The sequence below is a fragment of the Bacillus sp. 123MFChir2 genome (genome assembly GCF_000383235.1).
Taxonomy (GTDB): Bacteria; Bacillota; Bacilli; order Bacillales; family Bacillaceae_G; genus Bacillus_A.
On record NZ_KB910952.1, the window covers coordinates 1 to 53,724 of the forward strand.

The 53,724-nt window shown below is 35.7% G+C and carries 49 protein-coding genes and 3 pseudogenes; 10 read left to right on the forward strand and 42 right to left on the reverse strand.

The window, feature by feature from the left end:
- Positions 1-105 precede the first annotated feature (105 nt).
- On the forward strand, positions 106-525 hold the full coding sequence (locus H280_RS0114810) for a transposase family protein (RefSeq protein WP_231401778.1): 420 nt from the start codon (positions 106-108) through the stop codon (positions 523-525).
- Positions 521-1,852 (forward strand): ISL3 family transposase, encoded by a 1,332-nt coding sequence (locus tag H280_RS0114815; RefSeq protein WP_269208750.1) that lies wholly within the window; start codon positions 521-523, stop codon positions 1,850-1,852. Before H280_RS0114810 ends, H280_RS0114815 begins: the two co-directional genes overlap by 5 nt.
- A gap of 96 nt (positions 1,853-1,948) precedes the next feature.
- Here H280_RS0114815 and H280_RS25800 read toward each other — a convergent pair.
- A pseudogene (locus H280_RS25800) lies at positions 1,949-2,023 on the reverse strand (IS21-like element ISCbo2 family helper ATPase IstB); the annotation flags it as partial.
- A 173-nt stretch (positions 2,024-2,196) separates the two neighbouring features.
- Between H280_RS25800 and H280_RS0114820 the strand changes: the two are divergent.
- The gene (locus H280_RS0114820) at positions 2,197-2,688 is read left to right on the forward strand and encodes a CarD family transcriptional regulator (protein WP_020061919.1); all 492 of its coding nucleotides are present in this window, start codon (positions 2,197-2,199) and stop codon (positions 2,686-2,688) included.
- 476 nt (positions 2,689-3,164) lie between these two features.
- Positions 3,165-3,308, forward strand: a complete 144-nt coding sequence (locus H280_RS25805) for a hypothetical protein (RefSeq protein ID WP_020061920.1) — start codon at positions 3,165-3,167, stop codon at positions 3,306-3,308.
- 41 nt (positions 3,309-3,349) lie between these two features.
- Here H280_RS25805 and H280_RS0114830 read toward each other — a convergent pair whose 3' ends face one another.
- The 4 genes from H280_RS0114830 to H280_RS0114845 form a co-directional block, all read right to left on the reverse strand.
- Positions 3,350-3,487, reverse strand: coding sequence for a hypothetical protein (locus H280_RS0114830; RefSeq protein WP_020061921.1), 138 nt, complete (start codon positions 3,485-3,487; stop codon positions 3,350-3,352).
- Between the two features lie 56 nt (positions 3,488-3,543).
- Entirely contained in the window at positions 3,544-6,906 is a 3,363-nt protein-coding gene (locus H280_RS0114835; RefSeq protein WP_020061922.1) for a tubulin-like doman-containing protein, read from the reverse strand.
- Between the two features lie 17 nt (positions 6,907-6,923).
- A complete protein-coding gene (locus H280_RS0114840) occupies positions 6,924-9,020 on the reverse strand; it encodes a vWA domain-containing protein (RefSeq protein ID WP_020061923.1) in 2,097 nt (698 codons plus the stop codon).
- 486 nt (positions 9,021-9,506) lie between these two features.
- Positions 9,507-9,842, reverse strand: a complete 336-nt coding sequence (locus H280_RS0114845) for a hypothetical protein (protein WP_020061924.1) — start codon at positions 9,840-9,842, stop codon at positions 9,507-9,509.
- A 165-nt stretch (positions 9,843-10,007) separates the two neighbouring features.
- On the opposite strand from H280_RS0114845, the gene H280_RS0114850 reads away from it, so the two are divergent.
- Positions 10,008-10,316: a hypothetical protein gene (locus tag H280_RS0114850; RefSeq protein ID WP_020061925.1), complete on the forward strand. Its 309-nt coding sequence runs from the start codon at positions 10,008-10,010 to the stop codon at positions 10,314-10,316.
- 27 nt (positions 10,317-10,343) lie between these two features.
- Here the strand turns inward: H280_RS0114850 and H280_RS0114855 are convergent, their stop codons facing one another.
- The 6 genes and pseudogenes from H280_RS0114855 to H280_RS0114885 all read right to left on the reverse strand — a co-directional run bounded on the left by H280_RS0114855 (position 10,344) and on the right by H280_RS0114885 (position 19,342).
- A complete protein-coding gene (locus tag H280_RS0114855; protein ID WP_020061926.1) occupies positions 10,344-11,063 on the reverse strand; it encodes a class I SAM-dependent methyltransferase in 720 nt (239 codons plus the stop codon).
- Positions 11,064-11,359: 296 nt separating this feature from the next.
- On the reverse strand, positions 11,360-13,069 hold the full coding sequence (locus tag H280_RS0114860; RefSeq protein ID WP_020061927.1) for a peptide ABC transporter substrate-binding protein: 1,710 nt from the start codon (positions 13,067-13,069) through the stop codon (positions 11,360-11,362).
- 296 nt (positions 13,070-13,365) lie between these two features.
- Positions 13,366-15,072, reverse strand: a complete 1,707-nt coding sequence (locus H280_RS0114865) for a peptide ABC transporter substrate-binding protein (RefSeq protein WP_020061928.1) — start codon at positions 15,070-15,072, stop codon at positions 13,366-13,368.
- A 306-nt stretch (positions 15,073-15,378) separates the two neighbouring features.
- Positions 15,379-17,091, reverse strand: coding sequence for a peptide ABC transporter substrate-binding protein (locus H280_RS0114870; RefSeq protein WP_028411248.1), 1,713 nt, complete (start codon positions 17,089-17,091; stop codon positions 15,379-15,381).
- A gap of 557 nt (positions 17,092-17,648) precedes the next feature.
- Positions 17,649-18,455 carry an ABC transporter permease subunit gene (locus H280_RS0114880; RefSeq protein WP_020061931.1) on the reverse strand — a complete coding sequence of 269 codons (807 nt, stop codon included), beginning with the start codon at positions 18,453-18,455 and terminating at the stop codon, positions 17,649-17,651.
- A pseudogene (locus H280_RS0114885) lies at positions 18,448-19,342 on the reverse strand (ABC transporter ATP-binding protein). Before H280_RS0114885 ends, H280_RS0114880 begins: the two are co-directional and overlap by 8 nt.
- Positions 19,343-19,505: 163 nt before the next feature.
- Here H280_RS0114885 and H280_RS0114890 point away from each other — a divergent pair.
- Positions 19,506-20,096, forward strand: a complete 591-nt coding sequence (locus H280_RS0114890) for a TetR/AcrR family transcriptional regulator (RefSeq protein ID WP_020061933.1) — start codon at positions 19,506-19,508, stop codon at positions 20,094-20,096.
- 27 nt (positions 20,097-20,123) lie between these two features.
- Here H280_RS0114890 and H280_RS0114895 read toward each other — a convergent pair whose 3' ends face one another.
- From H280_RS0114895 to H280_RS0114960, 14 genes are all read right to left on the reverse strand, one after another.
- Complete coding sequence (locus H280_RS0114895; protein WP_051094778.1) at positions 20,124-21,275, reverse strand: branched-chain amino acid ABC transporter substrate-binding protein; 1,152 nt, start codon at positions 21,273-21,275, stop codon at positions 20,124-20,126.
- A 194-nt stretch (positions 21,276-21,469) separates the two neighbouring features.
- Positions 21,470-22,498: an oxidoreductase gene (locus H280_RS0114900; RefSeq protein ID WP_020061935.1), complete on the reverse strand. Its 1,029-nt coding sequence runs from the start codon at positions 22,496-22,498 to the stop codon at positions 21,470-21,472.
- A gap of 141 nt (positions 22,499-22,639) precedes the next feature.
- Positions 22,640-23,341, reverse strand: a complete 702-nt coding sequence (locus tag H280_RS0114905; protein ID WP_020061936.1) for an ABC transporter ATP-binding protein — start codon at positions 23,339-23,341, stop codon at positions 22,640-22,642.
- Positions 23,342-23,383: 42 nt separating this feature from the next.
- Positions 23,384-24,160 carry an ABC transporter ATP-binding protein gene (locus tag H280_RS0114910; protein ID WP_020061937.1) on the reverse strand — a complete coding sequence of 259 codons (777 nt, stop codon included), beginning with the start codon at positions 24,158-24,160 and terminating at the stop codon, positions 23,384-23,386.
- Positions 24,161-24,170: 10 nt separating this feature from the next.
- Positions 24,171-25,454 (reverse strand): branched-chain amino acid ABC transporter permease, encoded by a 1,284-nt coding sequence (locus tag H280_RS0114915; protein WP_020061938.1) that lies wholly within the window; start codon positions 25,452-25,454, stop codon positions 24,171-24,173.
- 9 nt (positions 25,455-25,463) lie between these two features.
- Positions 25,464-26,450: a branched-chain amino acid ABC transporter permease gene (locus H280_RS0114920; RefSeq protein ID WP_020061939.1), complete on the reverse strand. Its 987-nt coding sequence runs from the start codon at positions 26,448-26,450 to the stop codon at positions 25,464-25,466.
- A gap of 66 nt (positions 26,451-26,516) precedes the next feature.
- Positions 26,517-27,725 (reverse strand): branched-chain amino acid ABC transporter substrate-binding protein, encoded by a 1,209-nt coding sequence (locus tag H280_RS0114925; protein ID WP_020061940.1) that lies wholly within the window; start codon positions 27,723-27,725, stop codon positions 26,517-26,519.
- 141 nt (positions 27,726-27,866) lie between these two features.
- Complete coding sequence (parC, locus tag H280_RS0114930; protein WP_020061941.1) at positions 27,867-30,290, reverse strand: DNA topoisomerase IV subunit A; 2,424 nt, start codon at positions 30,288-30,290, stop codon at positions 27,867-27,869.
- A gap of 1 nt (position 30,291) precedes the next feature.
- Positions 30,292-32,256, reverse strand: a complete 1,965-nt coding sequence (parE, locus tag H280_RS0114935) for a DNA topoisomerase IV subunit B (protein ID WP_020061942.1) — start codon at positions 32,254-32,256, stop codon at positions 30,292-30,294.
- Between the two features lie 373 nt (positions 32,257-32,629).
- On the reverse strand, positions 32,630-33,043 hold the full coding sequence (locus H280_RS0114940; protein ID WP_020061943.1) for a CoA-binding protein: 414 nt from the start codon (positions 33,041-33,043) through the stop codon (positions 32,630-32,632).
- 72 nt (positions 33,044-33,115) lie between these two features.
- A complete protein-coding gene (locus tag H280_RS0114945; protein ID WP_020061944.1) occupies positions 33,116-34,324 on the reverse strand; it encodes a S1C family serine protease in 1,209 nt (402 codons plus the stop codon).
- Between the two features lie 177 nt (positions 34,325-34,501).
- The gene (locus H280_RS0114950) at positions 34,502-35,179 is read right to left on the reverse strand and encodes a response regulator transcription factor (protein ID WP_020061945.1); all 678 of its coding nucleotides are present in this window, start codon (positions 35,177-35,179) and stop codon (positions 34,502-34,504) included.
- Positions 35,180-35,194: 15 nt separating this feature from the next.
- Positions 35,195-35,647, reverse strand: a complete 453-nt coding sequence (gene nrdG / locus H280_RS0114955; protein ID WP_020061946.1) for an anaerobic ribonucleoside-triphosphate reductase activating protein — start codon at positions 35,645-35,647, stop codon at positions 35,195-35,197.
- Positions 35,644-37,500, reverse strand: a complete 1,857-nt coding sequence (locus H280_RS0114960) for an anaerobic ribonucleoside triphosphate reductase (protein ID WP_028411249.1) — start codon at positions 37,498-37,500, stop codon at positions 35,644-35,646. Before H280_RS0114960 ends, nrdG begins: the two co-directional genes overlap by 4 nt.
- Positions 37,501-37,764: 264 nt before the next feature.
- Between H280_RS0114960 and plsY the strand changes: the two genes are divergently transcribed.
- Together plsY and H280_RS0114970 are read left to right on the forward strand one after the other, a co-directional pair.
- Entirely contained in the window at positions 37,765-38,358 is a 594-nt protein-coding gene (gene plsY, locus H280_RS0114965) for a glycerol-3-phosphate 1-O-acyltransferase PlsY (protein WP_020061948.1), read from the forward strand.
- Between the two features lie 108 nt (positions 38,359-38,466).
- Entirely contained in the window at positions 38,467-38,757 is a 291-nt protein-coding gene (locus H280_RS0114970) for a HesB/YadR/YfhF family protein (RefSeq protein WP_020061949.1), read from the forward strand.
- 27 nt (positions 38,758-38,784) lie between these two features.
- On the opposite strand, the gene H280_RS0114975 is transcribed toward H280_RS0114970, so the two are convergent.
- Complete coding sequence (locus H280_RS0114975) at positions 38,785-39,204, reverse strand: acyl-CoA thioesterase (protein WP_020061950.1); 420 nt, start codon at positions 39,202-39,204, stop codon at positions 38,785-38,787.
- Between the two features lie 110 nt (positions 39,205-39,314).
- Between H280_RS0114975 and H280_RS0114980 the strand changes: the two genes are divergently transcribed.
- Positions 39,315-40,604 carry a glycosyl hydrolase family 18 protein gene (locus H280_RS0114980; RefSeq protein WP_020061951.1) on the forward strand — a complete coding sequence of 430 codons (1,290 nt, stop codon included), beginning with the start codon at positions 39,315-39,317 and terminating at the stop codon, positions 40,602-40,604.
- A 17-nt stretch (positions 40,605-40,621) separates the two neighbouring features.
- Here the strand turns inward: H280_RS0114980 and tlp are convergent, their stop codons facing one another.
- The 5 genes from tlp to H280_RS0115005 all read right to left on the reverse strand — a co-directional run bounded on the left by tlp (position 40,622) and on the right by H280_RS0115005 (position 43,326).
- Positions 40,622-40,855 (reverse strand): small acid-soluble spore protein Tlp, encoded by a 234-nt coding sequence (gene tlp, locus H280_RS0114985; RefSeq protein ID WP_020061952.1) that lies wholly within the window; start codon positions 40,853-40,855, stop codon positions 40,622-40,624.
- A gap of 102 nt (positions 40,856-40,957) precedes the next feature.
- Positions 40,958-41,092, reverse strand: coding sequence for an acid-soluble spore protein N (locus H280_RS0114990; RefSeq protein ID WP_020061953.1), 135 nt, complete (start codon positions 41,090-41,092; stop codon positions 40,958-40,960).
- Between the two features lie 42 nt (positions 41,093-41,134).
- The gene (locus H280_RS25165) at positions 41,135-41,278 is read right to left on the reverse strand and encodes an FbpB family small basic protein (protein ID WP_020061954.1); all 144 of its coding nucleotides are present in this window, start codon (positions 41,276-41,278) and stop codon (positions 41,135-41,137) included.
- A 108-nt stretch (positions 41,279-41,386) separates the two neighbouring features.
- On the reverse strand, positions 41,387-42,277 hold the full coding sequence (locus H280_RS23680; RefSeq protein ID WP_020061955.1) for a 3'-5' exonuclease: 891 nt from the start codon (positions 42,275-42,277) through the stop codon (positions 41,387-41,389).
- A 473-nt stretch (positions 42,278-42,750) separates the two neighbouring features.
- Positions 42,751-43,326, reverse strand: a complete 576-nt coding sequence (locus H280_RS0115005; protein WP_020061956.1) for a redoxin domain-containing protein — start codon at positions 43,324-43,326, stop codon at positions 42,751-42,753.
- Positions 43,327-43,805: 479 nt separating this feature from the next.
- Between H280_RS0115005 and H280_RS23685 the strand changes: the two genes are divergently transcribed.
- A complete protein-coding gene (locus H280_RS23685; protein ID WP_020061958.1) occupies positions 43,806-44,270 on the forward strand; it encodes a hypothetical protein in 465 nt (154 codons plus the stop codon).
- Between the two features lie 59 nt (positions 44,271-44,329).
- Here the strand turns inward: H280_RS23685 and H280_RS0115015 are convergent, their stop codons facing one another.
- From H280_RS0115015 to H280_RS0115060, 11 genes and pseudogenes are all read right to left on the reverse strand, one after another.
- Positions 44,330-44,875, reverse strand: a complete 546-nt coding sequence (locus H280_RS0115015) for a GNAT family N-acetyltransferase (RefSeq protein WP_028411250.1) — start codon at positions 44,873-44,875, stop codon at positions 44,330-44,332.
- A 41-nt stretch (positions 44,876-44,916) separates the two neighbouring features.
- Positions 44,917-45,138, reverse strand: a pseudogene (locus tag H280_RS0115020) (Mur ligase family protein); the annotation flags it as partial.
- A 230-nt stretch (positions 45,139-45,368) separates the two neighbouring features.
- Complete coding sequence (locus tag H280_RS0115025) at positions 45,369-45,875, reverse strand: GNAT family N-acetyltransferase (protein ID WP_020061961.1); 507 nt, start codon at positions 45,873-45,875, stop codon at positions 45,369-45,371.
- 62 nt (positions 45,876-45,937) lie between these two features.
- Positions 45,938-46,609, reverse strand: a complete 672-nt coding sequence (locus tag H280_RS0115030; RefSeq protein WP_020061962.1) for an HAD family hydrolase — start codon at positions 46,607-46,609, stop codon at positions 45,938-45,940.
- A gap of 83 nt (positions 46,610-46,692) precedes the next feature.
- Positions 46,693-47,706, reverse strand: a complete 1,014-nt coding sequence (locus tag H280_RS0115035; protein ID WP_020061963.1) for an aminoglycoside phosphotransferase family protein — start codon at positions 47,704-47,706, stop codon at positions 46,693-46,695.
- A 145-nt stretch (positions 47,707-47,851) separates the two neighbouring features.
- Entirely contained in the window at positions 47,852-48,412 is a 561-nt protein-coding gene (locus tag H280_RS0115040) for a hypothetical protein (protein WP_020061964.1), read from the reverse strand.
- 330 nt (positions 48,413-48,742) lie between these two features.
- Positions 48,743-49,375 (reverse strand): sterol desaturase family protein, encoded by a 633-nt coding sequence (locus tag H280_RS0115045; RefSeq protein WP_020061965.1) that lies wholly within the window; start codon positions 49,373-49,375, stop codon positions 48,743-48,745.
- Positions 49,356-50,084 (reverse strand): GntR family transcriptional regulator, encoded by a 729-nt coding sequence (locus tag H280_RS0115050; protein ID WP_020061966.1) that lies wholly within the window; start codon positions 50,082-50,084, stop codon positions 49,356-49,358. Before H280_RS0115050 ends, H280_RS0115045 begins: the two co-directional genes overlap by 20 nt.
- 257 nt (positions 50,085-50,341) lie before the next feature.
- Positions 50,342-51,361: a zinc-binding alcohol dehydrogenase family protein gene (locus H280_RS0115055; RefSeq protein WP_020061967.1), complete on the reverse strand. Its 1,020-nt coding sequence runs from the start codon at positions 51,359-51,361 to the stop codon at positions 50,342-50,344.
- A 182-nt stretch (positions 51,362-51,543) separates the two neighbouring features.
- Positions 51,544-51,708 (reverse strand): DUF5680 domain-containing protein, encoded by a 165-nt coding sequence (locus H280_RS26520; protein WP_331271152.1) that lies wholly within the window; start codon positions 51,706-51,708, stop codon positions 51,544-51,546.
- Between the two features lie 271 nt (positions 51,709-51,979).
- Positions 51,980-53,260: an L-cysteine desulfidase family protein gene (locus H280_RS0115060; RefSeq protein WP_020061968.1), complete on the reverse strand. Its 1,281-nt coding sequence runs from the start codon at positions 53,258-53,260 to the stop codon at positions 51,980-51,982.
- Positions 53,261-53,724: the final 464 nt, after the last annotated feature.

Consider the following 53,724-nt stretch of genomic DNA (forward strand, 5'->3'; position numbering starts at 1 on the left):
TAAATATGGTTCTTTCCAAAGTTGGTTGAAATTCTAACAATTTGTCCATACTGTTCCTATTATTTAAGTGAGGGATGGTGCTGTAAAGTGGATAATGTGGTGAAAATGTTAGATGAAAAACTTAGATATCTTTCACATGAAATTGTAGAGGATACACTATTTATTCAGATTACCTCGGAGAGGTTATCAGTAATATGCCCTTCCTGCAATACGGCTTCGATCAAAGTTCATTCTCGCTATGAAAGGACGTTTCATGACTTGCCCATTCAAGGGAAGAAGGTTGTATACGTGATCAATAACCGCAAAATGTTCTGTCATAATGCGCAATGCCATCGCAAAACATTTGCTGAACAATTCTTATTTTTACCCTATAAAGCGAAAAAATCCACTCGCTTGGAACAAGAAATCATGAAAATCGCCCAAAATGTCAGTTCGCTTGTAGCTGAAAAAATATTGAACCGTGGCATTGCGAAGGTTGGAAAAAGTACCATTTGCAATCTACTAAAAAAAAACAATCGAAATTGATAAAACCCATGTAAAAAGAGTCTGTATCGATGATTTTGCTTTAAAAAAGAGACATACATATGGCACGATTATGATAAATTTAGATACACATCGAGTGGTTGACTTAATTCATTCTAGAAACGGTGAAGAAGTGACAAGTTGGCTGAAAACTTTTCCAAATCTGGAGATTGTCTCTAGAGATGGTTCTATTACGTATGCTCATTCCATTGCGGAGGCCCATCCGAAGGCTATTCAAATAAGCGATCGCTTTCACTTGCTTCAAAATCTGACAAAGTATTGTACAGAATTTTTCAAGTCCATCATAAAAACGAATGTCAAAATCCCAGTGACAACCTCAAAGAAAGCATCCCTTATGAACGCGAATAATCTAAACATACCATTCACAAAAAAAGTCAAAATAGCGAATGGCTTAATGGATACCGGCTATACATTTCACCAAATAGCGAAAGCTTTACAGATGGATATCAGAACAGTGAAAAAGATTTTATCCATAGGATTAAGCGAACAAGTAGAGTATCTGATGAGCACAATGAAAATATCTCATGAACACAAAAAGTTGCAGAAAGAAAAACAGATATGTGAAGCACGAGAGCTGTATAAACAAGGAAACTCCAAGCGAAGTATCGCACGTCAACTCGGGTTAGATCGCAGAACTATCTCCAAATATTTGAATCCAGAAACAACAGGAGTACATGCAAGCTTAGGGCAAACGAGAACGAGCATGCTAGATCCCTATGCAGAAGAAATAAAACAGTACGTAACCAATCGGTATACATCTGTTCAGATTGGTGCCATACTTCGAAAAAAAGGATACAAAGGTTCTGCCTCTACTGTACGCCATTATGTTTCCAAACTGAAAAAATCTTTATTTGAAGACCCTCGACTGTTACATGATACGGAGTTTGAATTCGTGAAACGAAAAGAGGTTATCGCTCTTTTGTTCTATTCAGAGAAAACAAAAATCAAATTATCTGAAGAACAAATAAAAGAAATTTACAAGTTGCATCCGAAAATCGAATCCGTCATAAACTTGGTGAATGACTTTAGGGAAATCCTGAAACAAAAAAAGAACGATGCACTGCAAAGCTGGATTGAACGAGCGACTGCGCTAGATATTCAACCGCTCAATAGCTTTATCAATGGAATAGAAAGAGATTTGACAGCTGTGAAAAATGCCATCGATTATGAATACAATAATGGTCTAGCCGAAGGGAAAATCAATAAATTAAAGTTGGTGAAGCGCACCATGTATGGTCGTTGCTTGTTCGATTTATTGAGAAAAAAAATCTTACTACTAGAATATGAGAAAACGGTTCTTTTCAACTAACTTTGGAAAGAACCCTAAATATGTACACTTTCGCTTGTTTAAGATTGTGCAAAATTATTCTTTCTCTTCGCTAAAGTTAGTTAATTTTGTATCCTAGAAAACTTCATCCCAGGCTTTAAAGTTAATGTTGGTCATTAAGATTGTACTACGTTTTTCATAACGTATATCAATTTCATAATTCATTAAGTTTACCATCGCTTCTATGAATGTATGGAGCAGTAATATTCTTTCATAAAAAACAAAAAAACCAAACCAAATATATTGACTCTAATAATTATTTTGTGATATTATAATAAATTTTACTTATCATCTTATATGTGGTAGAATTGAGAAGGTTACCATATATGGAGGTGGATTATTTGTTTCAAATTGGCGATAAAATTGTTTATCCAATGCATGGAGCAGGTGTCATTGAAGGCATAGAAGAAAAAGAAATTCTAGGAGAAAAACAAAAATATTTTGTAATAAGAATACCCATTAGTAATATGGAAGTAATGATTCCCATGAAAAAAATGATCCAATCACGCATACGACTAATTGCTGATATGCTCACATTAGAAAATGTACTACTGATTTTTCAATACGGTGAATCAGATAACTCACTCTCATGGAAGCAAAGGTATACTCAAAACATGGAAAAAATGAAGACGGGTGAAATCCAAGAAGGCGCTGAAGTAGTACGTGACTTAATACGCAGGAATAAAGTAAGGGCACTTAATACAAGTGAAAAGCAAATGTTAGACAACGCACAAAAAATTTTAATTAGTGAATTGAGTTTAATTAAAGGAATTACTGAAAATCAGGCAATTGAGTTATTAAATACAAAAGTCGGCTAGGTAAAGAACTTCTGTTAAAACCATTTTGAACTGGATTTATAATTATATAAGATACCTAAAACGACAAAATAGCCTAACATCTATTTTGTTTTTTTTTGCTTTATGAATCTAAATATGCTATGATTAAAATTACGATTTGATTATAGGAACATTACCTTCTAAAAAATTCTTTTTCCTCTAAATGGATTATTCTCACCACTTTTTATTCCCATACTTCTAAGTATACGATGAGGTTCATTTATCCAATCATTGTTTTTGGATATCCCGATTCATACTGGCGCGGTCATCGGAGCCGTAAGGACGAAAGAGAGGTAGGGCTTTCGTTGTTTTGAGGTTTCAAAAACGATAATGAACATTTACTGTTCTTATCTTCCGTTTTAACGTAAAAACGATAACAATTTTAAATATATGCTTATATTTACTTGGTTTATATAAATAAGAGACACACCTTTAGTAATATTTTAAAGGTTGTTTATATGAAAACAACCAGGACAGTACAATGGTTTAAAAGTGAAAAAGGATTTGAATGCATGAAAGCATCAATCGGTAGTAATGTTAACAACAAATTGCATGCAAACAAGTTAACAGCGATCCAATCTAAAAATGTTGTAAAACTATAAGAAAACGCAAAGAACATGCAGATAAACCTGCATGTTCTTTATTATTCATCTACAGTCTCAGTTTCATCTTTACTAATGTCATCAATAGATTGAGTATCTTTATTCTCCATACAAACCATTGCATGATAAATTTCTGCATACAATCCAAACACTTGGTACACACTCCCAAGAAACGGCATGAGAATCCCTCTTTTCAAAATAATACATTCCAAAGTTAAGGATTCCCTATCTTTCCTTAAACATTCGTTTTTGTATCTTCCTCTTCTATTTGAATATTAAGAAGATGTAACCATTTCTTATATGGTGCACTGTTTGGATCTACAAATTCTTTTGCGTATGAGCGATTCCACAGTTGCTTTACAAATAAAGCTGCCTCTTTTTTAGCTGCTAATTCTGCACCAGTCCCGTAATAAGCTTTAAAATACTGTTCTATTTCATCCACAAGTAATCGCAATAACTCATCAGAAGTTTCTTCTAACGTTGGGTCATATTTCGCTTCCTTATCATACATCAGGATTATGTCTAAAATATTATGAACATGTTCTTTTCGAAGCCACCTTATATCTTGCGCACCTAGTACAAATGAATGTGTATACAAATGCCCTCCATACTGCAGTGCTTTTTCCTGTTCTTCCTCAAAACGAGAAATGATATTTTCATATATAAATGGATTATGAAGCAGGGCACGGTGTAATTTATACCCTTCATTCGTTACATTTTTCCCCATCGATTGAATAAGAGAACTCCGGCCCACTCCGTTATATTGGTAAACGAACTGACCATCTACCGCAGCAAGGCTAAACCAACGATATATATATGCATATAATAAAGCGCGATTACACTTCTCATAATCTAACTTCGTTTGCGTTGCATTTAAATCTGGCATAAACGCTGGCAAATGCCAATATTTATCGAGATGAGGCGTTAAATTTGATTTACGAATGTTTAATTTATTTACGCGGCGATAATACGCTTGAAAGTAGTCTCCCTTCTCGTTTACATATCCATTTACAATATGCCCGAACGACAATTTCGGAAAATCTTGTAGGGATAAGCCGTAATGGGCACGGTAACATACAATTTCATACGGCGAAAAAGCTTTATCAACGGTTTCTTTTTCTTGAAACATTTCTTGGAGCGCTTCTTCATTTAATTCTTGCTGAACAAATGGATGAATACCCCAATATTGCAATTCACGATGATGTGCAACTTTCGGTATAAATGGACTTGCAAGATGCAATAAATCTTCTATTTTTTCACTGACATACTCTGTCATATCTCGTCTTTGAATAGTAGCTTCTTTTCGAAGCGCTTCAATAATATTTAATTCTAGCTTATCTCTGTACCGTTCTTGCAGCTCCTTTTCACAATACGTTAAAATGTGTTTTCGATAAAAATCCTCTACTTTTCGAGATTGCCCTTCCTCCGCCCCTGCTTCTCGGCAATACTCTCGATATAAACTCATATAAATTTCAGCAGATATCTCTTTTGGCAACACACCATTGTTTACATGGTGATGAATGTCGTTCCATATTTCTTCTTGCATTCGTTCATCTGCTAATACGTATACATTTGTGGGGTTTGTTTTCCCCTCAAATTCTTTACTCCGTTTTTGAATGTCTAATAATAAGTTTTCACGGGTTTCTTGTAAATTATCAAAGAAACGCTCCCAGTATTGAATCATTTTATCTACAGCTTGATATAAAGATTGATACACAAGTTCTAATAGCATTTCTTTTCGATACTCATTTAACTTGTGTACATATTGGGTGGCGATATCTTGAAATTCTTTTCGAAACATACGCTGTTCATTATGAAATACTTTTCCTATCCACCCTTGCTGCTGCGCGAGTTCAACACGGCGAACAGCTGTTACCGTTCCTTCAATATTACTCACATTAAACTTTTTATCATAATTTTGAATAAGATTCCGCTTTTGCTCATTATTTTCGTGCAAACGGTTCATTTTCTCAGTTAACAATTTACGAATTTCATATAACATATACCTTGCAGCAACAGGGTGTACAGGATCAGTTTTCTTCAAAAACCATGTATTTAACTGATAGGACTGTCCTTCGGAACCACTTGGCGTAAAACGATCTGCTTCAATTATGTCATAAACTAATGTTGTGACATGCTCATGTACACGGCTTGGGATTGCATACGCATATAACCGTACCGCATGATCAACTCGTGCTACTTCTCCTTTCATTTGCTCCGCAATTTTCAACTTTGCAGCCGAAATTTTACACTCACGCTGCAAACGATTTAACTCTTCATCTTTTTGTACTGTACGCTGCACATAACTTTCTACCGACTCGAGAAACAATTTTGCCTTTGATATACCGATTTTTCCACCTTCTGCCCCTTCACGCGCTTCATAGTACATCTGTTTATAAAACACATGCGCTTGTTCTGGACGAGTCGCTAAATGTTCTAAATCCTCTAAGAAGCTCTTCCCTCGCTCTGGTTTTTCACGTTGCATACCGCGGTGAACGTCTTGCTCATATCGACTTTTCTTTTCTAAAAAGAGTCGATCTAAATGAAGCCATGATTCATCTAGCCCTTGCACCGCCCATTTCAAAGCACAATAACGAAGCACGTTTTCATACGGATAAATAAGTTTCGCGACTCCCGCTCCGCAATATCGCGCTTTACCATTTGAATCAGCAAGTTGCTGAATTTGATTATCTTCCTGCGCGAAATGACTCGTTGACATTGGACTAAATAGTTGCAAATAAATCGTATTTGTCATTTGTTCCATATAGTCAGACAAGCTATTTAAATGGTGGCCATGTAAATTTTCATAATCATATAAAAAGCAATAATTATATGGTAAGTGGTGTTGCATTATTGTATGATTTGTACGACCATCTTCATCTACTTGATCAGGCCTGTATTCTAACTCAATTGTAACGCCCCCGCGGCGTGATAATTCTCCTGTTGATCCTAATGTAATGGCGTGTAATTCTTTTAATGATGCGTAGCCGTTTGCTTGCACTGCTTCAAACTCTTTCCCGCTTATTGTGCGCGTCTTTACGAGAGCGTCAGGAAGCAAGAAAGCCCCGCGAATTAAAATGTTGTGATGTTGTAACTTTTTTCGAAGCATTTCTCGTAAATAAAGAGCAATTTGCAAAAACATCCCCGAACCTGTACCACCAGCTAATGATGTAATAATAATAACCCGTACACCGTACTCTGTTTTATCACTAGTGACCGGAAAAATTTTCTCAATTTCCTGCCAAAACGATGTTAATTTATCTTCTTTCATTGCTGCGCGAAGTGCTAAGCGAGAAATAACTCGAAGCTGACCTGCACCTTCTGTTAACGGTTTATCTAGTATCGTTGGATCAATCGGAAACCAGTCTGGGATTGTTGGGTCTTCTGCTATATATTCGCGCGGTGTTTTACTAGAACTCGTTTGCGTCACAAATTTACGTATATGCTGAAAATGGCTTAACGTATTAATATCTGTATCAAAGACGTGCATCGCTACTTTTTTGCGCCGCTCTAGCGGAAGCTTTCGGTAAATATCATGCGTAATTGTGCTCCCAATTCCTCCTAGTCCAATTAAAATTGTTGGCACTTGAAAATCCATGTGAATCACCTTCCTATTTATTCACATTCGTACTTATATATTTCTTTTCCATAACCGCGATCAATAACAAGCATTTCGTTCGGATATAACGTTTTATGTTCATGTCCTGCTTCTTCATCTGTTAAAAACATACCATCAATCACCATACCTGATACTTGCGAATCTTTCGTCACAAATATAGATTTTGAAGCTTTTTTTGCAACAAATGTAACGGACTGTACCGTTTTCCGTTCTGCTCGAAATGGAATACCAAAATAATGATTCCACCATTTTGTCCGCAGTGGTTCTGGTTCAGATTTGTATAACCAATCTTCCGCAATCGATTGGTCCCATTCATAATATATAAGCGCCTTCCTATGAAAACGCGGACGAACCATCCATCCAATAATAAGAATTGCAACTATGAGTAAGATGATACTAAACGGTAGAACAAACTGAAAAATGATCGCATAACGCTCGAAAAAAGGGACATCGCTAATAGAAAGTGAAAATTGTTTACTCACTTTTTGTAATTGTGAATCTCGTAATGTGATGGTAGCTTCTACGGTGCCGGTATCTGTAAAATTAAATGTGTTGGAGTAATAAGGACGAGGATAGACGTACAGTTGGTTTCTATGTTGCTTTATCTCATAGTTGATAGATTTATGAAATGAAACAGTAGCTGTTTTCAATAATTCCTTTACTTCTGCTTCTGACATTGCTTTATCATTCAATAGCGGTTGTATGATAAATGGTGCGCTTTCCTTTAAATTTGTTACCTTTTCTGTATAATTCGTTGTCACAACTTGTAATGATAGTTTTGGTTTAGGTACAGATTGAATATAAAATTCTTTTGTTTGGCGATAAAACCCTTTAATATTCATGTGTACATTTCCACGTATCGATTCCTTTTCTATCTTTGTTTCATAGTAGAAGACTTTTCGCTCTCCATTCCATTTCATCGTATACATTTGACCGTTTATTTCTATTTGAGCGGTAAAATACGAAGCATCTACTGGTACATTTGTTGGTTTTGCTTCAATAATTACTGTTTGACCTTCATAGAATTGTTCTGTTTTCTTTTTTTTCTCTTTTTCATAAGTAGAAATCGTATAATCTAATGCGGGTTCGACAAGAACTTTCATATTTTCCTTTGCAACTACTTGATCAATATCTACTATATAGGCACCAGGTTCGATTACAGCATTATTTTTAGACATTATTTGTGTAATACCGCCATATAGTCCCATTCCGGCCGGCGCTTGAATTGAAAATTTTGATTGTAACTGGAGTGACCCTTTTATATTTTGAATACGATACGGCACTTTCTGAGAAGATTGATCAACAAGCGTAATCCGTTTTAATGGAAATGGTGTTGTAATTTCAATTTTGTTTTCTACAATATTTGTTTTTACCGCTTCTTCTACTGATGAAAATGGATCACGATTCGCAATGAATGCAGCCGCTTGGTTCACACTATGAATAACACCATCTTCTCCGCTTGTAGGTAACACGATTCCCTTCGTTTGTTGTTTCCAAATCTCTTTAAAGATGTTCATTTGCGTTTGCTCTTGCGTTCCTAAATTTTCTTCCATCGTAATTAATACCGCATGTAAAGAAACTTTTTTTGCTTCCATTTCTTTTTTAAACTTACTTAACGTTTCGGAAATTCGCTTTTTCTCACTTTCATCTTGCTTTTCTAGCTCATTAAAAGCCCCGTCTGTTAAAACAATAAGCCAAAATTCTCGATTGGCATTTACCTGAACCTCCCTCTTCATCGATTGAATTGCCGTTTCCACCGATTGAAAAGGAGTATTCGCTTGCTCATTCCAAGTTTGAATCTTGTTAATCTCTCCTTGTCGCTTACTATTCCCTAAAGAAACTGATATCTCCTCTGCTGGATGACTCATTGGCACATAAGAAAACGTATCCTTTTCATCTAACAATGCAATCAAGCTTTGCAGTGCATAATTGGTATATTTCCATCGATCGTTATTACGCATACTTCCAGAATCATCATACACAAGTGAAACAACGCGCTGCCTTTCTTCTTCTCCTTTCGCCAAACTAGAAAAAGGGGTCATACATACGAGTAGCAAGAACAAAATGGATGTGGCTATGATTCGAGTATACATGTTGAAGCTTCGCCACCTTTGTAGACAAATTCCTATGTTTAAACTTATGAGAAGAAATACAAGATATGACTTGTATTTTGAAAAACAAATAAGATTATAATATTATTATGTAAACTGATTATTGAGAAGACATCGCGAACAAATGAGAAATTTCCGTCCCGTCTTCACGTAAAAAATGATAGTGCACTGTTTCCGTGGCCGGCAGATGAAAAGTGCGATGTGCTGTTGAAAAAGAAATGACGATATCCCCGCTACCATGTGCTCCGTAAGAACCTGTGCCTTTGCCAGTCCAAAAGTCGCTCGCTTCGCTATGCGATGTGGTTGTCTATCACTTAGCGCTGCATCCGTGATTGCATTCCATTTTCCAACATTATATCTTCCAATTTTTATTCCGAGCTTACGCAATCGTACTCGTTTCATCCGCTCAACTATTTCGTAATTTTCTATTTCTTATAACAACAATAAGAGTGCCATCTATAAGCACTCTTATTGTTTCACATATACTTCTACAACTGGATTTTCTTTTCGATCAGCATGAAGGCGAATATTGCTTTCTTTCGTATTATAAATAGTCGATAACAATAAGATGGTTAATAGGTTAGGAATTTTGCTATCCGTTCCATACTTTCGTTCGAGTGCTTCTTTATACTCAAATGCAAGATCTCCCTGTATATATGTATACACTTCAAATCCATCCTTTAAATCACAAACAATACTATCAATAATATCCGCTCCAACTTGACGCTCCATCTCTTTTCGCAGTGCATCTATTAATTCATCCCATGACATTTCATACGTTTGAAACGTATCTGAACGATCCATTTTTTTCTCTCCTTTTTATTCCACCTAACAGGAAATCGGATTTTTCTTTACTAGAAACTATCCTTCCCGTTTTTCATCGTAATTATGAAGGAGTAGACAAACGTACAAGCCGCTCTTGTCCCTTTCTCATATCGTAATATTGGAAAGAGAAAGGGGAGAAATTTTATGAGTTCTCATCAACATTATTACACATGTCGACGATATCACGGACGAGTTGTACGTATTGAAGACTATAACGGCAATACTCATATTGGAAGAATTATCGATGTATCGGATAAATCAGTATGGATTGAACCAGTTCATCAAAAACGATTTGACTATGGCTTTGGCTATCATGGTGGCGGTGGGTGTGATGTTTGCGGTGGTTTAGGAGAATGCGATAATTGTGGGTTTGGATTTGGCGGATTTGGCGCTGTTGAACTCGCTTTTGGATTTATTTTCGGTATTGCGTTAGCTGCTTTATTTTTCATATAAAGAAAAGCCAACATATCGTTGGCTTCTTCATTTTTGACAAATAAAAATTCGATGTCCTAATCTATGCTTATATTGCTGTGATATTTGTTCATGCGAGGTCCACGCCTCATACAAATCTTGTGGGATAACATCCGATATATCCCACTCTGGTTGTTCTACGTGTGAAGAGATTGTTTCAGCAATCGTTCCGCCTCCAAGCACACGTACTGATGTAAATTGCGCCTCTTGAAAGAGTGAGATCCATTCCTGCTCTGTTAATAATCGTTCCATTCCATATAAGGCTATAATCTGAGCTTCCTCATATACTGATAGAGGTTGCTCAATTACCAATTCAATAACAAGCAGCACCCCGCCGCGTTGTAAGACACGATAACATTCATTTATCGCCTTCTTCTTATTTGTAAAAGCGAGCACAGACTCTCCTAATACAATATGAAACACTTCATCGTGAAACGGTAGTGCTTCTACACTTCCTTTTATGAGTTCAATATTTACTCCATCTTGATTCCATCTCTTTCTTGCTTTTTGAACCATCGTTTCATTCATTTCAACTGCACTTACCACTGCCCCATATTGTTTCACAATATAAGAGGCTGTCCTGCCCGTTCCACACCCAATTTCCAATAACTTTGTATATGGTCCTAATGAAAGCTGTGCTAATAACTGCTTTGTTAATGTAAAACCTCCTGGATGTGCACTTCCAATACCAAATGCTGCAAGGAAATCTAAATAAGTATATTGTTTCATAAGTATCTCCTTCTATCTTATACTTAGCAATGGAATGAAACAGATAACATATTGATAAAAGTTTCACTTTGTTGTAGTACTGCATATGTATTCATCACATGTCAAAATGTGCACAAAGAAATATGGTTAAGAAATTGTTGTTTCAAAAATTATTCATGCTACCATCTTGAAGGAGTACAACCATTTATACATAAAAAAGTGGTAGCTTCCTCATATAGATCGAGAAAGCTACCACTTTTTATACTATGAGGATTTTTCCGAAGACCGCTGTATTATATCCTCTTTTTGACTGATTCTTATTTTTTGTTGTCTTTTTCAGTGATATATGCCCATTTATAGCTGAAATCACCACCAAAAGTGTGAGAAGCGATGTCATGTACGTACGGACGTACTAAGAAAGAGTTACCACGTTGATATAACGGTGCAATTGCCGCATCTTTAAGTAAGATTTTCTCAGCTTTTCCAAACTGTTCCCAACGAGTTTTCACATCAACTAACAGTTCTTTTTTACCTTTTTTCACGATTTCATCATACTCTTTATTTGAATAACCCATTTGGTTATGAGAATTTGTTGTTTCGAACAGATCAATAAATGTCATTGGATCTGGATAGTCTGGTCCCCAACCACCGTAAGAGAAATCATAATCTTGCTCTGTTTCTAACTTTAATTTTTGTTTAAATGGTTGGCTTTTCAAGTTAACTTTTAATCCTGGTAAGTTTTTCTCTAATTGTTCTTTTAAGTACTCACCGATTTTCTTCGCATTATCAGTATCATAGTTTAACAATTCAAGTGTAACTTCTTCTTTACCTAATTCTTTCTTCGCTTCTTCCCAAAGCTTTTTCGCTTCTTTTGGATTATATGTTACGTCTTTAATAGAACCGCCGAATGTATCACGGAAATCTTTTTTATCTGGACCAGTTGCGAGCTCTGCTGGCACAAGGAAGTCCGCTGCCTTAGAGCCGTCATTTAAGATAACGTTCACTAATGCCTTTTTCTCAATTCCTTTTGCAATTGCTTGACGAAGCTTCGTATTTTTCAATGGTGTATCCTGACCGCCACGTTTTTGATTTAGGCGCAAGAAGAATGTTGATGGATCTAACTCTGTTTTGAACTCCTCTTTGTTTGGTTTATATTTGTCAACATATTCCGCAGCTAACACAACACGATCAGCTTGGCCACTTTCATATAAGTTAACGCGAGTAGATAGCTCCTTAACTACGCTAACATTAATTTCTTCTAGCTTGACAGTTTGCTTATCCCAATATTGATCATTTTTCTTATATTTCCATCCTTGCTCATGCTTCCATTCAGCTAAAGAGAATGGTCCGTTGTATACTAAGTTGTCAGCTTCTAAGGCATATTTATCGCCTTTTTCTTTTACAACTTTCTCATTTAATGGATAGAATGAAGCAAATGATGTTAACTGAATAAAATATGGAATCGGATTTTCTAACTCTACCTCCAATGTATAATCATCAATCGCTTTTGCTCCTAGCGAGTCAGCCGGTGCTTTTCCTTCATTAATTGCCTGTGCATTTTTCACATCATACATAATGAATGCATATTCAGCAGCCGTTTTTGGATCTAACAAACGTTTCCATGCAAAAACGAAATCTTTTGCTGTTACAGGGTCACCGTTTGACCATTTTGCGTTTTTACGAAGTGTGAATGTATATTTTTTTCCATCGTCGCTCTTTTTATGTGACTCTGCAACACCTGGAATTGGCTTATTATCTTTATCAAGGCGGTATAAACCTTCCATTACGTTGTTTAACACAATAAACGAAACTTGATCCGTCGATTTAGAAGAATCCATAGACGGAATTTCTTGATTTTCTAGTAAATTTAACACTTGCTTGTCTGCTAACTTACCCTCTGTTTTTTTGTCACCATTTTTCGAATCTGTACTTGCTTTTTTGTCCCCTGCCCCAGAACATGCTGTTAGTGCCACGCTCATCGCTAATACTGGTGCCACTACAGCTGTAATTTTTTTCATCTTTTTCATTTTGTACCCTCCCTAATTTTCATGCATGATACTAACTATGAGGAATTTTCTGATAACTCCATATTTCTATATAGTTATCAGAAAATTTCTATTAATTAATATTCTACTGTTTTTTTAAATTTTGTAAAGTGCTATTATTAAAAAAATCAAAAAATTATTTTTTTACACTAATATTTATAAACATTCTATGAAATAAAGTGAAACTTCCATTTCATGTAGTACCGCTTATATATTAATCACTCTTCCAAATGTGCATAAAGAAAAGAGGATACGATACGCATCCTCTTTTCTCATAATTATTTACCTTCTTTTTCAGTGATATATGCCCATTTGTAGCTGAATTGTGAACCAACATTGTGCTTATAAATATTGTGTACAGTTGGACGTTGTAAGAATGATCTTCCTCGTTGATACATTGGTACAAGTGCTGTTTCATCCTCAAGTAAGATTTTTTCTGCTTTCGCCATTTCTTCCCAACGCTTTTTCTGATCTGTTAGCCATTCACCTTGTGATTTCTTAATGATCTCATCATATTTCGCATTTGAATAGCTCATCTCGTTTTGCGGATTTCCTGTTTGGAACATATCTAAGAATGTCATTGGATCGGCATAATCTGGGTTCCAGCCCGCATAAGTTAGATCATAATCTTGTGCTGTTTCTAATTTTAACTTTTGCTTAAACGGCTGAAGCTTTATACTAATTTTTAAACCTGGTAAGTTCTTCTCAAACTGCTCTTTTAAATACTCACCAACTTTCTTTGCATTATCGTCATCATAGTTTAAGAATTCAACTGTTACTTCTTCTTTACCCAATTCTTTTTTCGCTTCGTCCCAAAGCTGTTTCGCTTTCTTTACATCCGTTTTGATGCCTGTAGATTTAAATGTTTCACGGTAATCTTTTTCACCTGGTCCCACAGCAAACTTTTCTGGAATAAGGGCGTCTACTGGTTTAGAACCATCATTTAAAATAACATTTGCTAACGCTTTTTTATCAAATGCTAGTGCAATTGCTTGACGAGCTTTCTTATTCTTAAATACTGTATCTTGACCATTACGTTTTTGGTTTAAACGTATGAAGAATGTTGACGGTTCTAGCAGTGTTCCAAATTCATCTTTATTTGCTTTAAACTTATCAACATATTCAGACGTTAAATTAACGCGATCAAGTTGACCACTTTCATACAAGTTCACACGAGTAGATTGTTCTTTTACAACGCTCCAATTAATTTCATCCAACTTAACTGTCGCTTTATCCCAATACTGATCATTCTTCTGTAATTTCCAGCCTTGTTCATGCTTCCATTCTTTCATTTTAAATGGTCCATTATACACCATCTTATCAGCTTCTAAACCGTATTTATCTCCATGTTCTTTTACAACTTTTTCATTTAACGGTAAGAAAGACGTAAATGCTGTTAAGCCAAGGAAATACGGAACAGGGTTATCTAATTCTACTTCTAATGTATAATCATCTACTGCTTTTGCACCTAAAGAATCAACTGCTGCTTTGCTTTCATTAATTGCTTTTGCGTTTTTTATATCATACATAATGAATGCATATTCAGCTGCTGTTTTCGGATTTAGAAGACGCTGCCATGCAAAGACAAAGTCTTTTGCCGTTACAGGATCTCCATTTGACCATTTTGCATCTTTACGAAGTTTAAATGTATATTTTTTACCATCATCGCTCTTTTTATAAGATTCTGCGATACCTGGAATCGGCTTATTATCTTTATCAAGACGATATAACCCTTCCATCGTATTCCCTAAAATAAGGGAAGAAACTGTATCGGTTGATTTTGAAACATCCATTGAAGGGATTTCATTTGCTTCTACTAAGTTTAACACTTGTTTTGCTGCTAACTTACCTTCTGGTTGTTTGTCTCCATTTTTTGGCTCTGTGCTTGCTTTTTTGTCCCCTGCCCCAGAACATGCTGTTAGTGCCACACTCATTGCTAATACTGGTGCTACTACAGCTGTAATTCTTTTCATCTTTTTTTTCATTTTGTACCCTCCCTAATTTATATGTAAGATAGTAACTATGAAAAAATTTTTAATAGCTTTATGTTTCTAAATAGTTATCAGAAAATTCCTATTAATTAACATTCTACCGTTTTTTTCTATTTTGTAAAGTTATATTATCTAAAAAATCTAAAAAATCTAAAAATTATATTATTACAGTAATCTTTATAATCATTCTACGAAATAAAGTGAAACTTCCATTTCGTGTAGTACCGCTTATATATTAATCACTCTTCCAAATGTGTACAGCGAAAAGAGAATACGATATCGTATTCTCTTTTTAAATGATTATTTACTGTCTTTTTCAGTGATATATGCCCATTTGTAGCTGAAATCTCCCCCAACATTATGCTTGTAAATATTGTGTACAGTTGGACGTTGTATGAAGGAAGCTCCACGTTGGTAAATTGGTGCAATTGCAGCTTCATCAAGTAATATTTTCTCTGCCTTTGCAAGTTGTGCCCAACGAATTTTCGGTTGAGTTAATAAATCTGTTTTACCCTTTTTAACAATCTCATCATACTCCTTATTTGAAAAACTCATTTGATTATGAGAGTTTGTCGTTTCGAACATATCAATATATGTCATCGGATCTGCATAATCAGGACCCCAACCACCGAAAGAAATATCGAAGTCTTGTGCTGTTTCTAATTTTAATTTTTGTTTAAACGGTTGATTTTTCAAGTTGATTTTTAAGCCTGGTAAGTTTTTCTCTAACTGCTCTTTTAAGTACTCACCAAGTTTTTTCGAATTGTCGTTATCAAAGTTTAATAATTCTAGAGTAATTTCATTCTTTCCTAATTCTTTTTGTGCTTCTTCCCAAAGCTTTTTTGCTTCCTTCGTATCAAATGCTACAGATTTTACATCACCGTTCACTTTACGGAAGTCTTTATCATCCGGACCTTTTACAAATTCAGTTGGTACAAGATAATCTGCTGGTATAGAACCGTTATTTAAAATTACACTTGCCAACGCTTTCTTATCAAACCCTTTTGCAATCGCTTGACGAAGCTTTTTATTTTTTAAAGGTGTATCTTGTTCTTTCATTCGTTTTTGATTTAAGCGTAAGAAGAACGTAGATGCCTCTACATAAGTTCCAAATTCATCTTTTCTCGATTTAAATTTATCTACATATTCAGCACTTAAACCTATGCGATCCATTTGACCACTTTCGTATAAGTTAACGCTAGTTGATAATTCTTTTACGACACTGAAATTAATTTCTTCTAACTTAACTGTTTTCTTATCCCAATATTGATCATTTTTCTTCAGCTTCCATCCTTGTTCATGTTTCCATTCTGTCATTGCGAATGGACCATTGTACACTAACGTGTCTGCTTCTAAACCGTATCTATCACCTTTTTCTTTTACAACTTTTTCATTTAACGGATAGAAAGATCCAAATGTTGTTAATTGAATGAAGTATGGAACTGGATTGTCTAATTCCACCTCTAATGTATAGTCATCAACAGCTTTTACACCTAAAGAATCTGCTGGTTGTTTGCCTTCGTTAATTGCCTGTGCATTTTTCACATCATACATAATGAATGCATATTCAGCAGCCATTTTTGGATCTAACAAACGTTGCCATGCAAAAACGAAGTCTTTTGCTATTACAGGATCTCCATTTGACCATTTTGCATCTTTACGAAGTTTAAATGTATATTTTTTACCATCATCGCTCTTTTTATATGATTCTGCGATACCTGGAATCGGCTTATTATCTTTATCAAGACGATATAACCCTTCCATTACATTGTTTAGTGTAAGGAAAGACACTGCGTCCGTTGCTTTAGAAGAATCCATTGATGGAATTTCTTGTGTTTCTACTAAGTTTAACACTTGTTTTGCCGCTAACTTACCTTCTGTTTGTTTGTCTTCCTTTTTCGGATCTGTACTTTCTTTTTTGTCCCCTGTCCCAGAACATGCTGTTAGCGCCACGCTCACCGCTAATACTGGTGCTACTACAGCTGTAATTTTTTTCATCTTTTTTTTCATTATTGTACCCTCCCTAATTGTTATGTACGATACTAACTACGAGGAATTTTCTGCTCTATTTCTTTGTTCTGTAAAGTTATTTTTCATAAATTCAAAAATATTCCATTACAGTATAATAATCATTCTATAAAATGAACCAATAAAATAGCCCCTTCACTATATGAATGCTATAACTCTTTTGTTTATTACTAATTTGTTAAACTTGTATGGAACAATTATTTATATGAATCCATTTTAATTTTTCGACATACAGATTGCTGCTATGCAGAAAAAAAGATTCTGCACTCGTTTTCTCCCTTTGTTTGAGCTTTGCATGCAGCAGAAAAAGGCTCTGACCGCTACTATACATAGTCAGTCCCTCAGGGCCAGTTGCTCTCGTCTCCTCCTCTAAAAAATTGGTTTTTATATCATTTTTCAATTTGTATTTATATAAGTTGCTGAAAGACATCGTAAATTACTATTTCAATCATAAAGCCGTTATTACAACAAAAAACAACCTTATCTCAATTGAATAGTGAAATAAGGTTGTTTGTATTTTATATAATATTTATATTGCATCTTTATAAAGGTAAGTCTCTTCTCTTAAACAACATAACAGCCACTAGAAAAAGAATACAAGACGCTGCAAGTAACCCAATGCTTGCCGGCCATATGTTATACGTTCCATCCACAATTTCTTGCGGGCGATACAAATTAAATATAGATAGATTTCTCATCCATTCTAATTTCTCACTCAATTTCCCTAGCATATCTAATCCATAAAATAATACTGTTATACCTGTAGAAATACTTAACGCTTTCTTTTCATCATTCAGTAAACAGGAAAAGAGAAATGAATAGGCACAAATAACAAGAAATACGAGTCCACCTAGAAAATTAAGTTTTAAAAATAGTACTTTATCAAGAGATACTTTTTCAATTAGCCACTCTGCCCCTGCTAAACCGCCAAGATAAGTAGCGATAACGATTGTAAATAAGCCGATGATTAAGACGGATGCCTGTGTCGAAATTACCTTTGTACGTGAAACAGATGTCGATAATAAATAAGCCATCGAACCTCTATCAACTAGATGAGCAACGAGTTGTGTCGTTGCTAAAATACTATATACTATTAATAGCAAAACAAAGATTAACCCATAATATTCTCCAGCTAAAAAATCACTCAATTGGTTAAACCCTTTTTCAAACCCTACTGCTTTTAAAACCCCTTTCGGCATCGCTTTCATGATTTCCTCTATTCCCTTTGCTGATGAAAGCGATGGAAAGATCCAGATGAGTAACCATAAATAAAGAACAGAGCCAACAGAATAGTTCAAAATCATTTTTGCATTTGCTTTTAAACTTGCAACAAATAGCGCTTTACTCATAATCGATCTTCTCCTTCCGCATCATAATAATGCATAAAGATATTTTCTAAATCCATTGTTCTCACCTGAAAACCAATTATATCGTGCTGCGCTAATGTTTGAAGAAGCTCATTATAATTTCCTTGTACAATAATAGAAGCTGTATTCCCTTGTACACTCTCAATTTGCAGCGATGTTTTCTTTAATGATTGCAAATCTTTGTGCGAAGATACTGTTACGTCAATCACTTGCCTTTGTTTCGCTCGCAAATCATGAATATTTTCAACCGTTAATAATCGTCCTTCTTTAATAATCCCCACTCGGTCACAAGTTCGTTCAATTTCTGTAAAAATATGGGAAGACATGAAAATGGTTTTCCCTTTTTGTTTTTCTTCTAAAATAAGATCTACAAATAACTGCTGCATGAGCGGATCTAAACCTGAAGTCGGTTCATCTAAAATGAGTACATCAGGATCATGCATAAAGGCTGCTACAATCCCTACCTTTTGTTTCATTCCTTTAGACATTTTTCGAATAGGTGTTTTCACATCAAACTGAAAGCGTTCAATTAATTCATCACGGCGGCCGTTATTCTTCATCCCACGCATCCCTTGCATAAGTTGTAAAAATTCCAGTCCGTTCATTCCTTCAATAAAAGAAATCTCTCCTGGTAAGTAACCAACACTTCTTTGAATTTTTGCTGCGTCTTTCCAACAATCAAGTCCAAAAATCGTCGCTGTTCCAGAAGTAGGTTGTATAAAACCCATTAAATTACGAATTGTTGTTGATTTTCCAGCTCCATTGGGGCCTAAATAACCAAATACTTCTCCTTCTTTTACTTGAAATGAAACATCGAATAAACCTTTTCCGTTTGAAAATTGTTTCGTTACATTTTGAACAATTAACATAAAATCACCCCTTTTTTGAAATATTTAATATATCATATTTCAAAATTATTATACCCCTCCATTGCAAAGGAATCAATATTTTTTGAAATTAAATAAAGCCTATATTTCAAAATTGTTGTTTCTATTCTTAATATCTTGTATATTTGAGTAGAGGTGATTTAATATGAACGGTTTCGAAAAGGTAAAAAAAAAGAAAAAACAAGCCATTAAAGCCGCTGCCTTAGAGTTATTTTCTAAACATGGGTATAAAGATGTAAAAATAGAAGCTATTGCAAAGCAAGCTAAAGTTTCACAAGTTACAATATATAATCATTTTGGGAGCAAAGATGCTTTATTTCACGAACTCATTCAAGAGTTTACAATTCAAGAGGTCCATTATTATGAAGAACTGTTAACGAGCGACTTATCTTTTCAAGAGAAAATGCAGCGCATTATGACTCGAAAATTACAAAGTATACAACGTTTACACCCTGAAATGATTGAACAAGCGATGCAAACAGATGAAGAATTGCGTAATTTTCTATTTACATATCAAAATGAAAAAGCGCTTCCCCTTTTTCTTCGCTTTATTGAAGAGGCACAGCAAAAAGAAGAAATTAATCCACATCTTTCAAAAGATATGATTTTGTTATATATCAATATGTTTTCTAAAATGAGTGATCAATTCGTTACACACTTAATCGGTGAAGATCGTGAACAACAAACTAAAAAAATCCTCACAATGTTTTTCTATGGACTTTCTAATCCAAACTAAAAACCCGGCCTCGGCCGGGTTTTCCCATTATTTACTTACTTCTCCTTCTTGCTTTCCTGGATATTTCGCACCTTCGTACTTATAGATGTAAACTTTAGCAAATTTGTTATCACCTTTATCGTCGAAGGCTACTTTCGTAATTACGCCATCGTATTCTTTTATAGCACGAACGGCATCGCGCACTTGTTCACGTGTTGGATACTTACCGTCATTTTTCTTAATAGCATCTTTTATTCCTTGTAAAATAACACCAGCTGAATCATATCCGTATGCAGAGTATGCTTCCACATCTTTTTTAAATTTCTCTTTATATTCTGTTACAAATGCTTTTCCTTTCTCTGTTACTGTTGGCGCTGTCGCTACTGTTGTATAATACGTATCCTTTAATCCATCTTTTGCAACTTCTCCCATTATTGGAGAATCGATACCGTCACCACCCAAAATTGGTGCTGCAACCCCTTTTTCACGCGCTTGTTTTACTAAAACGGATCCTTCTGAATACATACCACCAAAATACACAAGGTCTGGCTTTTTCGCGACAACTTGGTTTAACACGCCACTAAAATCTTTCTCACCAACTGTAATCCCTTCATAACCGACTATTTTTGCGCCTAGCTTTTCTGCTTCTTTTTTAAATGCGTCGGCTAACCCTGTACCATATGCGGTTTTATCTTGAATTACAAAAATATTTTTTGACTTTATTGTTTCAAGCGCATATTTCGCTGCCGCCGGACCTTGGAAATCATCTCTTGCAACAAGGCGTGAAACAGTCTTTAATCCACGTTCTGTTAATTCAACTGCCGTACTTGATGGTGATACCATAACAAGATTTGCTTTCTCATACGTTTCTGAAGCGGCAATTGATACACCTGACATTAAATGCCCGACAACGCCTAATACGTCTTTATCAGCCGCGACAGACTGAGCATTTGCAACCCCTTTTTTCGGGTCACCTTGATCATCTTGCGGTACAAATTGTAATTCAAAACCTAGTTTTTTAAATTCTTCTTTTTGTTTCTCTACTGCAAGCTGCGTTCCAAGCTTAATAGATTCTCCAAACGCAGCTGATCCACCAGAAAGTGGGGATTCAGAAGCAATTTTAATTACTTTACTTGTCCTTGCTTCATTTTTCGTAGAGGCTGAATTATCATTTCCTTTACCCGTACACCCTGCCATCATTCCCGCTAATAAAACCCCTGATAACAAAAGAGATATTTTTTTCTTCACAGTACTCCCCCTAATTTTGTAATATTTTTAATATTTAAAATATTAATCTATACATAAAGGTAGTACAATAAAAATCGTTAGTGTTTTCTCGTATAATTCCGACATGATATGCTAACATTCAAAAAGAGTCAGTGTATACACCGACTCTACCATTTCACTATAATTCCATGCTGACTACTTTGTAAGCAAGCTGTAATAACACGAATTACATTTAGAGCTTCCTCTGCTGTAACAGGCGGCACTTCTTGTTTCATTATTGCATCTCGGACACCTTTATAATAGTTCTCATAACATCCTATTTCTGTTGGAACACGAATCTCTTGTTCCTCTGTAGAAAGAACAGCATACATAGGCATAGCATCTCCTCCATATCCTTCATCACCAGGTTTCTTTCCTGCCTTTAGCTGTTCTTCTTGAGAATCCATTCCATATTTAACAATCGATCCTTTCTCACCGTGAATGCTAAAATGTGGTCCTGCAAATTTAACGTGACTACCACTATGAAGAATAACACGCATTTCTTCATAATAAAGAATAATATGAAAATAATCATCTATTTGCGCTCCTGGACGTTGATTGACAACATCTGCATAAACCGCTTCCGGCATCCCAAACAAATGTAACGCTTGATCTATAAGATGTGAACCTAAATCAAACAGTATTCCTGAGCCTGGCAATTTGTGTTCTCGCCAACGATCGCGAACATGCGGACGAAATCTGTCAAAATGAGCTTCATATGTATAAACTTTACCAATTTTATTATCTTGTAACAGTTTATAAATTGTTCTGAAATCGTTATCAAAGCGGCGATTATGATACACACTTAACACAACACCATGCTGCTTCGCTAATTCTATCAATTCTTCTCCTTCTTCAACAGAAACAACAAAAGGTTTTTCAACGACAACATGTTTACCATGCAACATTGCCTTTTTTGAATATTCAAAGTGCGTTGTGTTAGGAGATGTAATGATGATAAGATCAATATTTTCTTGCATAACAAGCTCATCGATTGTTGTCACAACTTCTACATGTGGAAATGATGCTTTTACTTTCTCTTCTTGTGAAGATACAATCGTACGAATTTCGTAGTCTTCGATTGTTTGCAGCAGCGGAATATGGAAGGTTGTACTAGAAAATCCGTAACCTACAACCCCAACACCTATTTTGTTCATAAAACCCCTCCAAATTATATATAGACTATAATGAATTTTTATTATATCAACTTATCTTTTTTCTACATAATGTTTTGCTTTTTATAATGGCAACATAGATGAACATGCAAAAAAGCCACCCTACTTAGGGTAGCCCCCATATTATGCTAAATACGCTTCTTTCACAAATTCATTATGCATCAATGATTTTCCTTCTCCTACCATTTTAATTTCCCCCGTCTGAATCACATAGCCACGATGTGCAATTTGCAACGCTTGATACGCATTTTGTTCAACAAGTAGAATCGTCATTCCTTCTTTATTTAGCTCTGAAATAATTTCAAAGATTTGCTCAACAATAATTGGCGCAAGTCCCATTGAAGGCTCATCTAACATAAGTAAATGAGGCCCGCTCATAAGCGCACGTCCAATCGCAAGCATTTGCTGTTCACCACCACTCATCGTACCGCCCTTTTGTTCTAGCCGTTCTTTTAACTTTGGAAAGTAGTGAAAAGTACGCTCCATCCGTTCCTTCACTATTCTCTTATCCTTTACTGAAAATGCTCCCATCTCCAAATTCTCTTTTACTGTTAGGCGTGAAAAAATACGTCTTCCCTCTGGTACATGAGCAATTCCGGATAAGGCTGTTACGTGCGGAGATTGTTTCGTAATCTGTTTACCCTCAAACGAAATTTCTCCTGACTTCGGTATAACAAGGCCACTAATCGACTTTAATGTTGTTGATTTTCCAGCGCCATTGCATCCAATAAGCGTTACAATTTCACCTTTTCCTACAGAAATATTAATTCCTTTTAACGCGTGAATACCACCATAATACGCATTTATATTTGTAAGCTCTAGCAAAATACTCCCCTCCTTGTTTATCTTTTTTCACTTTATTCTAAATTACTTCTCTAACACGGCACTTTTCCCTAAATACGCTTCAATAACTTTTGGATTGTTACGAATATCTTCCGGGCTTCCTTCTGCAATTTTTTCACCGTGATCTAATACAATGATATGCTCAGAAATCTCCATGACAAGTTTCATATCATGTTCAATTAATACGATTGTAATGTCCAGTTCTTCACGCATACGGTAAATAAGAGCTGTTAATTCTTTCGTTTCTTTTGGATTCATTCCAGCTGCTGGCTCATCCAATAGTAATACTTGCGGTTTCGTCGCAAGCGCTCTAGCAATTTCAAGGCGACGCTGTGCCCCGTACGATAAATTTTGCGCTTCTTCATTTAATAAGTGCGCTAAACCAACATATTCTAGAAGCCCATATGCTTTTTGCTGTGCTCGTTCTTCTTCTCTCGTTACCCCTGGCAAATGTAACAAAATCCCCAACAGATTACTTTTTAAATGATTGTGAAGTCCTACCATTACATTTTCAAGTACCGTCATATTGTGAAAAAGACGAATATTTTGAAACGTACGAGCAATACCATGCTTTGAAATATTATGTGGCTTGAAAGCAGTTATCCTTTCTTCCCCAAGGAGAATGTCACCTTCATCTGGCTTATATACACCTGTTACCATATTAAAAAACGTCGTTTTCCCTGCTCCGTTCGGTCCAATTACAGCTGTAATCGACCCTTTTTTTACTTTCATATCAACACTTTTCACTGCAACAAGTCCGCCAAATCGCTTTGTAATATTTCGAACTGTTAAAATCGTCATATTCTCACCCCTAGGCTCCAAATACATTCTCTTTTTGTGTTTGCGATTCGCTTTGTTTTATCCCACTTTTTTTCAACTGCTCTTCATTAAATTTCCGATTTTTTGCAGGTATGAGTCCTTGTGGTCGATATAAAGCAAATAAAATTAAAATTCCGCCAAAGATGAAGCGTTGCATTTTAGCTGGAGAAAGTGCATCCGGAATCGCAATCGTTCCACTTAAGTTTAATTGGTTTAACCAGTTTGTTAATTCAGTAAGTACCTGTAAATTTAAAATTGTCATAACAGCTGCTCCTAAAATAACCCCTGGCACACTCCCCATACCACCAAGCAATACCATAACAAGAATGGTAATCGATTCTAGTAATGTAAAACTTGTTGGATCGACAAAAGTTTGTTTTGCGGCAAAGACAACACCCATCATTCCAGAAAATGAGGCACCGATTGCAAAGGCTAGCAGCTTTGTTTTCACAAGCGGAATTCCCATTGCTTGAGCTGCAATTTCATTTTCACGAACTGCCTTCCACGAGCGGCCTATTTTCGAAAACTCTAATCGTTTTACAATAAAGATTACGAGTAGTAAAATACAAAGCACAATGTAATACACTTGACTCGATTGCAAAAATGTAAACCCGAATAAAGAAGGTGGTTTTACAGAAGATAAACCCATTGCACCGTTCGTAATATTGACTGGTTTATCTAAATTATTAAAAATAATACGGATAATCTCTCCAAATCCAAGTGTCACAATCGCTAAATAATCACCTTTCACACGCAACACTGGTATGCCTAGTAAGACCCCAAACACTGCCGCAATAAAACCGCCTAGTAAAATGAAAATCCAAAAACTTTCTCCTGACAATGGGTAATGACCAAATGGCATAAAGTTATTTGCTTGCGCTGTTGCAAAAATACCGTATGTGTAAGCTCCAATTGCAAAAAAAGCAACAAATCCTAAATCTAGCAATCCAGCAAAGCCGACAACGATATTTAACCCTAGCGCCATTGCAATATAAATTCCAACTAATGTTGCTACTTCCATATAAGACTGAAAGGCCGGCCCACCGCTTGCTGTGAATGGAAGCAATATAATTAACACAAACAATCCTATTAACCATTTCCATTTACTGTGTAAATTCGTGTAATATAACAATAAAAGAGACAATAGTAATAGTAGAAATGCTGTTACTGATTTTTGTGCAAAATATAAACTTGCAGCAGTTATACCCACATAAAGGACTAACAGTATAAGTTGCAACTTCGTATTTTCCCTTATCATTTCTAACCATTTTGTCATTATGATCACCTACACTTTCTCGGCAACTGCTTTGCCAAAAATGCCTTCTGGTTTAAATATTAAAACGAGAATTAAAATTCCAAAGGCAAAAACATCCTTATATTCAGCACCCAATATTCCAGAAGATAAAATAGATAAATTTGCAGCGGCGAACATTTCTAGTAATCCAAGCAATATACCGCCAACCATTGCACCTCGAATATTACCAATCCCTCCCAAAACTGCTGCTGTAAAAGCTTTTAATCCTAAAATAAAGCCAATGTACGGATCTATTGTTCCGTATTGTACAGCAAACAAAACACCTGTTGCTCCGCCAAGTGCGGAACCGATAAAAAACGTTAGAGAAATTACCTTGTTCACATTTACTGACATTAAAGAAGCAGTATCACGATCTTGCGCAACAGCACGCATCGCCATTCCCCATTTTGTTTTATTGACGAAAAAATCTAAAGAGAGCATCATAATAACCGCAAGAGCGAGCAGAATAAGTGAGGATGTTTTTATTTGAGCGTTATTAAAAGAAGACATAATTGCTGAAGCTTGTACTGTAATTTGATCATTGAATAAAGTAGGACCTGTTATAATGTAATTTCCTTTTTTTAATTCAGCAATAAAGCGAACGAGATCTTGCAGTAGAAAAGAAACACCAATTGCTGTAATTAACGTAATCAGTTTCGGTGCTTTTCGAAGCGGTCGATACGCAACCCTTTCAATGCCCATCCCAAGAAAACCCGTTATAAGAGATGTTGCAACTAAAACAAGTAACAATGCTAACAGAGCTGGCATAACTGTCATTAGGCCAAACCCCATAAAAACAAGAAAAATTGTTGTCCCAATAAAAGCACCCGTCATAAAAATTTCTCCATGTGCAAAATTGATAAGTTCTAATATCCCATATACCATCGTATATCCTAATGCAACAACCGCATACACTGCACCAAGTGTTAATCCGTCAATTAGCACTTGAGGAAGGGTATGCATGATTTCTCCGAACATAGAAATTCCTCCCCTTTATTTTTCTCTAAAAAAGGTACGGAACATAAGCACCGTACCCATATCATCTTACTTTTTCTCTACTTCTCCTTCCTGTCTTCCTGGATACTTTTGCTCTGCAAATTTATAAATATATACTTTTGCAAACTTATTATCCCCCTTGCTATCAAACCCTACGTTTGTTACCGCTCCTTCAAAACTATTTGTTTTCCGAACAGTATCACGTACTTGTTGCCTTGTTGGCATTTTGTTGTTATTTGCTTTAATCGTATCTTTGACTCCTTGCAGTAGTACACCCGCAGCATCATATCCATAAGCCGAATATCCTTCTACTTCTTTATTAAATTTTCTCTTATAATCATCTGCAAACTTCTTTCCTCTTTCTGTCGTTTTCGGATCAGCAGCGATAGAAGTGTAATACGTATTCTCAATAGAATTACCTGCAATTTCTACCATCGTTGCTGAATCCATACCATCACCGCCCATAAACGGAACCGTAAGACCTTTTTCACGCGCTTGCTTCACTAACAGTCCACCTTCTGCATAGAGACCACCAAAATAAATTAAATCTGGTTTTTTCGCGAGTACTTTATTTAACACACCGTTAAAATCTTTTTCTCCAACCGTAATAGATTCATAACCTGCAATTGTTCCACCTAATTTTTCAACTTCTGTTTTAAATGCTTTAGCTAAACCGGTTCCATAAGCTGTTTTATCATCAATAATAAAGATGCTTTTTGCCTTCAATGTTTTCAATGCAAACTCTGCCCCAGCAGGACCTTGAAAATCATCTCTTGTACATATACGATTTACTACTTTCAAATTACGATCCGTTACTTCAACAGCAGTATTTGTAGGTGATACCATAACAACATTATTTTTTTCATACACTTCAGAAGATGGGATTGCAACACCAGAATTCATATGGCCAACGACACCGAGTATTTCTTTGTCAGCACCAATAATCTGTGCGTTTGCAACACCTTTTTTCGGATCTGCCTGATCATCATATGGCACGAACTTTAGTTCATACCCTAATTTTTTAAACTCTTCTTTTTGTTCTTCTATTTTCAATTGTGCACCAAGTTTAATTGCTTCTCCTTGCGTTGCAGAACCGCCAGAAAGTGGTGATTGCGTTGCTATTTTTATGACCTTTCCATCACCAGATTCCGTACTTGTTGTATTAGCATCACCATTTGTTTTATTACCGCATCCTGTTAATATGCCAAACATACATACCGCCGAAAGAACAAAAGCGAAATTTTTCTTTTTTATCACCCATATACCCCCATCTTTATTTTTTCTGAACATTTAAAATATTTAGTTAAATGATAATGGAAGTATATTATTTATACAACCACTATCCTAAGACAAATTCAGACAAAAACGCCCGACTCATATAATGAATCGGGCGTTTTCTTACTGTTCTTTTTTCTGCGGCCACGTTTCGACAACAAGACCAACATCACTTACATCTATTAATAAACTTCCGTTACTGTAACGATCTTTATTCCGAAGTGTTTGCGGATCAATTTCTTCTACCATTTGTTTTTCTGTCCGCATACAAACGACTTCATCACCTCGAACGACTTCCACACCGACAATTCGATATGGATTCTTTTTCAATTCTTTAAAGATAACAAGACCTCGTTTTGCTCTTGTTGATTTTTCAATTTCTGCTGCTTTTAATCGTTTTACTGCCCCCCGCTGTGTAATGAGAACGAGCGAATCTTTTTCAAAATTAACAGGAAGACCGCATACAACGTAGTCATCTTCCTTCACATTCATTCCTTTCACACCAGCTGCCCGCACACCAACTGGGCTCACTTCTTCTTCATTGAAAATAAGTGCATAGGCACGGTGCGTAGCAAGAAGAATATCTTGCGTTCCATCTGTAACAAAAATATCGACGACTGCATCGTCTTTCTTTAAATTAACCGCGACAAATGCACGCGAATAACGCTGCACTTTATATTGATTTAGTTCTGTTTTCTTAATCATGCCATTTCTAGTGACAAACGTAATAAATCGCTTTTCTTCCTCAAAATTTGGAACAACAGTTGCATAGACGAGTGTTTCATCACGGTCAAGCGAGACAATATTCGCTACGTGCTGTCCTAAGTCTTTCCAGCGAATATCTGGCATTTCGTACACTGGAAGATACATATAATTCCCTTTATTTGTAAATAAAAGGACCGTTTCCGTCGTATTTGTTTCAAAGCGCTCTAATACTAAGTCGCCTTCTTTCATACCAAAGTCTTTTCCATTGGAAGCATTATGAGAGCGCCAACTTGTACGCTTTACATACCCTTCCTTCGTTACTGTCACAATTACATCTTCTTGTGGAATCATGACTTCCACATCAATCTTAATTTCTTCAATTTCTTCTTCAATCACAGAACGACGATCGTTACTATACGTTTTCTTAACCCTCTTCAAATCTGTTTTAATGACTTGGAGAAGCTTCTTCTCACTTTGAAGAATAGCTTGCAATTCCGAAATTTTCTGTTGTAATTCTTCAGCCTCTTTTTCAAGGGCTGTAATATCTGTATTTGTTAAACGATACAATTGCAGCGACACAATTGCTTCTGCTTGTACTTCTGTAAATGAGAATTTTGCAATTAAGTTATCTTTCGCATCACGCTTATCTTTCGAAGCACGAATTACAGCAATAACCTCATCTAAAATAGAGAGAGCTTTCATTAAACCTTCTACAACATGTTGTCGTCTCTCTGCCTTGTTTAATTCATATTGTGAACGGCGTGTAACAACTTCCTTTTGATGTCCAATGTAAGAATCTAAAATTTTCGGGAGTGTCATCAAAGTCGGCCGGCGATTATAAATCGCTACCATATTGAAATTGTATGGTATTTGTAATTCTGTATTTTTATATAAATAATTTAAAATACCTTCTGCATTGGCATCTTTTTTCAATTCAATAACAATTCGAAGACCTGTACGATCTGTTTCATCACGCACTTCAGCAATTCCATCTAACTTCTTATCTAAACGAAGTTCATCCATTTTCTTTACAAGATTCGCTTTGTTTACTTCATAAGGAATTTCTGTAATAACAATTTGCTGTTTTCCACCGCGAATTGTTTCCACTTCTGCTTTTCCGCGAATAATGATTTTTCCTTTTCCAGTTTCATACGCCTTCTTAATACCATCAAGGCCTTGAATAATTCCACCTGTCGGGAAATCTGGTCCTTTGATGACTGTTAATAACTCATCAACATTACAGTTTGGCTTATCAATGCGCATCATCGTCGCATCAATAACTTCTCCAAGATGATGCGGTGGAATCTCAGTTGCATAACCAGCTGAAATTCCCGTAGATCCGTTCACTAGAAGGTTGGGAAACATAGCTGGTAATACAACTGGTTCTTCACTTGTATCATCAAAGTTTGAAACAAATTCCACTGTTTCTTTATCAATATCGCGCAATAACTCTGAAGCAATCGGTGATAAACGAGCTTCTGTATAACGCATCGCCGCTGCTGGATCTCCGTCGACACTACCATTATTTCCATGCATTTCAACTAATACGTTTCGTACTTTCCAATCTTGACTTAAACGCACCATTGCTTCATACACGGAAGAATCACCGTGGGGATGATAATTACCAATTACGTTACCAACTGTTTTTGCAGATTTACGAAATGGTTTATCGTGAACATTTCCTTCCACATACATGGAATATAAAATGCGGCGTTGTACTGGTTTTAAACCGTCGCGTGCATCTGGAAGTGCACGATCTTGAATAATATATTTACTATAACGTGCAAAGCGATCGCCAAGCACATCTTCAAGCGGGAGGTCATGAAACTTCTCTGCCTGCATGTTATTCCACCTCCGTTGCCATAATCATTTCATTTTCTAGAATATTACCTTCTTCTTGCATACCAAACTGAACATTGCGTTCAATCCATTTACGGCGGGGCTCTACTTTATCGCCCATCAATGTTGTCACACGTCGTTCCGCTCTTGCAGCATCATCAATTTTCACGCGAATTAATGTACGCGTCTCTGGATTCATCGTTGTTTCCCATAATTGATCTGCATTCATTTCACCAAGACCTTTGTAACGCTGAATTGTATAACCTTTACCAACCTTCTGTATCGCGCCACCTAACTCTTCATCTGACCAAGCATATTCAATGACTTCTTTCTTTCCTGTCCCTTTACTTACTTTGTATAAAGGAGGAAGTGCAATGAATACTTTCCCTGCTTCAATAAGTGGTTTCATATAGCGATAGAAGAATGTTAATAATAGCACTTGAATGTGCGCTCCATCTGTATCCGCATCGGTCATAATAACAATTTTGTCATAGTTGATATCCTCAACTGAAAACTCTGCTCCAACACCGCCGCCAATCGCATAAATAATCGTGTTAATCTCTTCATTTTTGAAAATATCCGCTAGTTTGGCTTTCTCTGTATTAATTACTTTACCGCGAAGTGGCAGAACAGCTTGGAAACGACGATCACGGCCTTGCTTTGCAGAACCGCCTGCTGAATCACCCTCTACTAAATATAGTTCGTTCTTTTGCGGATTACGTGATTGTGCTGGTGTCAACTTACCACTTAGTGTTCCTTCTGAACGTTTTTTCTTCTTACCGCTTCGTGCTTCTTCACGTGCTTTTCTTGCTGCCTCGCGTGCTTGCGCTGCTTTGACTGCTTTTTTCAAAAGAAGCGTTGCCACATCTGGATTTTCTTCTAAAAAATACGCTAAATGCTCTGATACAACAGCATCAACGGCTGAACGTCCTTCACTTGTTCCAAGCTTCCCTTTCGTTTGCCCTTCAAATTGAAGCAACTCTTCAGGAACACGAATGGAAACAATTGCAGCTAATCCTTCACGAATATCTGTTCCTTCTAAATTTTTATCTTTCTCTTTTAACAACGAAACTTTACGTGCATACTCGTTAAAAACACGAGTCATTGCTGTTTTAAACCCCGCTTCGTGCGTACCACCATCTTTCGTACGTACATTATTGACAAAGGAAAGAATGTTCTCAGAATACCCATCATTAAATTGAAAAGCTAATTCCGCTTCTATACCGTTTTGTTCTCCAGTAAAATATACAACCGGGTGTAAAGAATCTTTCTCTTCATTTAAATATGAAACAAACGCTTCAATTCCCGTTTCATAATGAAAAACATCTTCCAAATCTTTACGTTTATCTTGAAGTACAATTTTCATACCTTTTAATAAAAAGGCTGATTCACGTAATCTTTCGCATAGCGTTTCATAGTTGTAATTCGTTGTGCTAAAAATTGTTTGATCTGGTTTAAAATGAATGGTTGTTCCAGTATCTTTTGCTTTCCCAATTTTCTCAAGCGTTGTAACTGGAACACCACCATTTTCAAAGCGCTGTTCATATACGTAACCATCTCGTTTAATTGTAACAACAAGCCATTCAGACAGTGCGTTTACAACTGAAGCACCAACACCGTGTAAGCCACCACTTGTTTTATAGCCACCTTGTCCAAATTTACCCCCAGCATGAAGTACAGTTAAAATAACTTCTGGTGTAGGCTTTCCAAGCTTATGCATTCCTGTCGGCATACCGCGCCCTTTATCTACTACACTTATACTATTATCTTTATGTATTACTACTTTAATTTCATCACCAAATCCCGCTAATGCTTCATCAACGGAATTATCTACGATCTCATATACTAAATGATGTAATCCGCGGCTATCCGTACTCCCGATATACATACCCGGGCGTTTCCGAACGGCTTCAAGCCCCTCTAGCACTTGAATTGCATCCTCATCATATTGAAACTGACGCTTAGCCAAACTCCTTGCCCCTTCCTATCCAAAAATCAGAACATATGTTTCTTATTATAGAATAACGCCTTTCCCTTACTTTTGGCAAGTCACGTTATATCTTTTATATACTATTTTCATAAGAAAAATCCTTGTTTGTCACAAGGATTCCTCTACGCTACTATTTCAGAAAAGTAATCGTTTGTCAACGAAACATGGATATCTATTCCAAAACAACTACATACTCCACCATTTTATAATTAGCAAAATGATAATCATCCAAAATGGAGTGACAAGCAGCAATCCCCAAAAGCAACCTTTAAAAAACTTCATGATGAACACCTCGTCCATCTGCTTTTCCCTATTGTATGAATAGGAGCCTAATAAACTTCACAATTAAGACTTATCTTGTCATTGCGTGTTCAACTTTAATACAGCGGTCCATAATAACAGTATAGCCTTTTTCTTTCAAAAAATGATATGTTTCTTCGTCTTGTAAACCTAATTGTGCCCAAAATGTTTGCGCTTCAATCTGTACGAACTCTTTTGCAACATCCATTAAAAATTCGGAACGACGAAATACATTGACAATATCAACAGGCTCTTTTATTTCCGTTAGCGATTTTACGGCCCTCTCTCCGAGTACTGTATCTACCCCTGGGTTAACAGGAATAATACGGTACCCTGCATCTTGCATCGCTTTTGACACCATATACGAAGTACGCTCTGGATTATCAGATAATCCAACAACTGCAATCGTCTTACTATTTTTTAAAATCTCTCCAATTTCCGTACGAGTTGGATTTTCAATTGTCATATGTAATCCCTCCTGTTCATTTAGTATAGCTGATAAAGAAAGTCTCTTTCAACATGAAAGAGACTTTCTTTATTAATTCGAGTTAGCAGTAGCAGCTAATGTGACTGTTTTCTTTATTTTCTCACCATTTCGATACGCTGTCACTTCAATTTTATCGCCAACTTTTTTCTTCTCATATAAATATTTACGGAATTGAACTGCATTTTCTACTTTTTGGTCATCAAAGCCAACAACAACATCATATTTTTGCAATCCTGCTTTTTCTGCTGGTGATGCTGGTTCAACCTGTGCTAACAGAACTCCCGCCGTTACATCTTTCGGTAATTTTAATTGACTTAATGCATAGCTTGGGAATTCATCAAGACCCTTTACTCCAACACCCATTACAGGTCGTTTTACTTCACCATATTTTTCAAGGGAGTCAATTACCGGTTTCGCTATATTAATTGGAATCGCAAAGCCAATTCCTTCTACTGCTTGCTGTGCAATTTTACTAGAGTTAATACCGATTACTTCACCATTTTGATTGAATAGTGCACCGCCACTATTCCCTGGGTTAATCGCTGCATCCGTTTGAATGACTTGCGCTTGCCAATCAGGACGTTTGTCATTGTTAATATCAACTGGAATTTCACGATTTTTACTACTGATAATTCCCTCTGTTACACTTCCATCAAAACCAAGCGGGTTACCAATTGCAATCGCAGATTCTCCAGCACGGATTTTATCTGAATTTCCTAGAGTTGCAACTTTGTTAATATCTTTCCCATCAATTTCAACGACAGCTAGATCTAGCCATGGATCTCTTCCTACTAATTTCGCTGCAACATTTTTCCCATTACTTAACTTAACTTCTAATTTATTCGCACCATCTACAACATGGTTATTCGTTACAATCAGTGCTTTATCTCCAACTTTTTTATAAATTACACCTGATCCCGATCCAGCTTCAGCTTCTTGTCCTTGTGCCTCAGCGGAAAATGGATCTACACTTTTTTGAAAGTTAATTACCCCGACAACTACTTCTTTTGCTCCTTCAATCATACCAGGAAGATCTGTTTCACCTTTTGTTTTATTCACAACCGGAACGACCGTTCCCTCTACTTTTGATTTTGAAACAATAGCGTTATTTGTCCAAGGCATATACGGAGCTACAAAACTTATTGTAACGGCACCAATTACAGCACCGACAACCCCTGTGAAAAAATAACCTTTTTTGCTGCGTGTTTTTACAACTTCCGTCCGAGTTTCATTTGTTTCTGGTTGATCATAGTATCCCATAATTTATTTATCCCCTCTCTGCTGATATCGTATTTTCAGTATATATACGATGTGTGTCCTTTCTGTGAACTCATCGTGAAATCCAAACAAAAAAATACTATCATATTCATTGTAGATACAGGTACAAAAAATTGTACACGCAATGAATAAAAAGTTGCTTAAATGGGAACTGATATTTTACTCTTCAAATTTATACCCTACACGAATAACAGTACTAATATGCGTTGCTTTATCCCCTAACTTATTACGAAGTTTCTTAATATGCGTATCGACTGTACGATCATCTCCGAAATAATCATATCCCCAAAGCTGATCTAACAAGTGCTGACGGGATAATACAATCCCTTTATTCTCCATTAAGTAAACAAGTAACTCAAATTCTTTATGTGTTAATATTACTTCCTCACCATCTACCGTTACCGTACGGGACAAACGATTCACATCAATACCGGCAAGTGAAAGCATATTTTCCTCCGCTTGCCCTACTGCACCGTCTGCACGCTTTAGTAATGTCTTGGCACGAGCAACTAAAATTTTCGGACTAAATGGTTTTGTTACATATTCATCCGCTCCTAATTCAAAACCAAGTAAAGTATCATCTTCATCGGAGCGAGCTGTTAGCATAATAATTGGTACGGCCGATTCCTTTCTTACACGTCTACATACAGACCAACCGTCAATTTCTGGTAACATGATATCTAATATAATTAAATCCACAGTATGCTCCGCAAACAGTTCTAATGCTTGCTTGCCATCTTCTGCTTCAATCACTTCAAAGCCTTCATTACGAAAATAATCACTGACAATTTCTCGTAATCTTCTTTCATCTTCAACAAGTAAAACTGTTTTATTCAATCCTATCCCGTCCTTTTACTCTTTCAATCGAATAATACGTTGATTCGAGCTCCCACGAAATGGCAGGGTGAGATCTCGCTTCTCTAGCTCAAATCTTCCATCTACTAGCACATCAGCATATTGTAACAACTCTATCATATCATTATTTTGCGAATTCTGTATCTCTTCAAACGTATAGCCTGTGTAAATCCACAAATTTTTTTGTAAATCTTTCACGTTTTTTGCTAGTTCTTTTATTTCAGTGGCTTGAAAAAATGGATCCCCGCCAGAAAATGTTACATCAGTAAGAGGGTTGTTTTCAATCTCATTTATTATTTCTTCTTTTGTCATCTCAGTCCCATTATAAATATTCCAAGACTGTGGATTATGACAGCCAAAACAGTGATGCGGACAGCCCGCAAAAAATACGACTGTCCGCAACCCTTCCCCATCTACCACACTATCATGAATGATATTCATTACTCTCATGAATGTTTCACCCGCTCCTTTTCTTCACTACGTTTCGCGCTGTTCCACTTTGACATGTCTCCTACAAGGTATCCAGTAATGCGGCGAATTCTTTCAAAGTCATGTTCATTTTTATTCCCACAGCTTGGACATTCATTTCCAATGATCCCGTGATAACCACAACATTTACAGCGATCAACCGGGTGATTAATCGATCCATACCCTACGCCATACTGAGCCATTGCCTTCACAATTTGTTGTAATGCTTTTTGATTATGAACAGCCGCTCCGTCAAGCTCAATATACGTAATATGACCACCATTACAAAGTTCGTGAAATGGTCCTTCTAAACGAATTTTATCAATAGCTTGAATAGGATAATAAACAGGGATATGGAATGAATTTGTATAAAAGTTATGATCTGTTACACCTGTAATTGTTCCAAATTCAGCTCGATCTTGTTTGATAAACTTTCCAGATAATCCTTCTGCCGGAGTTGCAATTAATGAGAAATTCAATTGATGTTCCTCTGTTGCTTGATCCATTTTCTTTCTCATATGTTCGATAATTTCATATCCAAGCTTCCATGATTCTGCGTCTTCCCCATGATGTTTTCCTGTTAAAGCAACTAAACATTCTGCAAGGCCTATAAAACCTATACTTAATGTACCTTGTTTTAAAATTTCAGCGACAGCATCCTCAAGTTGTAGTTTTTCACCGCCGCGCCATACTCCTTGGGAATATAAAAATTGAAAATCTCTTGCTTTTTTCGTTGCTTGATAGGAAAGTCTTTCTAACAATTGATCAATACCTAGATCAACATAATAATTTAAAGCTTCAAAAAACGCTTCTTTTGATCCACTAATACATGCTAATTTCACTAAGTTAATAGAGGTAAACGATAAATTTCCTCTTCCAATCGCAGTTTCTTCCCCATGAATATTAGACATGACACGCGTACGACACCCCATATAACACACTTCACTTTCAGGACGCCCATCATAATACGCCGCATTAAATGGTGCATCTAAAAACGAGAAATTAGGGAATAATCGTTTCGCTGTCGTTTCTATTGCTAATTCGAACAAATCATAATTTGGATCTTTCTCTTCAAAATTTACTCCCTTTTTTAACTTGAAGATTTGAATCGGAAAAATTGGTGTTTCTCCTTTTCCTAATCCAGCTTGAGTCGCTTTTAATAATTGTCTAATTAATAATCTTCCTTCTTTGGATGTATCTGTTCCGTAATTAATGGAGATGAACGGAACTTGCCCCCCGCCTCTGCTATGCATACTATTCGAATTATGAATAAACGCCTCACATGCTTGATACGTATCATTTTCTGTTTCTTTCCACGCAAACTCTTCTATTTGCTCAGCTGTTAACGGATATGTTGCTAAACGTTTTTTATTCCGTTCAAACGTTTTTCTCACATATGGCGCCAAATCTACATCGAACAGCGCAAATGATTGTCCACCATGCTGCATATTTTGATTTGCTTGAAAAATAATAGAAGAAAGCGCTAATGCACTTTTAATATCTTGCGGCTGTCGCATATGCCCGTGACCTGTATGAAACCCGTTTTGAAGCATCTGCGCTAACGGTATTTGCGAACAAGTTGTCGTACCTGTTGCATAAAAGTCTAAATCATGCGGGTATAATATGTTTTGATCAATTGCTTGTTTCACTTTCTCAGAAAGCAGTTGTTCTATCGCATAATACCTTGCACTTTCAGAAGCAAATTTCCCCATCATTCCCATTGGAGATCGCCCATCAACGTTTGCATTTTCTTGCATTAAATCTTGTTCATTTGCATGAACAATTTTCGCAAAAATCCCCTTTAGATTCTCATCATATTCACTATTTTTTTTCATTTCTTGATTCATTTCTTAACCCCCAACAACATCTTGTTCATTTACTATCAAAATGATACAACATATAGTAAGAGTGAATCTATGAAAAATGTAACATTCCTGTGAAATTTTTTTTAAAATCTATCGAATCTTTTTTTCGCATATTCCGAATTGAAATTTCACCTTACAAAAAAGAAATGTGATCTTTACAAATGTGTGGTACAATATACGGGAAAAACTCTTTTTACCCTTTATCAACACATTTGTATAAAGGAGACTGAACTTATGCTTACATATCTTTTATTTATCGTTGCTTATTTGCTTGGCTCGATTCCATCTGCACTTGTTGTTGGAAAGATTGGTTATGGAATCGATATTCGCGAACACGGCAGCGGAAATTTAGGAGGAACGAATACATTTCGTACACTAGGGAAAAAAGCAGGTTTTATTGTTACGATTGCTGATATTTTAAAAGGGACATTGGCTACAGCGCTACCGATCATGTTCGGGTTAAATATCCATCCCCTATGGTTTGGATTAGCTGCAGTGGTAGGACATGTATACCCAATCTTCGCAAAGTTCCGCGGCGGAAAAGCAGTTGCTACTTCTGCTGGTGTACTATTATGCTACGCACCGCTTTCCTTTGCAATATTAGCGGCTATCTTTTTCACCCTATTATTTACAACGAGATACGTATCACTTTCTTCTATGATAACAGCTGTCTTCGCTGTTATTGCAGCACTTATAAACGGGGATAAAATCTTCATTATTGCCATGTGCTTATTGGCTGGAATGGTTATTTATAGACATCGTGCAAATATTGGACGAATTATAAATAAAACAGAACCAAAAGCAAAATTAACAAAAAAACAAAAATAAGATTGTGACCCACATAACGCAAAAAGAAAACGCAAAGCATATAAATGGCGTCTTTTTGCGTTATTTTTTATACTAAAAGAAAAAGCGATTATGTTGGAGGAATACTAGATGAACATTTCAGTATCAAAAGAAGCACTAAATTGGTATAAAAGCGAGCTTGGTCTACAAACAGGCGATAGCCTTCGCTTTTTCGTACAATACGGCGGATGCAGCACCGTTCAAAAAGGTCTTTCATTAGGAATTCGCAAAGATGATCCGGCTACTCCTGTTGTACAAATTCAAGAAGATGGTATTACTTTCTTTATTGAAGGCGATGATGAATGGTTCTTTGATGGTCATGACTTGTCTGTTACACTTAGCGCTGATGATGAGTTCCCGCAATTTCATTATGTAAAATAATAAAAAACGTGGCCTATGCCACGTTTTTTATTTCTTTTTAATCTTCTCGTACGTCTCATACCAATCTGGGTACAATTTTTTAAATGACACTGGACGAAAACCTTCTTTTTTCGCACAAATATTCGTTGTAAACGCTGTAATACAACGATCACCGTCTCCATTATAAATTTCATAGCCATATACTACGCGTAATGGACTCACTGACTCCACCCATGTTTTCACAATAGCTTTTTCTCCGTAACGCATTGCTTTTCGGTATGTAATTTGCAAATCAAGTACAGGAGATACAACCCCATCATTCTCCATTTCAACATACGAAAATCCTAAATCTTGAATTAATTTCGTACGGCCAAGTTCTAACCATACTAAATAATTTGCGTGGTACACGACACCCATTTGATCTGTCTCTGCATAACGGATATCAATCTCCTGTTCTGCTATAAACATCATTTTAACTCCTTCTCGCTTACGTTTCTTTCTACACCTTTAATCATAATACAGAGAATCTGAAAATAAAATAGAAGCAGCGGATCTTTTTTCCTTAAAGGAGTGAGCATATGCTACAAATCATAACTGTAAAAAGCGGAGATAACGTATATAAATTAGCTAAGCAGTACGGAACAACAGCAGAAACAATTGTGAAAGATAATGGGTTAAACCCAGCTGAAACACTCGTCGTGGGGCAAGCATTAATCGTGAATACACAAGGAAATACCTACTTTGTACAACCTGGGGATAGCTTATATAAAATTGCCTTAACTTACAACGTACCTCTTGCCAGTTTAGCAAAAGTGAATCATTTATCATTAAAATCTCCACTCCAAGTCGGACAGCAACTATATGTACCAAAAGGAACAAAAAAAATTATTGAATCCATTGCCTATTTACAACCATCTACGATTCCAATTAAAGAAAGCTTAATTGCTTCCACCAAAGCGATCAATTCATATTTAACCTATTTGGCCTACTTTAGCTTTGAAGCAAAACGTGATGGAACACTGAAAGAACCTACTCAAACATCTGAAATCGTCTCAATTGCAAAACAAGGGCAGACGATTCCAATGCTTGTTATTACAAATCTTGAAAATGGAAGTTTTAGCTCTGAATTAGCAAGCATTATTTTACGTAATGAAACCATTCAAAATACGTTTATTACAAACATTTTACAAACCGCTCAAAAATACGGAATGCGTGATGTCCACTTTGATTTTGAGAACTTTGCACCGGCAGACCGCGAAGCATATAATCAATTTTTACGCAAAGTAAAAACACGTCTACCAAAAGGATATACACTTAGTACAACTGTCGTCCCAAAAACAAGTTCGACTCAAAAAGGTCCAGCTGCAGCTCATGATTATAAGGCTCAAGGTGAAATTGTCGATTTCATTGTCATTATGACATACGACTGGGGATGGCAAGGTGGACCGCCTCTTGCAGTATCTCCAATTGGTCCTGTAAAACAAGTCATTCAATATGCAAAATCACAAATGCCGCCGCGGAAAATTATGATGGGGCAAAACTTATACGGATTTGATTGGATTGTTCCATTTAAACCAGGAAATCCTCCTGCAAAAGCAGTTAGTTCTATCGCTGCTGTTGCGCTTGCTCGAAAACACAATGTCCCAATTCAATACGATTTCACTTCTCAAGCTCCTCATTTCAATTATTACGATGCAAATGGAGTAAAACATGAAGTATGGTTTGAAGATGCTAGGTCTATTCAAAGTAAGTTTAATTTAATAAAGGAACAAGGAATTCGCGGTATCAGTTATTGGAAAATCGGCTTACCTTTCCCACAAAATTGGCGTCTCCTTACTGAAAACTTTTCTATTACAAAAAAAGGCTGACAATTGTCAGCCTTCTTTTACTGATTGCGATATGCAGCTTCCTCTTTAATCTCTTTTCGCATTCCTTCGATACTTTCCATACGGCGATCATTTTTCGCTTCAATTGCCACGCGATCTTTCTCATTTGAAAGCTCCGCAGCTTCCCTTGCTTCATTCATATTTTCAATTGTGTTATATACCGCCTCTTGCAATTTCTCAACGTTATCACTGCGATCATCTGGGTTTGGACTTGTTTTATATTGTTCTGGCATCCTGTCTTCCTCCTTTATTGAAAATACATACAACATTAGTTTGTAAAAAAATCCTTTAATTATGTATGCAAAAAAGAGGGAGAATGATTCTTCTCCCTCTTTCTAACCGTTATCAACAATCGGTTGTTTCCCTGATTTATCTTGCATTTGTTTTCCTTTATTACCGCCTGCTGTTCTTGATTGCATCCCAATCTGATTTGGTGCAAAATCTTGTGGTTTTTTCTTTGGATTACCCATCATATCGCCTCCTTACAACTAGTATCATTCTAGTTGCAAGAATTATTCAGCCTGTTTAAAAATACGTATTTCGTAGCGTTTCTCTAATTTTTCTTCAATCCGTTCAATCGCATCCCGATCATTGAGTAGCTGTTGCTTATTTTCTTTCACAAGCTCTTCAAACGATTTTCGCCGAGTTCTTCTCATACTGTTCACCCTCTCTTTCGTGTTACTAGTATGAACAGTAAAAAAACACTCTAATCAGATTTATGAGAAAATTTTATTTTTCGTACTTACAATGCTACTAACTTCACTTTAGGAACGCTGCAATGTTTGCATCCCTTTCTCATACGCCTCAAGAATCACAGCTTCAAAAGCAATTAAATCTTCAGGCTGATCAATCATGATTCTTGTAAGACCCCATTCACTTTTTGTAGCAGCTTCACATAAAACGTTCGGATACAATGCTACTATTTCATCTTGTTCTTTATTTGTTAATACGTATCTTTTTCTACCCTTTAGCTTAATTCTTGCAAATGAACTCATTGCTTTAACGTCCAAATAATTCCCGACAATGGCTTGACGAATCACTGTTATATCTTTATTATGCTTTTCCAATATTTCTTTTACAATCTCAAACGCTCTTTCTTCTTCCTTTGTTATACCTTCGGAAATCACTTTTTTTACTTTTCCATCCTTTAACTCTACACATTTTTGATATACAGCTGCACAAGTGAAACAATCATCTAATGCATTATGAGAGGCGACTTTAATTTGTAACAATCGCTTTAAGGTTTCTAATTTATGATTCGGTACATATTTTATATATCGTTTTGCTAAACTAAGTGTATCAATCACGACATTTTTTGGTGTACCAAGTCTTAATCGTTCCATATTACTCTTTAAAAACCGCATATCAAAAGAAGCATTATGAGCAATAATTGTATCTTCTCCAAGAAATGAAACAAACTCTGGTAATACAATATCAATTGTCGGCGCAACTGCAACATCAAAATTCCGAATCCCTGTCAACATCGTAATACGACTTGGAATCATTTTTTCTGGATTCACATACGAAACAAATTGATCCGTACAAATATGATTTCGATATCGAATTGCAGCCATTTGAATAATATTATCTTGAAAAGGATTGAACCCCGTTGTTTCAAAATCAATTACAACATAATCTCCTGTAAAATTTCCCATAACCTTCTCCTCATCTTTTTATTTCTATTATAACTTAATATAAGAAACTCAATTATAAATTTTCTCCATCTAAGTCGCTGCTATGCAGAATACAATATGACCGCTACTGACTTACTCCTTTTGTTTTAACCTTGCATGTGATAGAAAATGGCCCTGACCGCTTCTATATAAATCCATTTTAATTTTCCGACATATAAGTAGCTATTATGCAGAGTGCAACACGACCTGTACTCGCTTGCTCCCTTTGTTTTAAAACATCGCATGTGGCAGCAATAGGCCCTGACCGCTTCTATGCATGGCCAGTTGCTCTCGCCCACCGAAAAAGAAAAGGGTTTTTATGTTAGTTTTTCAATTTGCATCGATATATGTACGGCCAGATGCTCTCATCCACCAAAAAAAGTAGGTTTTTTAAACCTATATAGCTTTTAAATAGAAAATAGGAATGGTACACATGCCATTCCCACTCTCATCTTTTACTTTAAGTCCGCAACTCTTTTCTCCATTTCCTGCACCGTCATCGGTCCAATAAATTTATCTTGGATCACACCTTTTGTATCAACAAAATATGACGTTGGAATCGTAATGACTTTATAAGTAGTTGTTACCTTTATATCTGTATCAAGAAGAATTGGAAACGTAACACCTTTCTCCTCTGCAAATTTCCGAACCTTCTCTTGCCCCTCAGATCCCTCTGACGCTGTATAATTCACTGCTAATATTTCTACATCCTTTTGATACTGATTGTAAAACTCCTGCATATCTGACATTTCTCTTTGACACGGACCACACCATGTTGCCCAAAAGTTCAAAATGACTTTCTTACCCTTTAAATCAGAAAGCTTTACCTTAGTACCGTCAAGCTTGGACAATTCAAAATCAGGTGCGACTTTTCCGATTTCAATGCCATTTTGCGCAATTACTTCTTTTTCATCCACTGTACTTTGCTCTTGATTATCTGCTACTTCTACTTTCTCTTTCCCAAACTGCTGATAGATTGCATAACCAGCTAAACCTAATAACACAACAACAATTGCTATTTTCCTCCACATATCCATCATTCCTTACTTTTTATCTTTTGCCCCTAGATTCTCAAAAAAAGAAAGTTTTACTTTATTTTAGCTTATACAGAGAAAGATGGAAATATTCTCTATGAGAAGAAAAGCATATTCTCTTGAAAATGCAGGAGTTTTCTGTTAGTTAATTGTATATTAAAAGTATAAGATTCCCTGCAAAATTCATAAAATGAAAAGAGGCTTTCTAATGAAAAAGTGTCCAAACTGTAATGCTACATTTAGTAATAAACAGTTATTTCTAAAAAATAATTATCATAAGCTCGTTTGCAAGAACTGTAAGGAAGAACTATTCATTACGAAATTCTCTTTATTCATATATTCATTTTTTGCTATTCTCGTATATTTTTTTATTTTAAAAATCTCATTTCCTTTTCTAATAAAAGCAACCGTCATGATATTGTATTTTATTCTACAACCTCTTGTTTGTTCGTTTAAAGTTAGGCAATATTAAAGGAGTGATTACCATTTCAGAGATTACACAAATAATCATTACTTGGACTGGATTCTTTGCTCTTATTTTCCTCTTAATAAGAAGTGTAAGGGGTATACAACATCGTAATTGGCAAGCATTTATAACAATACATTTTGGAAAAGATTTCATTGTTGCTTTGAATATATGGATTATCTTACTTTGGATTTTTTATGCAAACTTTCCAGGACAATTTACTTACATACTAGACTTCTACTACAGAGACTCCATTCTATTTATAGCCATGGAATCATTATTAATCGGTATGATTTGCGGAGCGGCTATTTACTTCTTCACTAAAAATAAATACGGCAGTATTTTCTTAAGTGTCCCATTTAGCGCATTATACCTTTTTCTTGTCTATCGTTACTCATTTCATTTGTTCTTAATGGTAATTGAATTGAGTATGCAGTACCTGTTCATTAATTGGATAGAAAAGAAAAAGAAATAAAAATTATTCTATTTTAATTGCTTACTATTCTACATTTTCAAAGAATGATTTGTTATATATCATCTATTCTCCCAATCCGTCTTCAAAATTGAATAAACAAAAGCATCGTTTGAATGCTGATTTTGATAAATATAACCTCTCAACAATCCTTCTTTCTGAAACCCTAGTTTTAATAATAAATAAGAAGATGCCTCATTTTCAGGATATGTAATTGCTCCAATGCGAAATAGATCTAGCTCCTGAAAACCATATGCTAACACTTCTTTTACCGCTTCAGATGCATACCCTTTTCTCCAAAAGGCTGGGTGAATATCGTAACCAATTTCAGCTCGTTTACTCCACAGTTGTAAATTATTGAATCCTACTGTACCGACAAAATCTCCAGTTTCCTTTACAACGATTCCCCAGCGAATCGCACGTTTTTCTTGAAAGTTTTTTGCGAAAGAATCAATCATTCGAACAGCCTGTTCCATCTTTGTAAAACAATTCATACCATAATAACGTGTCACCTCTTCAATTGAAAAAATATCATATATTTTTGAGCTATATGTATGATTTATCTCAATTAAACGCAGACGTTTTGTTTCTAGAATTGGGAACATAATTAAGACTCTTCCTTTCGAATTGTTTTAAGAAATTAGCGTTACAAACGTTGAATTTTCCTGTGTTCACTCATCCCCATCTCTAATACTGCTATTTCACAATCCTCCTCAATCTCTAAGATTGTTAACGGTAAACCAATCTGGCTATTCAAATTCCCCTTCGTTTTATGAACTTTGTATGTTGTATCGAGTACCGAGTTAATTAAATCCTTTGTTGTTGTCTTTCCATTACTTCCTGTAACACCAATTACCATTTGTTCTATTTCGAGCAATTTTCTTTGAATCAAAATAGCCACTCTCCATTTATAATTATTTCCACTATTCCGCCTACTAATTTATTTAATTAAATTAAGCAAATAATAGTAAAGAAATCTAGCTAGATCAAAGATACTCAGTATGAAATACTTTATAATGGAACAACAAATTTTAGAATCGTAACTGTCTGAATCGTAAATAATATATAAAATCAAATATATTTCGGAATTTTATCATTAAGTTATTGCTGTATATGCAACGCCATCAGAACATTATCCGCATATCGTCCATCCTCAAATTTAATCTGCCGTTTCTCTCTTCCTTCTTCTTTAAAACCATTTTTTTCATATACTTTTATTGCTCTTTCATTTGTTGAGAAAACACCTAAACAAATTTTTTCTATATCTTTTTGTGTTTTTGCCCAGTCTATTAATTGTGAAAGCAGTTTTGTTCCTACACCTTGATTACGATAGTCTTCTAAAATTCCCATTCCAAATAAGCCAGTATGATTTAAGCATTTCATAGAATTTCTTGTAAACACTAGAAAACCAACAATCCGTTCACCATCTTCTGCAACAAATGTTACGCCGCCTTGCTGACTGTTTGTAATGGTTTTCTCTCTCTGCGCTTCAATATCAACATGAAACTCTTCAATTATAGGAATAAAAAACTTATTTTGAGAAATAATGCTCTTTCGAATACATAAAATTTCCGCTGCATCACTTTCTGTTGCCTCTCTTATGAACAATTTAATCTCCCCTATACGACTTTGTTTAATTTAGCGTTTTTTTCTCTGTATCCTTTGCTTTATTAAACTTCTTGGAATGTATTAACCTTTAACAACAACTCTTGTAAATCCTCAATAACATGCTCATCTGCAAAAGACTGTCCCAAAAATGTGTCCTTCTTCCATATTGCATACATGCCTACATTCCTAGCCCCGATTACATCATTCTCCGGGTGATCTCCTATGTAAATACTTTCTTCGGGTTTGACACCTAATCTTTCTAATGCTCTTAGGAAAATTTCAGCTTGTGGTTTTTTCATTCCTTCTTGCTCCGATACTAATATGGTATCCATATACTTCTCAATCCCAAGAGCACGAATATTCAGTAATTGAAATTCAGTAAATCCATTTGTAATCATACCTAATAAGAACCCTCTTTTTTTAAGCTCCTGTAAAACGTTCTCCATATGAGGGAATGGCGTACAATGATGTTGAAAATTCTTTATGTAATCCTCTAATAACTGCTCCCAAGTTAAACTGGAAATAGCATATTCTTTGAGTAATTGCTCGTATACTTTGTCTTTCCAAACATATCCCTTATTATCTAATTCAATGAACCTAGTTACATATTGTTCTTCAGGCACATCCTTAAATTCATTGATGTATCTTTTATATTGGTCTCTAATAAAGAGTTTAAGAGATTGATCCCTGTCTAATAGAGTTCCATCTAAATCGAAAATAACAGCTTTAATCATATAGCCTCTCCTTATTCCTGAATTTTTCGATTATTTAAAGTTGTATGCTTTATATTCTCCATTATTTATTGAAGAATCTTAATCTACAACTCATGATTTAACCAACTCAATAATTTAAGAATTGTATCTGCATAGTGCCTAATCTCATGTATTGTTTCTGTTACTTGAATAGTCCCCAACTGCTGTTCTTCTTCGTCTGTACATTCAATCCATAAAGAACGTTTTAAACTGTATTCAAGCCATCCTAATTTTCCTAAAAAACCATTTGCTAATACTATTCTCCAGTCTGCTTGCAGTTCTCCATAGCTCTTTTTATATCCACTTATAAAAGAGAAAAATTTCTGTTTGTCAATGTCCCCTTTTCCATTTTCAGACCAATAAATTGCCGTTTCAATTAAGTCTCGCATTGGATTTATATAACCAGCTGATTCCCAATCAATAAGGACTGGATTGTATTGGTTCCACATAACATTCTTAGAATCTAAATCTCTATGACTAATAACCATATTTGATGAAAGCGATTCAGATGCACAAATCGTCATCGAATTCCATTCATTAAGATCATCAAGATTTTCAAGGAGTAACTTCACCCATTCTGAACTATTCTCATTACCTTTTTGCAAATAATAATTCCAATTAATTGATTGTCCTTTATTACATTCATCATTTGTTATACTTAACTCTGAAAAATCAGTTTGATGTATTTTTGCAAGAATTGCACCTATTTTTTCGCAATGAATATTATTGATTTCATAAGGTTTCAGACTTTCACCCTCTATCCAATCAAACACAAGATAAAATTGACTGTCTACTTTTTGTAAGACATCTCCATTAATTATTTTTGCCGGGAGATTTGGAATGCTATTAAACAAGAAATTGGCAACTTTTTCTGAATTGATATAGTTTCGTATTGCGGTTGGTCTAAGCATTATTTGAGGATTTAAAAGTTTTATTGCATACTTTCCTTTCGTGGTATCAACTATATACATCCTATGTAAAAGCCCACCAGAAATAGATTCGGGGGCATTCAATAATTCACCAAGTTGAGATATTTGACACAAATCCTTAAACTCCAATCTATATTGTGAATCAGTCATTTTCTCACCCACCCTTTTATCGAATAAGCTCTTGTATATACAATACCATAAAAGGAAAATTATTCCCCATCCATTTTAAAAGCCACCATCTTTATGAATAGAGGCTATCCAGAAAAACAGAATGTACTCACCATTCATGTGAAAATCATTCTTTCACTTTCACTGACATGCTCCCAATCGTATCCGCTCCATTTTTCAAAGTTACTTTTACATTCCCCGATTCTTTGAACGTGTAAGGAGACAGTTCATAAATTTCTTTAATTTTAAACTTCTTTTTCACGTCTTGTTTCGTTGTATCCGTAAGCAAAGACATTTTCGGTTTCCAAACTTCCACTTTTCCAGCTGGATAAGTGATCACCATTTGAGCATCCGCTAAGCGAATATTTTCCCAAAGTGTTATATACATGTGCGTCTCTTTTCCTTTTTGAATCAATTCATCAGAATAATAACCTAACTCCCCAATGTTTCCAAAGACAGTATATTTCTCATTACTTACCGTAATATCCATATAGGGAAGTTTATATGTTATTTTATGATATATACCGTAAGCAGTACAAAGAACACCAATTGCTGTTAATCCTAAAAGGAAATTTTTAAATTGTTTTCCTTGAAAACTTACCATCATCACTGAATTTGGAGTAATTTTTCCTGCTAATAAAAAGATAAGAACTACACTTAAAAGTCCAACCCCGAACACAATATACATACGATTCCCTCCTTTGATATAAAGGTTTGGATTTGAGTCGATATGCAGAAGAGGAAACTACGTTCATTAGAACAATTTTGGAGAAAAATTAATGGGTATTTTATTAAGTTAACAGAAGAGTACGTTAGAGAAAAAAGGACATAACATATTTTATATGACTAATATGTTATGTCCCTTTATTTTAGGTCTTGATAACTTATAAAGCTACACTTATGCAATATATTACCATGCTTACTACCCAACAGGAAAAAAAATCCTGTTAATCCCTAAAAAATGCCGAAGTTGCAAAATCCATTCGACGTTTCCAGGGTGATCACAATGGACTATTTTTTATAATTCTATTTTCTGGTCACCACGTTTTTCTAGATGTTTAGCAGTTTTACTTTGGGCAACATCTTTTTGGTCTTTAAAGGTGCCCATGAGAAAATCATAGGCTGGATTCGTAACACCATACCAGTAATTTTCATTTTTGAAGTGATGCCATAGATGAACCTTTTTCATCCATCGCCCCCATGGTGATATTGGTTGAAGAGGGCGATGCGCGATATAATGCTTCCACTCATAAAATAATAAAAAGAGCATAATACCTGCAATAAATGCGTTTGTCATGACAAAGCTGGATGAAAGAAAATAAAAAATTGCTCCTGCAATTGCAATGTTTGGCACACTATACCATAAGGGTAAAAATAATAAATGTAATTCATTTGGATTTGTATGGTGGTCATAATGTAGGCGCTTAAGCATTTTTAATAAAAATGCATTCTTTGGTGGCTTTAGATGAAAAATAAACCTGTGAGTAGCGTACTCAGCTAAGGAATACATAATCATTCCCAAAACAAAAGCACCCCAAATTCCGATAGAGATTAAATGTAAAATCATAAATCCAAAGCTAATGAGGAAAAGACAGCTCATGATTAATATATCAGGGTAGGAAAAATATTCTTTAAAATATTTTAGTTTCATTTATCACGCCTCCAGCATTCTTTATTTTTTTCTTTCTATCTTTCCAGAGAGCCAAGCTTTTCTCCATTGTTGTTTTACACAATCTTTCCGCTTCAATTGCATCTCCCTTTAATGCAGCTTTTAATAAATCATAATAATAGTTAAAGGACAACTCACGATGATCTTTTACAGAAAAATATCTTTTTGCCATATCTACATAAATGGAATCAAAGCTATTTAAAATGAGTAGAAAGATCGGATTGGCAGCAAGCCCAGCACACCTTTTTTGCAAATCCCAATCAAATGCTGCATAGCTTTCTGCACTATCTTCAAGCTGCTCAAGATTGGCAAGGAGAGCAACCACTTTAGGTTGATTAAACGTAACAGCATCACGAATATAAGTCGGAGTCAACGAAATTCTAAATTCAAATAAGTACATAATAAATTCATCTGTAATGGTATGATGATTCTCAACAATATTAATAAGTGTCGTTAGATTCCCATTGCTCCAATAATCATTAATAATTGCTGGCATTCCTTTTCTCCCTGTTATCCATCCACTCCTTCCTAAACGTTGAAGCGCCTCCCGAATAGTTGGGCGACCAACACCAAATTCTTTCGCAAGCTCTCTTTCCGGTGGTAAAGTACTTCCTACAGAATAAACACCAGCCAATATGGATCTAATTAATTCATTCTCAATTTTATCTGAGGAGCGTTCCTTTTCTTTCAAGCCATCGTCCCCTTTTTTTATGGTAACACATGTTAAAGACATTGGTAATACCAAAAATTATATAATGAGTTTGAATTTTCTGTCAATAAAAAGGAGCAAATTTTTATAATAGAATTATTGAACAAGCCTGTAAACTACTTAGTAGGATGGAAAATGATTGCTTAAATGTGTTGTTAAGATATTTATAAAAATAGAGCTGCAGTACATACAGCCCCATTCTTCATAAGTCACTCTCTTCAGTATTCACTTATATGCGTTTAAAACGTTTCTAATACAATCTTTCCAATCATACTTCCTGTTTCAATCATCTCATGCGCTTTTCTAATATTAGTCGCATGAATCGGTGATAACGTCTTGTTTACAGTCGTCTTAAGCACTTTTTGATCAAGTAACTCACTAACTTGATTTAACAAGAGATGCTGATTAATCATATCTTCAGTCTGGTACATAGCTCTTGTAAACATGAATTCCCAAACAAATGCAGCACTTTTACTTTTTAATAACCCTAACTCTAGCGGTTTTTCATTTTCTACAATTGAACAAATTTTTCCTTGTGGTTTAATTACTTCTGCCATTCCATTCCAGTGTTGATCTGTATTATTTAAACAGAAAATATAATCAACTTCTTCTATTTTCATTTGTGATAACTGTTCTTTAAATGATTCATGGTGATTGATAACATAATCAGCACCTAAACTTTCCACCCACTCTCTCGTTTCCTTTCGAGAAGCAGTTGTTATAACGCTTAAACCAGCCCATTTTGCTAATTGGATGGCAATAGAACCTACACCACCTGCACCACCGATGATTAAAATATTTTTCTGTTTATTCTTTTCCTTATTGTTAATGTCAATTGCTAAGCGTTCAAACATTCCTTCCCACGCTGTAATCGCAGTTAATGGAACAGCAGCTGATTGCGCATGAGTCAAATTCTTCGGTTTTACTCCAACAATTCTCTCATCCACTAGATGATATTCACTATATGTACCTGGTCTAATAATACTTCCTGCATAAAATACTTCATCTCCTGGTTGAAACAAAGTACAATCTTCTCCAACTTCTACAACAACACCGCTCGCATCCCATCCGAGTATTTTATACTCTTCTTCTTTCTTGTCTTTTGGTGCTCGAACTTTTGTATCAACCGGATTAACTGAAATAGCATGGATTTTTACGAGTATATCCCTTCCTGTCGGTACTGGACGTGGTAATTCAATATCAATTAAACTGTTCTCATTTTCGATAGGTAAATATTCTAATAAACCAACTGCTTTCATGTTCATTGCCTCCGCTTACTAAAAATTGAACTTCTCCTTACATTATAAATTGCAAAATCAAATCATGTAAGAAGACACATTTATGTCGCATAGTATCACCAGTGTTACTATTAGTATTACTATAGACCGACATCATTATAAGGAATATAAAGCAGTTTCATTGTTCCTATGTAAAGTTATGATTACCGAACTATCCCGCCACTGTACCGCAATTCATATACTTGTTGACCGTCCATGAGAATCATTTCCTTGCCATGAAAACAATCAATAGTACCTTCATACTCATTTTTGAAGATACAATTACCTAGTTCATAATAATTAGGACCACGGTGATACATCCCTACCATTTTCGTAACGACTCAGCTATACGTTTTAAAAATTTAGAAAAGGGTATGATTCTAGTGAAGATGTGTCTCTCTATTACTTATAAATTCATGTTTTGGCATATAGACTGCTGTCATGCAAACAGGGCGGAATCTGCACGTATTGTCTACTTTTGTTTTCAAACCTTGCACGTGGCAATAAAAGACCCTGACCGCTCCTATGCATCGCCAGTCCCTCTCGACCATTTAAAAAATGCTTTCTTGCCTTTTTTTCATACAGTAACTGAGTAGTTACCTATTTTCTTTTATTTATCATCATCTCTAGCATGATCTTATCCATATTCGGTGAACCTTCATTTCCTAATCGGCAAAAGTTCTCAATTGTTTTATCAACATCTGCCTCGATGAATCCATCTGTAGCAGAGATACACATTCCTTGTGAGGCTAACAGTGCAGATTGTACGGCTGCACTTGAACAAGTTGCTACTTTCATTGCACATCCTGCTTTTGCTCCGTCACAAATCATTCCTGCCACATTTCCAAGTGTATTTTGGATTGCATACTTTATCTTTTCAATATCCCCGCCCAATAAATGCGTAATAGCAGCCGATGCACTTGCACCAGCAACTGTTACACCGCAAAGTGCAGACAAACGCCCAAACTGATTTTTAATATAAATCGCTAATAAATGACTTAACGTAACAGCACGAATTAGCTCTTCTTCCGAAGCATTTAATTTCTCACCTGCGGCTACTACAGGCATCGTTACGGCAATCCCTTGATTACCACTTCCTGAGTTAGCCATTACTGGCATTGTTGAACCGGCCATACGTGCATCTGAACCAGCAGCTGCTAATGCCATCGCATGAGTTGTTAAATCATCTGATAGAATTCCTTTCAATACATTTGCTTTTAATGTTTTTCCAACTTGTAAGCCATATTCATTCGACAAACCATCTAGTGCAACATTACGATTCAGTTCAATACTCTTTTTTACAAATGTCAATTCCTTTACATCTACAGTCGTAACAAATTCATATATTTCTGGAATCGTTAGTTCATCACGTTCTTCTTCAGAAGTGGCAAAGTGTGTATTTCCACATCCATTCTTATAAACAAGCTCCCCATTCGCTTCTACTAATGCGATAAATGTGTGATTATCCTGAATAATAGCTCTTGCATATCCCTCGCCTGTCGTAACCTTCACTTCAATGTATAGCTTTTTAGACGTATCTGCTAATTCTACAGACACTTTCCCCGCTTTTACTAAAGAGATTGCTTGTTTTTCATCTTCTTCCGAGACTCCAGCTAACACCTCTAAACCTTTTTTGCTATCTCCTGCTAACACCCCTAAAGCAGCAACAAAGTCAATTCCGGTAGCCTTCATTCCTGGTATACCAACCGCCATTGCATTTTTAATGACATTTGTACTTGCAAGTACTTCAATTGACTGTATGTCGCCCTTTATATAATCTCTTGCAGTAGCTGCGGCTAACGCAATCGACACTGGCTCTGTACACCCTAAAGCTACAACTAATTCTTTCTCTAACACACGTAACATACTATTCTTGTTCACAAATTGTCCCCCTATCTTTCAACTGCCCGCCATGTGAAATAATGAGCAAGTTTTCACAAAAAATCAACTGTTTTCATCTTCAATCTTCTATAAAAAACGGTATATAGTTGGCTCAGATGTTTTTAACATCTTCATCCTTCATTACTCCTATAGTATGAAATTACAATAATAATAAATTATCATGATAACACGTCTGTTGATTATCTAAATTCTACCAAAAAATGAATACAAAAAGAGAGATTCCTCTTGTACAATGTAAGTTACCACACCAACATTGACGAAACGAGGAATCTCTCATGAACAAGAATACCACGTCCCACACATTGATTCAAAACTTTCTTTCAGAAGCAGAGCTCCAGGCGATTTTAACGGAGTTCAACCACACCGAGACAGCCCGAAAATGCACGGTTTCTACTGTTATTTCTTATTTGATTAGTGCTGCGACAAATGAATGGAAAAGCTTG

What these genes read in the sequence shown, in the direction of transcription:
- H280_RS0114880 (WP_020061931.1), bottom strand. Translation starts at nt 18,455, where the DNA reads ATGAGTAAAGCGCTATTTGTTGCAAGTTTAAAAGCAAATGCAAAAATG.
- H280_RS0114895 (WP_051094778.1), bottom strand. Translation starts at nt 21,275, where the DNA reads ATGATGGCAGGGTGTACGGGTAAAGGAAATGATAATTCAGCCTCTACG.
- H280_RS25165 (WP_020061954.1), bottom strand. Translation starts at nt 41,278, where the DNA reads ATGAGAAGAACTCGGCGAAAATCGTTTGAAGAGCTTGTGAAAGAAAAT.
- H280_RS0114900 (WP_020061935.1), bottom strand. Translation starts at nt 22,498, where the DNA reads ATGAACAAAATAGGTGTTGGGGTTGTAGGTTACGGATTTTCTAGTACA.
- H280_RS0114840 (WP_020061923.1), bottom strand. Translation starts at nt 9,020, where the DNA reads ATGTATACTCGAATCATAGCCACATCCATTTTGTTCTTGCTACTCGTA.
- H280_RS0114940 (WP_020061943.1), bottom strand. Translation starts at nt 33,043, where the DNA reads ATGACAATTGAAAATCCAACTCGTACGGAAATTGGAGAGATTTTAAAA.
- H280_RS0114810 (WP_231401778.1), top strand. Translation starts at nt 106, where the DNA reads ATGTTAGATGAAAAACTTAGATATCTTTCACATGAAATTGTAGAGGAT.
- H280_RS0114865 (WP_020061928.1), bottom strand. Translation starts at nt 15,072, where the DNA reads ATGAAAAAAAAGATGAAAAGAATTACAGCTGTAGTAGCACCAGTATTA.
- H280_RS0115045 (WP_020061965.1), bottom strand. Translation starts at nt 49,375, where the DNA reads ATGAAACTAAAATATTTTAAAGAATATTTTTCCTACCCTGATATATTA.
- H280_RS0114850 (WP_020061925.1), top strand. Translation starts at nt 10,008, where the DNA reads ATGAGTTCTCATCAACATTATTACACATGTCGACGATATCACGGACGA.
- parC (WP_020061941.1), bottom strand. Translation starts at nt 30,290, where the DNA reads ATGCAGGCAGAGAAGTTTCATGACCTCCCGCTTGAAGATGTGCTTGGC.
- H280_RS0115005 (WP_020061956.1), bottom strand. Translation starts at nt 43,326, where the DNA reads ATGTGGAGGAAAATAGCAATTGTTGTTGTGTTATTAGGTTTAGCTGGT.
- H280_RS0114860 (WP_020061927.1), bottom strand. Translation starts at nt 13,069, where the DNA reads ATGAAAAAGATGAAAAAAATTACAGCTGTAGTGGCACCAGTATTAGCG.
- H280_RS0114920 (WP_020061939.1), bottom strand. Translation starts at nt 26,450, where the DNA reads ATGTTCGGAGAAATCATGCATACCCTTCCTCAAGTGCTAATTGACGGA.
- H280_RS0114835 (WP_020061922.1), bottom strand. Translation starts at nt 6,906, where the DNA reads ATGGATTTTCAAGTGCCAACAATTTTAATTGGACTAGGAGGAATTGGG.
- H280_RS0115055 (WP_020061967.1), bottom strand. Translation starts at nt 51,361, where the DNA reads ATGAAAGCAGTTGGTTTATTAGAATATTTACCTATCGAAAATGAGAAC.
- H280_RS0114990 (WP_020061953.1), bottom strand. Translation starts at nt 41,092, where the DNA reads ATGGGTAATCCAAAGAAAAAACCACAAGATTTTGCACCAAATCAGATT.
- H280_RS0114970 (WP_020061949.1), top strand. Translation starts at nt 38,467, where the DNA reads ATGAACATTTCAGTATCAAAAGAAGCACTAAATTGGTATAAAAGCGAG.
- tlp (WP_020061952.1), bottom strand. Translation starts at nt 40,855, where the DNA reads ATGCCAGAACAATATAAAACAAGTCCAAACCCAGATGATCGCAGTGAT.
- H280_RS0114830 (WP_020061921.1), bottom strand. Translation starts at nt 3,487, where the DNA reads ATGCCGTTTCTTGGGAGTGTGTACCAAGTGTTTGGATTGTATGCAGAA.
- H280_RS0114945 (WP_020061944.1), bottom strand. Translation starts at nt 34,324, where the DNA reads ATGGGATACTATGATCAACCAGAAACAAATGAAACTCGGACGGAAGTT.
- nrdG (WP_020061946.1), bottom strand. Translation starts at nt 35,647, where the DNA reads ATGAGAGTAATGAATATCATTCATGATAGTGTGGTAGATGGGGAAGGG.
- H280_RS0114910 (WP_020061937.1), bottom strand. Translation starts at nt 24,160, where the DNA reads ATGACGATTTTAACAGTTCGAAATATTACAAAGCGATTTGGCGGACTT.
- H280_RS23680 (WP_020061955.1), bottom strand. Translation starts at nt 42,277, where the DNA reads ATGGGAAATTTTACAGGAGATTATGTTGTAATTGATTTTGAAACAACG.
- plsY (WP_020061948.1), top strand. Translation starts at nt 37,765, where the DNA reads ATGCTTACATATCTTTTATTTATCGTTGCTTATTTGCTTGGCTCGATT.
- H280_RS0114820 (WP_020061919.1), top strand. Translation starts at nt 2,197, where the DNA reads ATGGAGGTGGATTATTTGTTTCAAATTGGCGATAAAATTGTTTATCCA.
- H280_RS0114980 (WP_020061951.1), top strand. Translation starts at nt 39,315, where the DNA reads ATGCTACAAATCATAACTGTAAAAAGCGGAGATAACGTATATAAATTA.
- H280_RS0115035 (WP_020061963.1), bottom strand. Translation starts at nt 47,706, where the DNA reads ATGACTGATTCACAATATAGATTGGAGTTTAAGGATTTGTGTCAAATA.
- H280_RS0114960 (WP_028411249.1), bottom strand. Translation starts at nt 37,500, where the DNA reads ATGAAAAAAAATAGTGAATATGATGAGAATCTAAAGGGGATTTTTGCG.
- H280_RS0114890 (WP_020061933.1), top strand. Translation starts at nt 19,506, where the DNA reads ATGAACGGTTTCGAAAAGGTAAAAAAAAAGAAAAAACAAGCCATTAAA.
- H280_RS0114915 (WP_020061938.1), bottom strand. Translation starts at nt 25,454, where the DNA reads ATGACAAAATGGTTAGAAATGATAAGGGAAAATACGAAGTTGCAACTT.
- H280_RS0114975 (WP_020061950.1), bottom strand. Translation starts at nt 39,204, where the DNA reads ATGTTTATAGCAGAACAGGAGATTGATATCCGTTATGCAGAGACAGAT.
- H280_RS26520 (WP_331271152.1), bottom strand. Translation starts at nt 51,708, where the DNA reads ATGGTAGGGATGTATCACCGTGGTCCTAATTATTATGAACTAGGTAAT.
- H280_RS0115040 (WP_020061964.1), bottom strand. Translation starts at nt 48,412, where the DNA reads ATGTATATTGTGTTCGGGGTTGGACTTTTAAGTGTAGTTCTTATCTTT.
- H280_RS0114845 (WP_020061924.1), bottom strand. Translation starts at nt 9,842, where the DNA reads ATGGATCGTTCAGATACGTTTCAAACGTATGAAATGTCATGGGATGAA.
- H280_RS0114855 (WP_020061926.1), bottom strand. Translation starts at nt 11,063, where the DNA reads ATGAAACAATATACTTATTTAGATTTCCTTGCAGCATTTGGTATTGGA.
- H280_RS0115030 (WP_020061962.1), bottom strand. Translation starts at nt 46,609, where the DNA reads ATGATTAAAGCTGTTATTTTCGATTTAGATGGAACTCTATTAGACAGG.
- H280_RS25805 (WP_020061920.1), top strand. Translation starts at nt 3,165, where the DNA reads ATGAAAACAACCAGGACAGTACAATGGTTTAAAAGTGAAAAAGGATTT.